General features: G+C 66.2%; 50 protein-coding genes (2 of these 50 only partly in view). 32 read left to right on the top strand and 18 right to left on the bottom strand.

What is annotated here, in order from left to right; translation table 11 throughout:
* The 3 genes from ABH900_RS03710 to ABH900_RS03700 form a co-directional block, all read right to left on the bottom strand.
* A protein-coding gene (locus ABH900_RS03710) for an EAL domain-containing response regulator (protein ID WP_429621379.1) crosses the window boundary here: on the bottom strand, positions 1-71 show its 5' end (the start). It extends 1,999 nt beyond the left edge of the window; only the first 71 of its 2,070 coding nucleotides appear in the window; its start codon is at positions 69-71; its stop codon lies beyond the left edge, outside the window.
* Between the two features lie 91 nt (positions 72-162).
* A complete protein-coding gene (locus ABH900_RS03705) occupies positions 163-1,347 on the bottom strand; it encodes an NAD(P)/FAD-dependent oxidoreductase (RefSeq protein WP_429621377.1) in 1,185 nt (394 codons plus the stop codon).
* Entirely contained in the window at positions 1,344-1,892 is a 549-nt protein-coding gene (locus tag ABH900_RS03700; protein WP_429621375.1) for a YaeQ family protein, read from the bottom strand. The genes ABH900_RS03705 and ABH900_RS03700 overlap by 4 nt, the downstream gene beginning before the upstream one ends.
* Before the next feature lie 124 nt (positions 1,893-2,016).
* On the opposite strand from ABH900_RS03700, the gene ABH900_RS03695 reads away from it, so the two are divergent.
* Entirely contained in the window at positions 2,017-2,886 is an 870-nt protein-coding gene (locus ABH900_RS03695; RefSeq protein WP_429621373.1) for a pseudouridine synthase, read from the top strand.
* A gap of 15 nt (positions 2,887-2,901) precedes the next feature.
* Here the strand turns inward: ABH900_RS03695 and ABH900_RS03690 are convergent, their stop codons facing one another.
* A complete protein-coding gene (locus ABH900_RS03690) occupies positions 2,902-3,390 on the bottom strand; it encodes a YaiI/YqxD family protein (RefSeq protein WP_429621371.1) in 489 nt (162 codons plus the stop codon).
* Between the two features lie 302 nt (positions 3,391-3,692).
* On the opposite strand from ABH900_RS03690, the gene ABH900_RS03685 reads away from it, so the two are divergent.
* From ABH900_RS03685 to ABH900_RS03670, 4 genes are all read left to right on the top strand, one after another.
* Positions 3,693-3,902: a cold-shock protein gene (locus tag ABH900_RS03685; protein WP_005416210.1), complete on the top strand. Its 210-nt coding sequence runs from the start codon at positions 3,693-3,695 to the stop codon at positions 3,900-3,902.
* Between the two features lie 199 nt (positions 3,903-4,101).
* Entirely contained in the window at positions 4,102-4,791 is a 690-nt protein-coding gene (locus ABH900_RS03680; RefSeq protein ID WP_429621369.1) for a glutathione S-transferase family protein, read from the top strand.
* 32 nt (positions 4,792-4,823) lie between these two features.
* Complete coding sequence (locus tag ABH900_RS03675; RefSeq protein ID WP_429621367.1) at positions 4,824-6,389, top strand: protein adenylyltransferase SelO; 1,566 nt, start codon at positions 4,824-4,826, stop codon at positions 6,387-6,389.
* A 604-nt stretch (positions 6,390-6,993) separates the two neighbouring features.
* Complete coding sequence (locus ABH900_RS03670; protein ID WP_429621365.1) at positions 6,994-7,530, top strand: adenine phosphoribosyltransferase; 537 nt, start codon at positions 6,994-6,996, stop codon at positions 7,528-7,530.
* A 78-nt stretch (positions 7,531-7,608) separates the two neighbouring features.
* Here the strand turns inward: ABH900_RS03670 and dbpA are convergent, their stop codons facing one another.
* Together dbpA and ABH900_RS03660 are read right to left on the bottom strand one after the other, a co-directional pair.
* Positions 7,609-8,985: an ATP-dependent RNA helicase DbpA gene (dbpA, locus tag ABH900_RS03665; RefSeq protein WP_429621364.1), complete on the bottom strand. Its 1,377-nt coding sequence runs from the start codon at positions 8,983-8,985 to the stop codon at positions 7,609-7,611.
* Positions 8,986-9,168: 183 nt separating this feature from the next.
* On the bottom strand, positions 9,169-10,248 hold the full coding sequence (locus tag ABH900_RS03660) for a YeiH family protein (protein ID WP_429621362.1): 1,080 nt from the start codon (positions 10,246-10,248) through the stop codon (positions 9,169-9,171).
* Between the two features lie 102 nt (positions 10,249-10,350).
* On the opposite strand from ABH900_RS03660, the gene ABH900_RS03655 reads away from it, so the two are divergent.
* Positions 10,351-11,226: a LysR family transcriptional regulator gene (locus ABH900_RS03655; protein ID WP_429621360.1), complete on the top strand. Its 876-nt coding sequence runs from the start codon at positions 10,351-10,353 to the stop codon at positions 11,224-11,226.
* Between the two features lie 358 nt (positions 11,227-11,584).
* On the top strand, positions 11,585-13,465 hold the full coding sequence (locus ABH900_RS03650) for an ATP-binding cassette domain-containing protein (RefSeq protein ID WP_429621358.1): 1,881 nt from the start codon (positions 11,585-11,587) through the stop codon (positions 13,463-13,465).
* Positions 13,466-13,594: 129 nt separating this feature from the next.
* Here the strand turns inward: ABH900_RS03650 and ABH900_RS03645 are convergent, their stop codons facing one another.
* Together ABH900_RS03645 and ABH900_RS03640 are read right to left on the bottom strand one after the other, a co-directional pair.
* On the bottom strand, positions 13,595-14,056 hold the full coding sequence (locus ABH900_RS03645; protein ID WP_429621356.1) for a c-type cytochrome: 462 nt from the start codon (positions 14,054-14,056) through the stop codon (positions 13,595-13,597).
* A gap of 9 nt (positions 14,057-14,065) precedes the next feature.
* Complete coding sequence (locus ABH900_RS03640) at positions 14,066-14,455, bottom strand: c-type cytochrome (RefSeq protein ID WP_429621354.1); 390 nt, start codon at positions 14,453-14,455, stop codon at positions 14,066-14,068.
* Between the two features lie 205 nt (positions 14,456-14,660).
* Between ABH900_RS03640 and ABH900_RS03635 the strand changes: the two genes are divergently transcribed.
* Genes ABH900_RS03635 through ABH900_RS03625 form a run of 3 tightly spaced genes read left to right on the top strand, consistent with a single transcriptional unit; the run spans position 14,661 to position 22,404 of the window.
* Positions 14,661-15,806, top strand: coding sequence for an efflux RND transporter periplasmic adaptor subunit (locus tag ABH900_RS03635; RefSeq protein WP_429621352.1), 1,146 nt, complete (start codon positions 14,661-14,663; stop codon positions 15,804-15,806).
* Complete coding sequence (locus ABH900_RS03630; protein ID WP_429621350.1) at positions 15,803-19,324, top strand: efflux RND transporter permease subunit; 3,522 nt, start codon at positions 15,803-15,805, stop codon at positions 19,322-19,324. Before ABH900_RS03635 ends, ABH900_RS03630 begins: the two co-directional genes overlap by 4 nt.
* Positions 19,321-22,404 (top strand): efflux RND transporter permease subunit, encoded by a 3,084-nt coding sequence (locus tag ABH900_RS03625; RefSeq protein ID WP_429621348.1) that lies wholly within the window; start codon positions 19,321-19,323, stop codon positions 22,402-22,404. The genes ABH900_RS03630 and ABH900_RS03625 overlap by 4 nt, the downstream gene beginning before the upstream one ends.
* Before the next feature lie 243 nt (positions 22,405-22,647).
* Here the strand turns inward: ABH900_RS03625 and ABH900_RS03620 are convergent, their stop codons facing one another.
* The 6 genes from ABH900_RS03620 to ykgO all read right to left on the bottom strand — a co-directional run bounded on the left by ABH900_RS03620 (position 22,648) and on the right by ykgO (position 27,145).
* Positions 22,648-23,868, bottom strand: a complete 1,221-nt coding sequence (locus ABH900_RS03620) for a TraB/GumN family protein (protein ID WP_429621346.1) — start codon at positions 23,866-23,868, stop codon at positions 22,648-22,650.
* A 4-nt stretch (positions 23,869-23,872) separates the two neighbouring features.
* Positions 23,873-24,403 carry an N-acetyltransferase family protein gene (locus ABH900_RS03615; RefSeq protein WP_429621345.1) on the bottom strand — a complete coding sequence of 177 codons (531 nt, stop codon included), beginning with the start codon at positions 24,401-24,403 and terminating at the stop codon, positions 23,873-23,875.
* 14 nt (positions 24,404-24,417) lie between these two features.
* Positions 24,418-25,305, bottom strand: a complete 888-nt coding sequence (locus tag ABH900_RS03610) for a carbon-nitrogen hydrolase (RefSeq protein ID WP_049442792.1) — start codon at positions 25,303-25,305, stop codon at positions 24,418-24,420.
* Positions 25,306-25,465: 160 nt separating this feature from the next.
* Positions 25,466-26,503, bottom strand: coding sequence for an agmatine deiminase family protein (locus tag ABH900_RS03605; protein ID WP_429621343.1), 1,038 nt, complete (start codon positions 26,501-26,503; stop codon positions 25,466-25,468).
* A 39-nt stretch (positions 26,504-26,542) separates the two neighbouring features.
* The gene (locus ABH900_RS03600; RefSeq protein WP_429621341.1) at positions 26,543-26,872 is read right to left on the bottom strand and encodes a hypothetical protein; all 330 of its coding nucleotides are present in this window, start codon (positions 26,870-26,872) and stop codon (positions 26,543-26,545) included.
* Positions 26,873-27,019: 147 nt separating this feature from the next.
* On the bottom strand, positions 27,020-27,145 hold the full coding sequence (gene ykgO, locus ABH900_RS03595; RefSeq protein WP_005409283.1) for a type B 50S ribosomal protein L36: 126 nt from the start codon (positions 27,143-27,145) through the stop codon (positions 27,020-27,022).
* A gap of 197 nt (positions 27,146-27,342) precedes the next feature.
* On the opposite strand from ykgO, the gene cmk reads away from it, so the two are divergent.
* From cmk to galU, 8 genes are all read left to right on the top strand, one after another.
* Positions 27,343-28,020 (top strand): (d)CMP kinase, encoded by a 678-nt coding sequence (cmk, locus tag ABH900_RS03590; RefSeq protein ID WP_429621338.1) that lies wholly within the window; start codon positions 27,343-27,345, stop codon positions 28,018-28,020.
* Between the two features lie 198 nt (positions 28,021-28,218).
* Entirely contained in the window at positions 28,219-29,904 is a 1,686-nt protein-coding gene (rpsA, locus tag ABH900_RS03585) for a 30S ribosomal protein S1 (protein ID WP_057498113.1), read from the top strand.
* 87 nt (positions 29,905-29,991) lie between these two features.
* A complete protein-coding gene (locus ABH900_RS03580; RefSeq protein WP_429621336.1) occupies positions 29,992-30,297 on the top strand; it encodes an integration host factor subunit beta in 306 nt (101 codons plus the stop codon).
* Positions 30,298-30,374: 77 nt separating this feature from the next.
* Positions 30,375-30,659 carry a hypothetical protein gene (locus tag ABH900_RS03575; protein ID WP_429621334.1) on the top strand — a complete coding sequence of 95 codons (285 nt, stop codon included), beginning with the start codon at positions 30,375-30,377 and terminating at the stop codon, positions 30,657-30,659.
* Positions 30,660-30,665: 6 nt separating this feature from the next.
* A complete protein-coding gene (gene lapB, locus ABH900_RS03570; RefSeq protein ID WP_429621332.1) occupies positions 30,666-31,844 on the top strand; it encodes a lipopolysaccharide assembly protein LapB in 1,179 nt (392 codons plus the stop codon).
* Between the two features lie 3 nt (positions 31,845-31,847).
* Positions 31,848-32,837: an MraY family glycosyltransferase gene (locus ABH900_RS03565; protein ID WP_429621330.1), complete on the top strand. Its 990-nt coding sequence runs from the start codon at positions 31,848-31,850 to the stop codon at positions 32,835-32,837.
* Between the two features lie 3 nt (positions 32,838-32,840).
* Positions 32,841-34,754, top strand: a complete 1,914-nt coding sequence (locus tag ABH900_RS03560; RefSeq protein ID WP_429621328.1) for a polysaccharide biosynthesis protein — start codon at positions 32,841-32,843, stop codon at positions 34,752-34,754.
* A complete protein-coding gene (gene galU / locus ABH900_RS03555; protein ID WP_429621326.1) occupies positions 34,751-35,629 on the top strand; it encodes a UTP--glucose-1-phosphate uridylyltransferase GalU in 879 nt (292 codons plus the stop codon). Before ABH900_RS03560 ends, galU begins: the two co-directional genes overlap by 4 nt.
* Positions 35,630-36,008: 379 nt before the next feature.
* Here galU and ABH900_RS03550 read toward each other — a convergent pair whose 3' ends face one another.
* The 3 genes from ABH900_RS03550 to ABH900_RS03540 form a co-directional block, all read right to left on the bottom strand.
* The gene (locus ABH900_RS03550) at positions 36,009-37,217 is read right to left on the bottom strand and encodes an acetyl-CoA C-acyltransferase (protein ID WP_429621324.1); all 1,209 of its coding nucleotides are present in this window, start codon (positions 37,215-37,217) and stop codon (positions 36,009-36,011) included.
* A gap of 111 nt (positions 37,218-37,328) precedes the next feature.
* Complete coding sequence (locus ABH900_RS03545) at positions 37,329-39,701, bottom strand: 3-hydroxyacyl-CoA dehydrogenase/enoyl-CoA hydratase family protein (RefSeq protein WP_429621322.1); 2,373 nt, start codon at positions 39,699-39,701, stop codon at positions 37,329-37,331.
* Positions 39,702-39,727: 26 nt separating this feature from the next.
* Positions 39,728-40,393 (bottom strand): TetR/AcrR family transcriptional regulator, encoded by a 666-nt coding sequence (locus ABH900_RS03540; RefSeq protein WP_429621320.1) that lies wholly within the window; start codon positions 40,391-40,393, stop codon positions 39,728-39,730.
* 318 nt (positions 40,394-40,711) lie between these two features.
* Here ABH900_RS03540 and ndk point away from each other — a divergent pair, with 318 nt between their 5' ends.
* The 7 genes from ndk (at position 40,712) to der (ending at position 47,341) form a co-directional block, all read left to right on the top strand.
* Entirely contained in the window at positions 40,712-41,137 is a 426-nt protein-coding gene (gene ndk / locus ABH900_RS03535; RefSeq protein WP_429621318.1) for a nucleoside-diphosphate kinase, read from the top strand.
* 10 nt (positions 41,138-41,147) lie between these two features.
* Positions 41,148-42,353, top strand: a complete 1,206-nt coding sequence (gene rlmN, locus ABH900_RS03530; protein WP_429621316.1) for a 23S rRNA (adenine(2503)-C(2))-methyltransferase RlmN — start codon at positions 41,148-41,150, stop codon at positions 42,351-42,353.
* Positions 42,340-43,125: a type IV pilus biogenesis/stability protein PilW gene (pilW, locus tag ABH900_RS03525; protein ID WP_429621314.1), complete on the top strand. Its 786-nt coding sequence runs from the start codon at positions 42,340-42,342 to the stop codon at positions 43,123-43,125. The genes rlmN and pilW overlap by 14 nt, the downstream gene beginning before the upstream one ends.
* A gap of 18 nt (positions 43,126-43,143) precedes the next feature.
* Positions 43,144-44,016, top strand: coding sequence for a helix-turn-helix domain-containing protein (locus ABH900_RS03520; protein ID WP_429621312.1), 873 nt, complete (start codon positions 43,144-43,146; stop codon positions 44,014-44,016).
* A 65-nt stretch (positions 44,017-44,081) separates the two neighbouring features.
* A complete protein-coding gene (locus ABH900_RS03515) occupies positions 44,082-44,720 on the top strand; it encodes a YfgM family protein (protein ID WP_429621310.1) in 639 nt (212 codons plus the stop codon).
* Complete coding sequence (gene bamB, locus ABH900_RS03510) at positions 44,720-45,928, top strand: outer membrane protein assembly factor BamB (RefSeq protein ID WP_429621308.1); 1,209 nt, start codon at positions 44,720-44,722, stop codon at positions 45,926-45,928. Before ABH900_RS03515 ends, bamB begins: the two co-directional genes overlap by 1 nt.
* A gap of 15 nt (positions 45,929-45,943) precedes the next feature.
* On the top strand, positions 45,944-47,341 hold the full coding sequence (gene der, locus ABH900_RS03505; protein ID WP_429621306.1) for a ribosome biogenesis GTPase Der: 1,398 nt from the start codon (positions 45,944-45,946) through the stop codon (positions 47,339-47,341).
* Positions 47,342-47,402: 61 nt separating this feature from the next.
* On the opposite strand, the gene ABH900_RS03500 is transcribed toward der, so the two are convergent.
* Positions 47,403-48,437, bottom strand: coding sequence for an alcohol dehydrogenase catalytic domain-containing protein (locus ABH900_RS03500; RefSeq protein WP_429621304.1), 1,035 nt, complete (start codon positions 48,435-48,437; stop codon positions 47,403-47,405).
* Between the two features lie 107 nt (positions 48,438-48,544).
* Between ABH900_RS03500 and ABH900_RS03495 the strand changes: the two genes are divergently transcribed.
* From ABH900_RS03495 to guaA, 7 genes are all read left to right on the top strand, one after another.
* Complete coding sequence (locus ABH900_RS03495; protein ID WP_429621431.1) at positions 48,545-49,468, top strand: LysR family transcriptional regulator; 924 nt, start codon at positions 48,545-48,547, stop codon at positions 49,466-49,468.
* A 60-nt stretch (positions 49,469-49,528) separates the two neighbouring features.
* Positions 49,529-50,665 (top strand): molybdopterin-synthase adenylyltransferase MoeB, encoded by a 1,137-nt coding sequence (moeB, locus tag ABH900_RS03490; RefSeq protein ID WP_429621302.1) that lies wholly within the window; start codon positions 49,529-49,531, stop codon positions 50,663-50,665.
* Positions 50,666-50,942: 277 nt separating this feature from the next.
* On the top strand, positions 50,943-52,775 hold the full coding sequence (locus tag ABH900_RS03485; RefSeq protein WP_429621300.1) for a monovalent cation:proton antiporter-2 (CPA2) family protein: 1,833 nt from the start codon (positions 50,943-50,945) through the stop codon (positions 52,773-52,775).
* A gap of 178 nt (positions 52,776-52,953) precedes the next feature.
* Positions 52,954-53,832, top strand: coding sequence for a bifunctional methylenetetrahydrofolate dehydrogenase/methenyltetrahydrofolate cyclohydrolase FolD (gene folD, locus ABH900_RS03480; protein WP_313439717.1), 879 nt, complete (start codon positions 52,954-52,956; stop codon positions 53,830-53,832).
* Positions 53,833-54,505: 673 nt separating this feature from the next.
* On the top strand, positions 54,506-55,963 hold the full coding sequence (guaB, locus tag ABH900_RS03475) for an IMP dehydrogenase (protein WP_406752810.1): 1,458 nt from the start codon (positions 54,506-54,508) through the stop codon (positions 55,961-55,963).
* 107 nt (positions 55,964-56,070) lie between these two features.
* Entirely contained in the window at positions 56,071-56,550 is a 480-nt protein-coding gene (locus ABH900_RS03470; RefSeq protein WP_429621429.1) for a hypothetical protein, read from the top strand.
* On the top strand, positions 56,547-56,983 hold the 5' end (the start) of the coding sequence (gene guaA / locus ABH900_RS03465; protein ID WP_005413109.1) for a glutamine-hydrolyzing GMP synthase. 1,129 nt of this gene lie beyond the right edge of the window; the window shows 437 of its 1,566 coding nt (coding positions 1-437); its start codon is at positions 56,547-56,549; its stop codon lies beyond the right edge, outside the window. The genes ABH900_RS03470 and guaA overlap by 4 nt, the downstream gene beginning before the upstream one ends.

The raw sequence follows: 56,983 nt of genomic DNA, 5'->3' as shown, positions 1-56,983 counted from the left end.
ATGGCTTCGGCATTCTCGCCGCTGTCATCGACGATCAGCAGGCGGATGGTGATGTCGTTCGCGTTCTGCATGCACTGTTCCCCAATCTGCAAATCTAGATACACGATGCGCGGCGAACCGTCCATGCGCGCACCCCGTGCACGCACCGAACGGCGATCTGGTTCACACCACGCCACCGGCGGCGTGGCCACTGGCCCAGGCCCACTGGAAGTTGTAGCCGCCCAGCCAGCCGGTCACGTCCAGCACCTCGCCGACGAAGTGCAGGCCAGGTACGCGCTTGGATTCCAGTGTCGAGGACGACACCTCGGCGGTGTCCACCCCACCCAGAGTGACTTCGGCCGTGCGATAGCCTTCGGTACCGCTGGCCACCAGCGGGAACGCACCCAGCAGCTGCGCGGCCTGACGCAGTACCGGCTCGTCCAGCTGGCGTACCGGCCGGTCGGGCAGCCAGTGTTCGCACAGGCGCTGGGCCAGCCGCTTGGGCAGTACCTCGCCCAGCACCGTGCGCAGTTCGGCGGCGGGACGATCGCGTTTCATCTGGCGCAGCCACTCGCCGGCATCCTGGCCGGGCAGCAGGTCCAGCTCCAGCGCATCACCAGGCTGCCAGTACGAGGAGATCTGCAGGATGGCCGGCCCACTTACGCCGCGGTGGGTCAGCAGCATGAAGTTCTGGAAACTCTTTCCATTGCAACGCGCCTCGATCGGCAGCGCGACGCCGCTGAGGTCGGCCAGCCGCTCCTGGTGCGTGCCGCTGAGGGTCAACGGCACCAGGCCGGCGCGGGTCGGCAGCACCTGGTGGCCGAATTGCCGCGCGATCTCGTAACCGAAGCCGCTCGCACCCATGCTCGGAATCGACAGGCCGCCGGTGGCCACCACCAGTGAGGCACAGTGGAACAGTCCGTGGGTGGTATGCACGCGGAAACCGTCGCTGCCGTGCTCGATGCGCTGCACGCTGCACTCGGTGCGGATCTGCACGCCAGCTGCCTGGCATTCGTCCACCAGCATCTTCACGATCTGCTTGGACGAGATGTCGCAGAACAGCTGGCCCAGCTCCTTTTCGTGGTACGCGATGCCGTGCTTGTGCACCAGCTCGATGAAGTGCCAGGGCGTGTAGCGCGCCAACGCCGACTTGCAGAAGTGCGGGTTGGCCGACAGGAAATTGGCTGGCGTGGTGCCGGTGTTGGTGAAATTGCAGCGTCCGCCGCCGGACATCAGGATCTTCTTGCCCACCTTGTTGGCATGGTCGATCACCTGCACCTGGCGGCCGCGCTGGCCGGCGGTGATGGCGGTCATCAGCCCGGCCGCACCGGCTCCGATGACCACCACATCGCACCGGATCGTGCTCATGCCTTGGCGCGCTTGCGCCAGGCCGGGATCACGTCGAACTGGTTCTGGTCGTTGAGCAGCTGCACTTCACCGTCCTGGATCAACACGCTCCAGCGCATGGCGCGCTGGATCTGCTGGCCCCAGCGCTCGACGAACCCCCCGTCCAGATCGACCACCGAGAGATTGTCGAAGCGCGCCAGGCCCTTGCCCTGCTTGCTCCACCAGATTTCCGAGGCGTTGCCACCGTAATTGACCACCTGCACCTGGCGGCTGCGGTTGCTGGCCTTGCGGATGCGTGATTCGTCAGGGTGGCCCAGGTCGATCCACTGCAGGATGTCGCCGGTGTAGTCGTGTTCCCACAGGTCCGGTTCGTCATCGGTGCTCAGGCCGCGGCCGAACTCCAGGCGGTCGCCAGCGTTCAGTGCGAAGGCGAGCAGGCGCACCATCAGGCGCTCATCGGTCTCGGACGGGTGCTGGGCCAGGGTCAGGTTGTGCGTCGCGTAATAGCCGCGATCCATATCGCTGATCTGCAGTTCGGCCTTGCGGATGGTGGCGGTAAGAGCCATGGGGGGTCCGTGGACTAAAGACGACAATGATAGAGGTTTGCTCCCGGGGTGTCCGTGGCCGGGCTGTCTGTCCGCGGTCAACGGTGGCACGCTTGCGCTTCTCTCCCCAGCCCCAGTGGACACGATGTTCCTGCCAAGCCGCCTGCAGTTGCCACCTGGCGACTGGATCACCCTGCTGGATGGCCTATGCGCGCGTTTCCCGCGCATCGACCGCGCGCAGTGGCAGGATCGTTTCGCGCGTGGGCGCGTGCAGGACGCGCGGGGCAGGGCGCTGGCGCCGGACATGCCATGGCAGGTCGGGCTGGAGGTCCAGTACTTCCGGGAGGTGGCTGACGAGCCGCTGATCCCCTTTGCCGAGCGCATCGTGCACGTGGATGACCATCTGCTGGTGGCCGACAAGCCGCATTTCCTGCCGGTGACTCCGGCTGGGGGGCATGTTCGTGAAACCCTGCTGGCGCGCCTGGTTGCCCGCACCGGCAATACCGATCTGGTGCCGTTGCATCGCCTGGACCGGCTGACCGCGGGCCTGGTGTTGTTTTCGGTGCAGCCGGCCTCGCGTGATGCCTATCAGCGCCTGTTCCGTGAGCGGCGCATCGAGAAGACCTACGAGGCGCTGGCACCGGCCCTTCCCGGTCGGTCGTTTCCGTTGCAGCGGCATAGCCGGCTGGTGCCGGGCGAGCCGTTCTTCCGGATGGAAGAGGTGGCCGGTGAGGCCAACGCGCGCAGCAGGATCGAGGTGATCGACGCCGAAGGCGCACTCTGGCGCTATCGGTTGCTGCCGGAGACCGGCCGCAAGCACCAGCTGCGCGTGCACATGGCCATGCTGGGGGCGCCGATTGTGGGTGACCCGCTCTACCCGCAGCTGCAGCAGCGGCTGGCGGGCGTGGCCGAGGCGCCCTTGCAGCTGCTGGCACAGGCACTGGCATTCGACGACCCGATGAGCGGGGAGCGCCGGGTGTTCATCAGTGGCCGCTCCCTGCGCCTGCCGGAGTAGCCAGCGCGATGGTGCTCAGCGCGCCGCGCGCCGCGCCAGCCAGCGGTCCAGCTCGGCCGCGAACAGCTGGCGGTCGCGCGGCCCCAGCGGAGGCGGTCCGCCGGTCTGCACCCCCGCGCCGCGCAGTTCTTCCATGAAATTGCGCATCGACAGCCGTTCAGCCATGTTGTTGGGCGTGTACAGCTGGCCGCGCGGGTTCAGCGCCACGGCCTTCTTCTCCAGCACAAGCGCTGCCAGCGGGATGTCCTGGGTGACCACCAGGTCGCCGGCGGCCACCCGCTCGACGATGGCGCTGTCGGCCACGTCCAGCCCCTGCGGTACCTGGATTGAGCGCAGCCAGCGCGAAGGTGGGGTGCGGATCCACTGGTTGGCGACCAGGGTCAGCTCGATTCCGACCCGCTCAGCGGCGCGGAACAGGATGTCGCGAATGACAGTGGGGCAGGCATCTGCGTCCACCCAGATGCGGGGCGAGGCGTGTTCAGCGGGGATTTCGGTTTCAGTCATTTACCCAGTGTAGGGTAGGAAAAACCTGAATGGGGACTCGGAGTTAGCCGCGAAACGCTGCCAACCCTTGTCACGCCTAGGTGCCGCTGTCTTCCCATGAACGTCGGGACTATCGCTTTTTGCAGAAAACACGCGTATCGTTCGACCCACTGTGTTTGCTAGGGTCACCGTGAATCGTGGCCTGGTGCAGTTGATCTCACGATCCACTCATCGATCCGCTTTACCAACGCCTGCAACTCAGTCTCGGCCCCGATACCCGGCGGCTGCGATTTTTTTCAACATGTGTTTCAGGAGTTAGTAAAATGTCGGAACGTCAGACTGGTACCGTCAAGTGGTTCAACGATGCCAAGGGCTTCGGCTTCATCACCCCGGAAAGCGGCCCGGACCTGTTCGTGCACTTCCGTGCCATCCAGGGCACCGGCTTCAAGACCCTGCAGGAAGGCCAGAAGGTTACCTTCATCGCCGTCCAGGGTCAGAAGGGTATGCAGGCTGACCAGGTGCAGGCGGTCTAATCCGTCTGCTACCCCTGGGTAGCCAAAACGCCGGAAGCGAAAGCTTCCGGCGTTTTTTATTGCCTGCTGTTTTTACTGCCCGCTGTCTTGGTGAGTCGAGCTTGCTCGACTGCCGTGCAGAAGCGGTCGAGCACGCTCGACTCTACAAAGGGCATGCAGCCTGCGCGGTAGGATGAACATCCCCCCGAGGATCATCCCCATGCGCATCGTCCACCACTTGGAAAACTCCCGTTCGTTGCGCGTGCTGTGGATGCTGGAGGAGCTGGGGCTGGACTACGAACTTCGTCGCTATCAGCGCGATCCGAAGACGTTGCTGGCGCCGCCGGCGCTGCGCAAGGTGCATCCGCTGGGCAAGTCGCCGGTGCTGCAGGATGGTGAACTGGTACTGGCAGAGTCGGGTGCGATCCTTGACTACCTGGCCGATCGTTACGACACCCAGCGCCAGCTGTCGCCGTCGCCGGTACCGGCCGATGGCGCCGAGCGCATCGCCTACCGCTACTGGCTGCATTATGCAGAGGGTTCGGCCATGCCGCCGCTGCTGCTGACCCTGGTGATTGGTCGTATCCGCAACGCACCGATGCCGTTCTTCGCGCGCCCGATCGCGCACAGCATCGCCGACAAGGCAGAACGCGGTTTCATCGGCCCGCAGCGACGGCTGCACCTGGACTGGATGGAGCGCCGACTGACCGAAAGCCCCTGGTTCGCGGGCGAGCGCTTCAGTGCCGCCGACATCCAGATGAGTTTCCCGATCCAGGCCGCGGCGGCGCGCGGCGGTGGCCTCGACGACATGCCAGCCCTGCGCGGATTCCTCAAGCGCATCGGTGAGCGCCCGGCTTACCAGCGTGCCGAGGCGCACGGCGGCCACCTGCAGGCGCTGAGCGGCAATTGAGCCGGGCGGCGGTCGCCCCCATCTCCACGGTCATGGACACCAACACCCCTCGTTTCGACAACCGCCTGTTGCACGCCTTGCCGGGCGATCCGGAGTCGGGCCCGCGCCGGCGCGAAGTGCGCGGGGCGGCCTGGTCACCGGTGATGCCGACGCCGGTGGCGGCGCCGACCCTGCTGGCATGGTCGCCTGAGGTTGCTGCGATGCTCGGTTTTGATGTTGCCGAAGTACACGGCGAGGGCTTTGCGCGCGTGTTCGGCGGCAATGCGCTGTATGCCGGCATGCAGCCATGGGCGGCCAACTATGGTGGCCATCAATTCGGTCACTGGGCGGGCCAGCTTGGCGATGGCCGGGCGATCTCGCTGGGCGAACTGGTCGCAGCCGATGGCCGGCACTGGGAACTGCAGCTGAAGGGGGCCGGGCCGACGCCTTACTCGCGTGGAGCCGATGGCCGCGCGGTGTTGCGTTCGTCGATCCGTGAGTTCCTGTGCAGTGAAGCCATGCACCACCTCGGCGTGCCGACCACGCGGGCGCTGTCGCTGGTCGGCACCGGTGAGGACGTAGTGCGCGACATGTTCTATGACGGTCACGCGCGTGCCGAGCCTGGCGCCATCGTGTGCCGGGTGGCGCCGTCGTTCCTGCGCTTCGGGTCGTTCGAGCTGCCTGCGTCGCGCGGCGAAACCGCGTTGCTGCAGCAACTGGTCGATGCCTGCATCGCCCGCGACTTCCCGGAACTCGAAGGGCAGGGCGAGGCTCTGTATGCCGACTGGTTCGCGCAGATCGCGGTGCGTACCGCCGAGATGATCGCGCACTGGATGCGGGTCGGCTTCGTGCACGGCGTGATGAACACCGACAACCTGTCGGTGCTTGGACTCACGCTGGATTACGGGCCCTACGGATGGGTCGAGGACTTCGATCCGGAGTGGACACCGAACACCACCGACGCGCAGGGCCGGCGCTACCGGTTTGGCACCCAGCCGCAGGTGGCGTACTGGAACCTGAGCCGGCTTGCGCAGGCGCTGTCGCCGCTGTTTGCCGACGTCGCGCCCCTGCAGGCGGGGCTGGCCGCGTACCAGTCCACCTTCGTTGCCTGCACGCGTCGCGATGCCGCCGCCAAACTCGGTCTGGCTGCCGCTGACGACGAGGATCTGCAGCTCTACCTGCGTTGGCAGCAGCTGATGCAGGACGGTGCCATGGACATGACCCTGGCCTGGCGCGCGCTGATGCGGATCGATCCTGCCACTCCCGATGCGGCAGTGCTGGAGGCGGTCTACTACGACGAGGCGCGCCGGCAGGCGGTGCAGGCGCCTCTGCAGCAGTGGTTGCAGGACTACGCGACGCGGTTGAAGGCCGATCCGCTGTCGGCCCGCGAACGCACCGCGAAGATGGCGGCGGCCAACCCGCTGTACGTGCTGCGCAACTGGCTGGCACAGGAAGCCATCGACCGCGCCGAGCAGGGCGACCTCGGTGGTGTGCAGGCACTGCAGGATGTACTGCGCGATCCGTACACCGAGCGCGCGGGACTTGAGCACTTTGCCGGCAAACGCCCGGCCTGGGCCGACAACCGTGCCGGCTGCTCGATGCTGTCCTGCAGTTCCTGAGAGTGGGGTTCGGCCGGGCGGCGCCCGGCACCTGCAGAGGCCAGATCAAATGCCAGAGCAGAAGCTCGATTCCGTGGCTTGGCGCGGCGGTGTCGGATTGCGGGGGCGCCGTAAATCCGTCCATGGAGGCTTGGCAGCCGCATCCATGCGGCTGACACCCCGCAATCCGACACCGCCCCACCTTCGACAGTTTCCGGCAGCTGTTGGTGGGTGTCGACCGTGGTCGACACGGTAGATCCACGCCATGCGTGGATGCTCTTCGTTCAATTCTCGAAATATTCGATTTCGATAGAGATTCATCCACGCATGGCATGGATCTACGACAGATCGCAGGAAACTGTCGAAGGCGGGGTGGGTCCGGTTGCGGGGGCGTGAGCGCCATGGATGGCGCGACCGAGCCTGCATGGACGTATTTACGGCGTCCCCCGCAACCGGACCCGCCCCGCCATCCCACGGAATGCCCGCTTTTGATATTGGCGTTGCCGTTGCCGTTGCCTTGGCTTGAAGCCTCTGCGGGTGCCGGGCGCCGCCCGGCGGAGACCCCCAACAGGCAGGCGGCGTCCGGAACAGGTACCCTATGCCGCCATCAGATAGCCAATTTGACATGACCGACGCCCTCGTCGCTCCGCAGTGGGCCTCCCGCCTGCGCGACATCGCCGACTTCCCCAAGCCCGGCATCCTGTTCAAGGACATCATGCCGCTGCTCGCCCACGGCGAGGACTTCCGTGGCGCGATCACCGCGATGGCCGACCGCTGGCGCGACCAGAAGCTGGACGCGGTGGTGGGTATCGAATCGCGCGGCTTCATCCTTGGGGCCGCGATGGCGCTGGAACTCGGCGTGGGCTTCGTGCCGGTGCGCAAGCCGGGCAAGCTGCCGGGCCAGGTGCTGCGCGAGGAATACACGCTGGAATACCGCAGCGACTGCATCGAAGTGCACGCCGACGCACTGCCGGCCGGTGCCCGCGTGGCGATCATCGACGATGTGCTGGCCACCGGCGGAACGCTGGGCGCCGCGCTGTCGCTGGTGCGCCGCCTGGGCGTTGACGTGGTTGGCGCTGGTGTACTGGTCGAGCTGGACGGCCTCGGTGGTCGTGCGCGCTGGGAAGCAGGTCTGCCGCTGCACACCGAACTGGTGTTCTGAGTCTGTCGCCGGGCGTGGCCCGGCGCTACACACGGCATGCAGGTAGCGCCGGGCCATGCCCGGCGACCACCTTGCCGATCACATCATCCGCACGCGGAAACGGCGGCCCTTGATCTTGCCGGCTTCCAGCTTGGCCACGGCCTTGTTGGCCTGCTCACGCGCGATGGCCACGTAGGAGCGGGTCGGGAAGATCGCAATCTTGCCGATGAACTTGCTCGACAGGCCGGCGTCGCCGGTCAGTGCACCGAGGATATCGCCCGGGCGCAGCTTGTCGGTCTTGCCGCCATCGATACGCAGGGTGCGCATCGCCGCCTGCGGCAGCTCGGCCGGGCGCGACGTCGCCAGCGGCGTCTTCTGCCAGTCCAACGGCTGCCCCATCTGTGCTTCGATCGCCTCGGCGCGGGTCTTCTCGCGGCCGGCCACCAGACTGATTGCCAGGCCACTGGCGCCCGCGCGACCGGTGCGGCCCACACGATGCTGGTAGCTCTCCACGTCGGTCGGCAGTTCGTAGTTGATCACCGCCGCCAGTTCTTCCACATCCAGGCCGCGTGCGGCGACGTCGCTGGCCACCAGCACGTTGCAGCTGCGGTTGGCCAGCAACAGCAGCACTTCCTCGCGGTCACGCTGCTCCATGTCGCCATGCAGGGCCAGCGCCGAGAAGCCGAACTGCTGCAGCGAGTTCGCAACTTCGTCCACGTCCTTGCGGGTGTTGCAGAACACCACCGCCGATTCGGGCGTGTACTTCAGCAGCAGGCCGGCCAGCGCCTTCTGCCGATGCGCCGGTTCCACCTCGCAGAACAGGTGGCGGATGGCCGGGGCCTGGTCGGCGCCTTCCACCGTCACTTCCACCGCATCACGCAGCAGGTCGCGCGCCATGGCGCGGATGCTGTCGGGGAAGGTGGCCGAGAACAGCAGGCTCTGTCGATCCTTGTGGGTGCGGCCGGCGATCTCGCGGATGGGTTCTTCAAAGCCCATGTCGAGCATGCGGTCGGCTTCGTCCAGCACCAGCGTGCGCACCGCGCCCAGGTTCAGCGCGCGCTTGCGCGCCAGTTCCTGCACGCGGCCGGGGGTGCCCACCACGACGTGCGGGTCATGGCCTTCCAGCGAGGCCAGCTGCGGACCCAGCGGCACGCCGCCCACCAGCAGCAGCACCTTCAGGTTGGGGATGCCGGTGGCCAGCTTGCGGATCTGCTTGCCGACCTGGTCGGCCAGTTCGCGGGTCGGGCACAGCACCAGCGCCTGCACGCGGATCAGGCTGGGGTCGATGGCCTGCAGCAGGCCCAGGCCGAAGGCGGCGGTCTTGCCGCTGCCGGTCGGCGCCTGTGCGATCACATCGCGGCCATCGAGGATGGCCGGCAGGCTCTGTGCCTGCACGGGGGTGAGAGTGGTGTAGCCGAGGGCATCCAGGCCGGGCTGCAGGGCCGGGCTCAGCGGCAGGGTCGAGAAGTCAGTCATGGCGCATTGTACCTGTGCCGGTGGCCGGTCCCGCTTCGGGTCCTTCATCCACGCATGGCGTGGATCTACCGGGCCTTCATCCACGCATGGCGCGGATCTACTGGACCTTCATCCACGCATGGCGTGGATCTGCCGGGGAGGTGGGCCCTGGGGTTTCAGTAGATCCACGCCATGCGTGGATGCTCAGCCCAACACCGCCAGCACACCCTGATGGATCGCCAGACCGCCGAACAGCAGCCAGACGAACAGGATCAGCGCCAGCAACAGCGGCTTCAGCCCGGCCTGGCGCAGGGCCGAGACGTGGGTGGTCAGGCCCAGCGCGGCCATCGCCATCGCCAGCAGCACGGTATCCAGCTGCACCAGCCCAGCATGCAGGCCGGCCGGCAGCAGCTGCAGCGAGTTGAGGCCGGCCACGGCGACGAAACCGAAGGCGAACCACGGCACGACGATGCGTGCCTTGCTGCCGTCGGCGCTGGCCTTGCTGCCACGAGCCAGCCACAGTGACAGGGCGATCAGGAAGGGGGCCAGCAGCATCACCCGCACCATCTTGGTGATCACCGCCGTATCAGCAGCGGGCTCGCTGATGGCACGGCCGGCGGCCACCACCTGCGCGACCTCGTGCACAGTGGCACCGGTGAACAGGCCATACTGCCGTGCATCCATGGCCAGCCAGCCGTGCGACTGCGCCAGCGCATACAGCGCGGGGTAAAGGAACATCGCCAGCGTACCGAACACCACCACCGTCGATACCGCCACGGTGACCTGCGCGGCGCGGCCACGCACCACCGGCTCGGCGGCCATGACCGCGGCGGCACCACAGATCGCACTGCCGGCGCCGATCAGCATCGCCGCTTCACGTTCCATCTTGAACACGCGCACGCCCAGCCAGCAGGCCAGGCCGAAGGTGCTGGCGACCACCAGTACGTCCATCAACACGCCGCTGACGCCGACGTGGCCGATGTCCTGGAAGGTCAGGCGCAGGCCGTACAGCACGATGCCGGCACGCAGCAGCCAGTGCTTGGAGAAGCCGACGCCGGCCGCACTGCGCGGCGCCAGGCGCGGGTAGAAGGTATTGCCGACCACGATGCCGGCCACGATGGCCACGGTCAGCGCGCTCAGGCCGTGCGCCTGCAGCCAGGGCAGCTCGGCCAGGTACAACGACGCCGCCGCCACCAGGCCGACCAGCAGCAGGCCGGGCAGGCGTGGTTGCCAGCGTTGGCGCAGGGCGGGCAGGGACCAGGGGGAGAGGGCGGGGGCGTTCATGGCAGGCGCAGGGCTGGGGCGACGGTGCAAGCGTGCGCCTGTGCAATCGACCTGTAAAACGAATTATATTGGTGAAATCTACCTATAAACAGGGTATGCAGGATGCGCCTGACACTGCGCCAGCTGCAGGTCTTTGTCGCCATCGCCGACCACGGCAGCACCACCGCCGCCGGTCAGGCCATCGCGCTTTCGCAATCGGCCAGCAGTGCCGCACTGCAGGAACTGGAGGCGCACTTCGGTACCCCGCTGTTTGACCGCATCGGTCGCCGTCTGGCCCTGAACGGGCACGGGCGCGCCTTGCTGGAGCCGGCCCGCGCCCTGCTGGTCAATGCCGCCGACCTGGAGCGGCAGCTGGCCGCGGGCGGGGATCCGGCGCAGGGTGCGCCGCTGCGGTTGGTGCTGGCGGCCAGCACCACCATCGGCAACTACCTGCTGCCGCCGCGCATCGCCGAGCTGCTGCGACAGGCGCCGCAGGCCGAGGTCGATCTACGCATCGACAACAGTGCCGGTGTGGTCGCAGCGGTCCAGCGCCTGGATGTGGACGCCGGGTTGATTGAGGGGCCCTGCCACGAACGCGGCCTGCGGGTGACCGCCTGGCAGCAGGACCCGCTGGTGGTCGTTGCTGCCGCTGATACCCCGGCGCAGTGGACGCTGGATGAACTGCGCCGCGCCCGCTGGCTGCTGCGCGAGCCTGGCTCCGGCACCCGTGAGGCCGTGGAGCAGGCGCTGCTGCCGCACCTGCGCGGTTTCGCCCAGACCCTGCAGCTGGGCAACACCGAAGCGATCAAGCAGGCCGCCATCGCTGGCCTCGGCCTGGCCTGTCTTTCGCGCCACGCGCTGGAAGAGCCGCTGGCCCTGGGCCGCCTGCGCGTGCTCGAGACTCCGCTGCCCGCCCTGCAGCGCACCCTGTGGCTGGTCCGCCACCCCGGCAAGCAATGGCTGCCGGGGTTGCAGGCGTTGTTGGGGGACGTGGGGTAATCCATCAGATTCCCAGTCGATTCAATCCATCGACAGTTCTTGTAGCGCTCATCCATGCATGGCTTGGATCTACCGTGTCGACCAAGGTCGACACCCACCAGAGCAGAATGCCGTTCCGGCAGATCGCGGAGAACTGTCGAAGGCGGGGTGGGGCCGGTTGCGGGGGCGTGAGCCGCATGGATGCGGCGACCGAGCCTACATGGACGTATTTACGGCGTCCCCCGCAACCGGCCCCACCCCGCCATCCCTCAGGAAACCAGCTTTTGACGTTGCCGTTGAGGTTGCCGGCCAGCGGCCGGCACTACCGCAGGTGCCGGGTGCAACCCGGCCGACGCCCGCAACCCGCTACAATGGTGGGATGCCTCTGATTACTCTGCAAAACGTCGACTTCAGCGTCGGCGGCCCGCTGTTGCTGGAAAAAGCCGAACTGTCGATCGAGCCGGGCGAGCGTATCGCCCTGATCGGCCGCAACGGCGCCGGCAAATCGACCCTGCTCAAGCTGCTGTCCGGCGATCACAAGCCCGATGACGGAGAAGTCCGTGTGCAGCAGGGCGTGCGCGTCACCCGCCTGGAGCAGGAAGTGCCGCACGGCGCCGCTGGCTCGGTGTTCGACGTCGTCGCCGACGGCCTGGGCGAGCTGGGTCAGTGGCTGGCCGAATTCCACCATCTCAGCCACGCCGAGGTATTCGACGGCGAAGCGCTGGGCAACGTGCAGGCCAAGATCGACGCCGCCAACGGCTGGGGTCTGGACCAGCGTGTCAGCGAAACCCTGACCAAGCTCGACCTCGACGGTGAGGCCGAGTTCGGCCGCCTGTCCGGCGGCATGAAGCGCCGCGTGCTGCTGGCCCGCGCACTGGTATCGAGCCCGGACGTGCTGCTGCTGGATGAGCCGACCAACCACCTGGACATCGAAGCCATCGACTGGCTCGAAGCCTTCCTGAAGGGCTGGAGCGGCAGCGTGGTGTTCGTCACCCATGACCGTCGTTTCCTGCGTGCACTGGCTACCCGCATCGTCGAGATCGACCGCGGCCAGGTCACCAGCTGGCCGGGCGACTGGGCCAACTACGAGCGCCGCCGCGAGGAGCGCCTCAACGCGCAGGCGCAGGAAAACGCCCGCTTCGACAAACTGCTGGCGCAGGAAGAAGTGTGGATCCGCCAGGGCATCAAGGCGCGCCGCACCCGCGATGAGGGTCGCGTACGCCGCCTGAAGGCGATGCGCAACGAGCGATCCGAGCGCCGCGACCTCAGTGGCAACGTCAAGATGGAAGCCGCGCAGGGCGTCAGCTCGGGCAAGAAAGTCATCGACATCAAGGACATTTCGTTCGCCTTCGGCGAGCGCAGCATGGTCCGCGATTTCTCCACGACGATCCTGCGTGGCGACCGCATCGGCCTGATCGGTCCCAACGGCAGTGGCAAGACCACGCTGCTGAAGCTGCTGCTGGGCGAACTGCAGCCGCAGAAGGGCGAGGTCAACGCCGGCACCAACCTGCAGATTGCCTATTTCGACCAGTATCGCGCGGTGCTGCGCGAAGACTGGAGCGCCATCGAGAACGTGGCCGAAGGCCGTGATTTCCTCGAGTTCAACGGCAAGCGCAAGCACGTGCATGCCTACCTGCAGGACTTCATGTTCACCCCGGAACGTGCGCGTGCACCGATCACCCGCCTGTCGGGTGGCGAGCGCAACCGCCTGCTGCTTGCCAAACTGTTCGCGCAGCCGTCCAACCTGCTGGTGATGGACGAACCGACCAACGACCTGGACGTGGAAACCCTGGAACTGCTGGAAGAGCTGCTGGGCGACTACACCGGTACGCTGCTGCTGGTCAGCCACGACCGTGATTTCATCGACAACGTGGTGACCTCCACGCTGGTGATGGAAGGTGATGGCGTGATCGGTGAGTACGTGGGCGGCTACAGCGACTGGCAGCGCTATGCGGCCAGCGTGGCGGCCGTGCCAGCGGTGATGGCTGCCGCCAAGCCGGCCGCTGCACCTGCAGCTGCCGCCGCGACGCCTGCCGCTCCCAAGCGCAAGCTGGCCTACAAGGACGCGCGCGAGCTGGAGCAGCTGCCGAAAACGATCGAGAAGCTGGAAGGCGACGTCGAGGGCCTCACCGCAGCGATGAACGACCCGTCGTTCTACACTCGCAGCAGCGCTGAAGTGACGGCGCACACGCAGCAGCTGGCCAAGGTGCAGGCCGAACTGGACGCCGCGTACGCGCGCTGGGAAGAGCTGGAAGGCTGAGTTCGCCGGGTTCGTGCGGACCAACGGTCCGCACCTGCCGAAGCCGATGCCTGGTAGATCCACGCCATGCGTGGATATCCGTATCGTGCGGACCACCGGTCCGCACCCACCCCAGCGGATGCGCGGCGGTTATTTGACCCCGTGAAGATCGCGCAGCTGGCTCGGCCGGCTGCCGAAATACGCGGCCAGGTCGGCGATGTCCTGATCACTCAGGTCCTTCGCCTGCGGCGTCATCAACATGTGCTGTCGGTCACCGGCACGGTAGGCCTGCAGCGCGTGTGCCAGATAGTCACCGTACTGCCCACCCAGCTTCGGGTAGGTCGGGTCGATTGGCGCATTGCCGTCAGCCCCGTGGCAATCAATGCAGCTCTGGTTGGTGGCCTTGCCCTTTACTTTGGCGCGGGCTTCACCGGCGGCCTCGCGGCCCGTCGGCAGGCCGGCCGATGACGAAGAACCGTGTTCGCCGCTGGCATGCCCCGGGTCGGCGGCGGACTTTTCGCTGTTTTCCACCTGCGACTGCGAACAGGCGGCCAGCAGCAGGGCAACGGACAGGGCGATGGCATGACGCATCGGATGCGCGGCTTTCGACATGGGCGGGCCTTACTTGACGGTGGACAGGTAAACAGAGAGATCGGCGATCTCCTGTTCGCTGAAACTCATCGACTGCGCCTGCATCGTCGGATGCCGGCGCTTGCCCTGACGGTACTCGGTCAGGGCCTGGGCCAGGTACTGCTGGGTCTGGCCGCCGATCTTCGGCACCCGGTAACTGGGGTAGGCGTTCTTGTAGCCGGTGATGCCGTGGCAGCCCTGGCACGTATAGGCCAGCACGCGGCCATTGTCGAAGTTGCCGGTGGGCGCAGCGGGCGCCGGCGCAGCGGCGGGAGCCGGTGCCGGGGCGGATGTGGCAGGTGCAGGAGCGGGCTGTGCGGCGGCCCCAAGGGGCAGGAGGACGGCCAGAGCGAGACAAGCGGCGAGCGGCTGCGGGCGCATGGTGTCTTTTCCGGGGATTCGGGTCTGGTCGTTCCGGCGTGGGGTTCGGAACGACCCGAGTATAGCCTCAGGTTTCATCTAGCTGAAATGGGGTCGGGCCGACCGGTGGCGTGAAGACACCATGACCTTTGGGATATGGTGTTGCCGTGAAGTGGTGCATTACTTTGCTACCACACCTGTCCACGCATCCTCCAGGGACCTGACGATGTCGCACCCAACCTTCCTGTCCGGCCGTCGCAGCGGAATCTGCGCTGCCGCACTGCTGATCTCCACCTCCCTGCTGTTGGGCGGTTGCGCCGCAGGGCCCAATTCCGAAGCGAAGGCCGCCGAGACCAAGGAGGAAAAGAAGGTCGACGCGGTCCCGGTCGAAGTGGCCATGGCCAGCCATCGTGCGGTCGCGGCCAGCTACACCGGCACTGCTGCGCTGGAGCCGCGCGCCGAATCGCAGGTGGTCGCCAAGACCTCCGGTGTGGCGCTGGCGGTGCTGGTCGAGGAAGGGCAACGGGTCAGCGCAGGCCAGCCGCTGGTGCGGCTGGATCCGGACCGCGCGCGCCTGGCCGTGGCGCAGAGCGAGGCGCAGATGCGCAAGCTGGAAAACAACTACCAGCGCGCACAGAAGCTGGTCGGCCAGCAGATGGTCAGTGCCGCCGATGTCGACCAGCTGCGCTATGACCTGGAAAACGTCCGCGCGCAGTACCGCCTGGCCACGCTGGAGCTGTCCTACACCACGGTGGTGGCACCGATCTCCGGCGTGATCGCCTCGCGCTCGATCAAGACCGGCAACTTCGTGCAGATCAACACGCCGATCTTCCGTATCGTCGACAACTCTCGGCTGGAAGCCACCCTCAACGTGCCCGAGCGCGAACTGGCCACGCTGCGCGCCGGCCAGCCGGTGACGCTGGCCGCCGATGCGCTGCCGGGCCAGAGCTTCACCGGCACCGTTGATCGCATCGCCCCGGTGGTGGATTCGGGCAGTGGCACGTTTCGCGTGGTCAGTGCCTTCGATGGCGCCGCGCACGCGCTGCAGCCCGGCATGTTCGGCCGCATCCGCATCGATTACGACCAGCGCGCCGATGCGCTCGTGGTGCCACGCCTGGCGCTGCTCGACGACGGTGAGCCGGCGGTGTTCCGGGTGCGCGAAGGCAAGGTCGCACGCGTTCCGGTCAAGCTGGGTTACGCCGAGGGCCCGTGGGTGGAGATCCGTGATGGCCTGGCGGCCGGTGATCAGGTGGTCACCGCCGGCAAGGTCGCCCTGCGCGACGGCACCGCGGTGCAGGTGATCGCCGATCCGAAGGCGAAGACGGTTGCAGCGGCCGCCAAGCCGGCAGACAAGGCCGGGAGCAAGCAATGACCGCCCCGGGCCACGACCACGGTGCCTCGCCAGCGAGCGATGGCGCCGCCGCCGGCATGCGTGGCGGCCTGGTGGAGTTCGCCACCCGCCGTCGCGTGACCATCGCCATGTGCACGGTCACCCTGCTGCTGTTCGGCCTGATCGCACTGGGCAACCTCAAGGTCAACCTGTTGCCTGATCTGAGCTACCCGACGCTGACCGTGCGTACCGAGTACACCGGTGCGGCGCCGACCGAAATCGAAACCCTGATCACCCAGCCGGTCGAAGAAGCGGTCGGCGTGGTCAAGAACCTGCGCAAGCTGAAGTCGGTCTCGCGCACCGGCCAGAGCGACGTGGTGCTGGAGTTCGCCTGGGGCACCAACATGGATCAGGCCAGCCTGGAGGTGCGCGACAAGATGGAAGCGCTGAACCTGCCACTGGAGGCCAAGGCCCCGGTGCTGCTGCGCTTCAATCCGTCCACCGAGCCGATCATGCGCCTGGTGCTGTCGACCAAGGCTGCCCCGGCCAACGACGCTGATGCGATCCGTGAGCTGACCGGCCTGCGCCGTTATGCCGATGAAGACCTGAAGAAGAAGCTGGAGCCGGTGACCGGCGTGGCCGCGGTCAAGGTCGGCGGTGGTCTGGAAGACGAGATCCAGGTCGACATCGACCAGCAGAAGCTGGCGCAGCTGAACCTGCCGATCGACACCGTCATCAAGCGCCTGAAGGACGAGAACATCAACATTTCCGGTGGTCGCCTGGAAGAGGGTTCGCAGCGCTTCCTGGTGCGTACCGTCAACCAGTTCGCCGACCTGGAGGAGATCCGCAACCTGCTGGTCACCACCCAGGCTGCCAACGGCAGCGCGGCCGACTCGGCGATGCAACAGATGTTCAACATCGCCGCCTCGACCGGTTCGGCGGCGGCCATCGCGGCGGCCTCGGCGGCACAGAGCGCTTCGACCGGCGGCAGTTCCAGCGTGGTCGCCAATGGCGTGCCGGTGCGCCTGAAGGACGTGGCCACAGTGCGCCAGGGCTACAAGGAGCGCGAAGCGATCATCCGCCTGGGCGGCAAGGAATCGGTCGAGCTGGCCATCTACAAGGAAGGCGATGCCAACACCGTCTCCACCGCCGAAGCGTTGCGCAAGCGCCTTGAGCAGATCAAGGGCACGTTCCCGTCCGATGTCGAGCTGACCACCATCGAGGACCAGTCGCGCTTCATCGAACATGCCATCGCCGACGTCAAGAAGGATGCGGTGATCGGTGGTCTGCTGGCGATCCTGATCATCTTCCTGTTCCTGCGCGATGGCTGGAGCACGTTCGTGATCAGCCTGTCGCTGCCGGTCTCGATCATTGCCACGTTCTTCTTCATGGGCCAGCTCGGCCTGAGCTTGAACGTGATGTCGCTGGGCGGTCTGGCATTGGCCACCGGCCTGGTGGTGGACGATTCGATCGTGGTGCTGGAGAGCATCGCCAAGGCGCGCGAACGTGGCCTGGGCATCCTGCAGGCGGCCATTGCCGGTACCCGCGAAGTAAGCATGGCGGTGGTCGCTTCGACCCTGACCACCATCGCGGTATTTCTGCCGTTGGTGTTCGTCGACGGCATTGCCGGCCAGCTGTTCCGCGACCAGGCGCTGACCGTGGCGATCGCCATCGCGATCTCGCTGCTGGTGTCGATGACCCTGATCCCGATGCTCAGCTCGCTGAAGGGACGACCGCCGCTGGCGTTCCCGGAGGAGGCGCCGAACGAAGCGTGGCAGCCGCAGAAGCGCTGGCAGAAGCCGGTCGCGCTGGGCCGCCGTGGCGCGGTCGCCAGCGTGCGTTGGAGCTTCTACGCAGTGGCATGGCTGATCGTACGGCTGTGGCGGGGCGTGGTGGCGGTGGTCGGTCCGGTGATGCGCAAGGCCAGCGACCTGGCGATGAAGCCCTATGCCGGCGCCGAGCGCGGGTACCTGCGCCTGCTGCCTGGCGCTCTGGCCCATCCAGGCAAGGTACTGGGCGTGGCGACGATCATCTTCGTGGCGACCATGGCGCTGGTGCCGATGCTCGGTGCCGACCTGATTCCGCAGCTGGCGCAGGACCGTTTCGAGATGACGGTGAAACTGCCGGCCGGTACGCCGCTGAAGCAGACCGATGCGCTGGTGCGCGAGCTGCAGCTGGCGCATGGCAAGGGGGAGGGCGTGGCCTCGCTGTACGGCGTCAGTGGCAGCGGCACCCGCCTGGATGCCAGCCCGACCGAGAGCGGCGAGAACATCGGCAAGCTGACCGTGGTGATGGAAGGCGGCGGTAACGCACGTACCGAAGCGGCGATCACCGAGCGCCTGCGCGGCACCATGAGCCGGCACCCGGGCGCACAGGTCGACTTCGCGCGACCGGCGTTGTTCAGCTTCTCCACGCCGCTGGAAATCGAACTGCGTGGTCAGGACATGGCGACCCTGGAGGTGGCCGGCCAGCGCCTGGCGGCACTGCTGCGCGGCAATGCGCACTACGCCGACGTGAAGTCGACGGTGGAAGAGGGCTTTCCGGAAATCCAGATCCGCTTCGACCAGGAGCGTGCCGGTGCGCTGGGCCTGACCACCCGCCAGATCGCCGACGTGGTGGTGAAGAAGGTGCGCGGCGACGTAGCCACCCGCTACAGCTTCCGTGACCGCAAGATCGACGTGCTGGTGCGCGCGCAGGAAGGCGACCGGGCCAGCGTGGACAGCATCCGCCGGTTGATCGTCAACCCGGGCAGTACCCGTCCGGTCACCCTGGATGCGGTGGCCCAAGTGGTGGCGACCTCCGGACCGAGCGAGATCCATCGTGCCGACCAGACGCGCGTGGCGGTGGTATCGGCCAACCTGCGCGACATCGACCTTGGCGCGGCCATGCGCGAGGTGCAGCAGATGGTGGCCGAGCAGCCGCTGGGCGCGGGCGTCGGCCTGCACATCGGTGGCCAGGGCGAAGAGCTGGCGCAGGCGGCGAAGTCGCTGATCTTCGCCTTCGGCCTGGCGATCTTCCTGGTCTACCTGGTGATGGCCTCGCAGTTCGAATCGCTGCTGCACCCGTTCGTGATCCTGTTCACCATCCCACTGGCACTGGTTGGTGCGATCCTTGCGCTGATGCTGACCGGCAAGCCCATTTCGGTGGTGGTGTTCATCGGCCTGATCCTGCTGGTCGGCCTGGTCACCAAGAACGCGATCATCCTGATCGACAAGGTCAACCAGCTGCGCGAGGCCGGCGTGGCCAAGCGGGAGGCGCTGGTGGAAGGCGCACGTTCGCGCCTGCGGCCGATCATCATGACCACCCTGTGCACGCTGTTCGGCTTCCTGCCGCTGGCGGTGGCCATGGGCGAGGGCGCCGAGGTGCGCGCGCCGATGGCGATCACCGTGATCGGTGGCCTGCTGGTGTCGACGCTGTTGACGCTGCTGGTCATTCCGGTGGTGTACGACCTGATGGACCGTCGCGGCGATGCCTATTACCGCGAGCGCGGCCGCAAGCATGCCGGTGAAGGCCTGCACGGCAGCGAGGCGGGTGCGGCGGGCGTGGAGGAACCGGCATGAGTGTTGCCGAGTTCTCCATCCGCCGCCCGGTCACCACCATCATGTGTTTCGTGTCGCTGGTGGTGATCGGCCTGATTGCCTCGTTCCGGTTGCCATTGGAGGCGCTGCCGGATATCTCCGCACCGTTCCTGTTCGTGCAGATCCCGTACACCGGTTCGACCCCGGAAGAGGTGGAACGGACCATCATCCGTCCGGTCGAGGAGTCGTTGGCGACGATGACCGGCATCAAGCGGATGCGCTCGTCGGCCACCTCGGAGGCGGCGTCGATCTTCATCGAGTTCAGCGACTGGGACCGTGACATCGCCATCGCCGCCTCGGATGCGCGCGAGCGCATCGATGCGATCCGCAGTGACCTGCCGGACGACCTGCAGCGCTACAACGTGTTCAAGTGGTCCAGCAGCGACCAGCCAGTGCTGAAAGTGCGCCTGGCCAGCACCACTGATCTGACCACGGCCTATGACATGCTCGACCGCGAGTTCAAGCGGCGCATCGAGCGGATACCGGGTGTAGCGCGGGTCGACATCACCGGCGCTCCGCCGAACGAGGTGGAGATCGCCATCGATCCGAACCGGCTCAACGCGCATGGCCTGAGCATCAACGAGCTGAGCGAGCGCCTGCGCACGCTGAACTTCTCGATTTCGGCCGGGCAGATCGATGACAACGGCCAGCGCGTGCGCGTGCAGCCGGTGGGCGAGATCACTGACCTGCAGGAAATGCGCGACCTGGTGATCAACGCCAAGGGCCTGCGCCTGGGCGACATCGCCGAGGTCCGCCTCAAGCCCGCGCGGATGAGCTACGGCCGCCGCCTGGATGGCAATCCCGCCGTCGGCCTGGACATCTTCAAGGAGCGCAGCGCCAACCTGGTCGAAGTCTCGCGTGCGGCGCTGGCCGAAGTCGAGTCGATCCGTGCCGAGGCATCGATGCGCGACGTGCAGATCAAAGTGATCGACAACCAGGGCAAGGCGGTCACGTCCTCGCTGCTGGAGCTGGCCGAGGCCGGTGGCGTCGGCCTGATCCTGTCGGTGACGGTGCTGTTCTTCTTCCTGCGCCATTGGCCGTCGACGCTGATGGTGACGCTGGCGATCCCGATCTGTTTCACCATCACCCTGGGCTTCATGTACTTCGCCGGGGTGACGCTGAACATCCTGACCATGATGGGCCTGCTGCTGGCGGTGGGCATGCTGGTCGACAATGCCGTAGTGGTGGTGGAGAGCATCTACCAGGAGCGCGAGCGTATGCCGGGGCAGCCACGGCTGGCCTCGATCATCGGCACCCGCAACGTGGCCATCGCGCTCAGTGCCGGCACCCTGTGCCACTGCATCGTGTTCGTGCCCAACCTGTTCGGCGAGACCAACAACATCAGCATCTTCATGGCGCAGATCGCCATCACCATCTCGGTCTCGCTGCTGGCCTCGTGGCTGGTGGCGGTCAGCCTGATTCCGATGCTGTCCGCGCGGATGGCCACGCCCAAGCTGGTGCACTCGCAGACCGGCCTGATCGCACGCCTGCAGCGGCGCTATGCACAGCTGCTGGACTGGTCGCTGCGCCATCGTGGCTGGAGCCTGCTCGGCATTCTGCTGGTGGTGCTGGTCAGCCTGGTGCCGATGAAGCTCACCAAGGTCGACATGTTCGGCGGCGAAGGTGGCAAGGACATCTTCATCGGCTACATGTGGAAGGGCGCTTACACCTACCGGCAGATGTCCGAGGAAGTGGCGCGGGTGGAAAACTGGGTGGACCAGAACCGCGAACGCCTGCACGTGAAACAGGTGTACTCCTGGTACAGCGAGCAGGAAGGCAGCTCGACCGTGGTCACCCTGGACGAGAAGTACGCCAAGGACATCAAGTCCCTGCAGGAGGAACTGCGCAAGGGCCTGCCGAAGTCCGCCCGCACCGACTACTTCGTTGGCAACCAGGGCGGCGATGGTGGCGGTGGCGGCGGCAACCAGGGCGTGCAGGTGCAGCTGGTGGGCGACTCCAGCAGCATGCTGCAGGAGATCGGCCAGGAAGTGGTGCCGTTGCTGGCGCAGCGCGCAGAACTGCGTGACGTGCGCATCGACAACGGCGAGAAGGGTGGCGAGCTGAAGGTGCGTGTCGATCGCGAGCGTGCTGCGGCATTCGGTTTCAATGCCGAGCAGGTGGCCAGCTTCGTCGGGCTGGCCCTGCGCGGTGCACCGATGCGCGAGTTCCGCCGCGGCGACAATGAAGTGCCGGTGTGGGTGCGCTTTGCCGGCGCCGAGCAGAGCAGCCCGGAAGACCTCGCTGGTTTCAGTGTGCGTACCGGCGATGGCCGCAGCGTGCCGCTGCTGAGCCTGGTCACCGTGGACGTCGGCTCGTCGGCCACCCAGATCGGCCGCACCAACCGCCAGACCACGTTGACCATCAAGGCCAACCTGGCCGAGAAAATCACGGCACCGGACGGGCGCAAGGCGATCGAGGCGGTGCTCAAGCCGATGAACTTCCCGGCCGGCTATGGCTTCACCTTCGACGGTGGTGATTACGGCAACGATGACGAGGCCATGCAGCAGATGGTGTTCAACCTGCTGATCGCGCTGGTGATGATCTACGTGGTGATGGCGGCGGTGTTCGAGTCGCTGCTGTTCCCGGCGGCGATCATGAGCGGCGTGCTGTTCTCCATCTTCGGCGTGTTCTGGTTGTTCTGGATCACCGGCACCTCATTCGGAATCATGTCCTTCATCGGCATCCTGGTGCTGATGGGCGTGGTGGTGAACAACGGCATCGTGATGATCGAGCACATCAACAACCTGCGGCGCAGCGGCATGGGCCGCACCCAGGCGCTGGTGGAAGGCTCACGCGAACGCCTGCGTCCGATCATGATGACGATGGGCACGGCGATCCTGGCGATGATTCCGATTTCGCTGACCGATACGCAGATGTTCGGCAATGGCCCGGAGTACTCGCCGATGGCGCGCGCGATTGCGGGCGGCCTGGCGTTCTCGACCGTGGTCAGCCTGCTGTTCCTGCCGACCATCTACGCGGTGCTCGATGACCTGCGCACCGCCGTGACGCGGCTGATCCGCCGCGCGCGCGGCCTCGAAAAGGTGGCAGCAACGGCCGCCTAGCGTCGAGCTTGCTCGACTACCGGGAACGACAACGTGTTGTGGTGTGGGGGAGGCCGGTCGTAGTGGGGCGGCCTCCCCCTTTTTTTCGCCGGGCATGGCCCGGCGCTACCCACCACCGCATCGCGGCGTCGCCCGAGCAGGGACTAAGGCATAGCCAAGCCCTGTTGATCTTCGCGACCGGAAACACCGTGCCAACCAAGGTTGGCACCTACCGGTAACGCGGGGCCATGCCCCGCGGAACCATCAACCGGCGACCTTGCCCCACACCTTGCCGGCGGTCAGCCACAGGCCGAGCATGCTGCCCAGGTTGGTCAGCATGAAGGTCAGCACCACGCGGGTAACGCGGTTGCGGTACCAGCCCTTCAGGGTCTGCGCATCGTCGCGCAGCTTGAGGAAGTCTTCGTAGGCCGGCTTGCGCAGGCGCGCTTCGACCAGTGCGGAGAACGCGCCGGTGGGGATGCTCAGGCGGAACGGCTTGAACGGGGCCACCACCATCGCGGTCAGGATGCTCAGCGGATGGCTGCCGGCCAGCAGGCAGCCAATGCCGGCCAGTCCGCCGGTGTACATCGCCCAGGTTGCCAGCAGCTCGGTGCCTACGCCCAGCCCGCCGCGGTAGAAGCCGACCGCGATGCCAGTGATCACGATGGCCAGGATGCCCAGCGTGAACCACGGGATGTTGCGCTTCTTCGGCACCGCTTCCAGCTCTGCGCGCAGCGGCGCCGGCGCCTCGGTGTCAGTTTCCAGGTAGCGCGCCAGCCCGGCCAGGTGGCCGGCACCGACCACCGCCAGCACTTCGCGCTGCTGGGAGTCGCGTGCTTCGCGCAGGCGCGTGGCCATGTAGCGGTCGCGCTCGCCGATGATGGTCTCGTACAACGCCGGGTTCTCGCTGGCGAACTCGCCGAAGCTCGATTCGAGCATGTCGCCCTGCTTGAGCTTCTCGATTTCGTTCTCGCCCACTTCCTCGGACGAGAACAGCCCGGCGCCGAGGCCGGCGACCAGCTTCAGCTTGCCGAAGAAGCCCAGCCGCTGCGACGCGCGTCGGAAGGTCAGGCCCACTTCGCGATCGATCAGATGCACGGGCAGGTCGCGCTCGCGGGCCAGGTCCACGGCGCGCTTCAGTTCGGCGCCGGGCTCGATGCCCAGCTGCTCGGCCAGGCGGCGTTGATAGGCCGACAGCGCCAGGTTGGCGGCGAACAACGCAACGCGGCCCTTGCGGATCACTTCGACCAGATCCAGCTTGGCCAGGGTGTCCGGGTCGCTCAGCGCCTGCAGGCGTTGCGGGTCCAGTTCCACTGCCACCGCATCGAAGCGGCCGCTGTCGATGGCTTTCTCCACCGCTTCGACGCTGGCGCGGGAAACGTGGGCGGTGCCCAGCAGGGTGTAGCGCACGCCGTCGCGTTCGACGACGCGCACCGGCTGGCCGGCGAACAGGTCGTCGCCGGTTTCGGGAAGGGTTTCGGTCATGGGTTCATTCATTGGAAGGTGCGGTGTCGGCGCCATCGCCGAGCGCGCGCTGCATCTGCACGGTATCCAGCCAGCGGCCATGCTTGCGGCCGAGGCCGCGGAACACGCCCACCAGCTCGAAGCCGAATCGTTCGTGCAGCTTGATCGAGGCGGAGTTGGTCGGTTCACCGATCACCGCCACCATCTGCCGGAAGCCGCGCGCCACGCAGGCATCGATCAACGCCTGCAGCAGGCCGGTACCGACGCCCTTGCCCTGGAAGCGGGCATCGACGTAGACCGAATTTTCAACGGTCCACTGGTAGGCGACGCGGGTACGGTAGGTGTTGGCATACGCATAGCCGGCCACCTGGCCGTCGATCTCGGCGACCAGGTAGGGGAAGCCACGATCGATGATGTCGCGCATGCGGCGCAGCATCTCGGCCGGGTCCGGGATGTCGTACTCGTAGGTGTTGACGAAGTCGGTCACTTCCACCGCGTAGATCGCGGTGATCGCGGCGATGTCGGCCGGGCCGACATCACGGATGAGGACGGCCATGCGTGGGCTCCGGCTCAGTCGATGTAGCGCTTGAGCAGGTCGCCGTACGCATCGATGCGGCGATCACGAAGGAACGGCCAGATCCGGCGCACATGCTCGCTGCGCTGCAGGTCGACGTCGCACAGCAACACGGTGGCGTCGGTGCCGGCTTCGGCCAGGAACTCGCCCTGCGGGCCCAGCACGTGGCTGTTGCCCCAGAACTGGATGCCCGACGCGCCCAGCGGCGAGGCTTCGTGGCCGACACGGTTGCAGCTCAGCACCGGCAGGCCGTTGGCCACGGCATGGCCGCGGTGGCTCAGCACCCAGGCGTCGCGCTGGCGGGTCTTCTCGTCCTGCACGTCATCCGGGTCCCAGCCGATCGCGGTCGGGTAGAGCAGCAGTTCGGCACCGGCCAGCGCCATCAGGCGCGCCGCTTCCGGGTACCACTGGTCCCAGCACACCAGCACGCCAAGGCGGCCCACCGAGGTGTCGATCGGCGTGAAGCCGATGTCGCCCGGGGTGAAGTAGAACTTCTCGTAGAAGCCCGGATCGTCCGGAATGTGCATCTTGCGGTACTTGCCGAGCAGGGTGCCGTCCTTCTCGAACACCACCGCGGTGTTGTGGTACAGACCAGCGGCCCGGCGCTCGAACAGCGAGCCGACCAGCACCACGCCATGCTTCTTCGCCAGCGCGCCCAGGCGTTCGGTGCTCGGGCCCGGAATCGGCTCGGCCAGGTCGAACTCGTCGACCGACTCGTGCTGACAGAAGTACGGACCGTTGTGCAGTTCCTGCAGCAGCACCAGCTTGGCACCCTGTGCCGCCGCCTCGGCCACGCGTGCTTCGATCACCGCCAGGTTGGCGGCGGCATCACCGTGGTTGCGCTCCTGGATCAGGGCGACGGTAAGGGGGCTGCGCGAGTTCATGCGGGGCGTTCCTGCGGGGGAAAACCTGCATGTTAGCGCGGATGTGGCGCGACGGCGTGTCGTGCGCTGAATGGCGCAGCGGGTAGTGCCGGCCGCTGGCCGGCAATCCCGTGGATCCATCAGGCATTGCAGGATTGCCGGCCAGCGGCCGGCACTACCGTTACGCCTTCAACAGCCCCGCCGGCAACTGCATGGTGATGCAGTGCAGGCTGCCGTTCTGCCAGATCAGCGAGCGGCAGGGCACCTGCACGATCTCGCGGCCCGGGTGGGCCTGCGCCAGCACATCGCGGGCGAGGTCATCGGCCGGATCACCGTAGGCCGGCATCAGCACCGCACCATTGACGATCAGGTAGTTGGCGTACGACGCGGCCAGGCGGCGGCCTTCGTCGATCACCGGCTGTGCCCACGGCAGCGGGAACAGCCGGTACGGCTGGCCGTCACGCGTGCGCAGAGCCGCCAGCTCGGCGCCCATCGCCTGCAGCTCGGCGTAGTGCGAATCGCTTTCGTCGTCGCAGGCCTGGTAGACGATGCTGTCGGCCGAGGCGAAGCGGGCAAGGGTATCGATGTGGGCGTCGGTGTCGTCGCCTTCCAGATAGCCATGGTCCAGCCACAGCACGCGGTCCTGCTGCAGCCAGTCGGCCAGGTCGGCACTCAGGCTGGCGCGGTCACGGTCCGGGTGGCGCTCGTGCAGGCACTTCCAGGTGGTCAGCAGGGTGCCTTCACCGTCGGTCTCGATGCCGCCGCCTTCCAGCGCGAACGGGATGCTGCGCACCGCCGCGTCGTTGAACACGCCGGCCTGGTCGAGCACGCCGACCAGCTGGTCATCGAGGGTGGCGTCGAACTTGCCGCCCCAACCGGTGAAGCGGAAATCCAGCAGCTGGAAGCTGCCATCGGCGCGGCGCAGTGTGATCGGGCCGGAGTCGCGCAGCCAGGTATCGTCGTAGGCGGCCGTGGTGAAGTGGACCTTGTCCATGTCGATGCGGTTGGAGCGCAGCCGCATTTCGGCATAGGTCTCCACGTCGTCATCGGCCACGCAGATCAGCACCGGCTGGAAGCGGGTGATGGCCGCGACCAGCGCGATGTAGGTCTCTTCCACCTGGCCCAGGCGGTCGGCCCAGTCGGTGTCGGCGGTCGGCCAGGCAATCAGGACGCCGCTCTGGGCTTCCCACTCGGCAGGAAAACGAAGGGTCTGGTTCATGGTCTCGCTACACAGGCCCGCCCACGGCGGGTAAAGGGATCAACGGATCGGCGGTTTCGGGCCGATTTCGTTCGGGTCCGCCTGGTTGGCCACCACGTTGATCACCTTCTGCTTTTCGAAGTAGACGGTGAACTGCGGGTACACCCAGCGGTTGATGGTCGGCCATTGGCGCTTCTGGCCGCCACGCGGCTGCAGCTGCTCGTTGGGCGCGCCGAACTGCGCCTGCACCTGCTGCATGCTCTGGCCGCGAACGGGCAGGGCACCGGCCGGCTTCTCGCGGGCACGGTCGACAAGCAGGGTATCGGCCAGCGCCGGCGTGGCGGCGGCCAGGGCGGCCATCACGGCCAGGACGGACAGGTAACGCTTCATCTCGATCTACTCCCCAGTGGTCAAGAAAGGCGATTACAGCAAAAACGACAGGAAAAAGCCGCATAAACAAAAAACCGCCCGAAGGCGGTTTCTTGCATCGGGTCGGCCCCGCGTAGGGCCAGCCTCAGCCGCGAGGGCTGGTGAGGCTTAGCGCTGACGCGCCTTGAAACGCGGGTTCGACTTGCAGATGACGAAGATCTTGCCACGACGACGCACGACCTTGCAGTCACGGTGACGGGCCTTCGCCGACTTCAGGGAGGACAGGACTTTCATGGCATACCTCGGCGTAAACAGTAGTTGTTCGGGTGGAGCGTGGCCGCGATATGCGAAAGACAATCGGCAGTTGACGCTCGTTCAAGCCCGCCATTCTACCGGGCTTTTCCTCGTGGTTTCAAGTGGTTGCACAAAAGATCCCGCTGGGGGCGTCTGGCAGGGGCTAGAATGGCCTCTTCACACGCTCTGGGACCCCCATGAATCCACTCGCTCCCGTCCTGACCATCGACGGCCCATCCGGGGCCGGCAAGGGTACCATCAGCCGCATCGTCGCGCGCCGGATGGGCTGGCATTACCTGGATTCGGGCGCGCTGTACCGGGCGGTGGGCGTGGCTGCCAGCTGGGCCGACATTGACACGTCCGACGCGTCGGCGCTGGTGCGCTGCACCTTCGATACCCACGTTCAGTTTGTCGAGCAGGGCGAGGCGATGCGGGTCCTGGTCAACGGCACCGATGCCACCGATGAGCTGCGCCTGGAGACCACGGGTGCGCTGGCCTCGGCCATCGCCGCCATTCCCGAGGTCCGGGCTGCCCTGAAGGAACGCCAGCGCGCATTCAGGGAGCTGCCGGGCCTGGTTGCCGACGGCCGCGACATGGGTACGGTGATCTTCGCCGACGCCCCATACAAGGTCTTCCTGACCGCCAGTGCCGAGGAGCGTGCCGAGCGCCGGCATAAGCAGTTGAAAGACAAGGGGGTTTCTGTTAGCTTTGATGACCTCCTGCGCGAGATCATGGCCCGCGACGCCCGTGATGCTCAGCGTACCGTGGCGCCCCTGAAGCCGGCAGACGATGCTGTCCTCATCGACACCACAGGCATCGGCATCGTAGATGTCGTTGCCAGAGTGATGGATCTGCTTCCGGTTCCGGCTGCCTGATCCGTTCGCGCGGGAGCACTGCCAGCAGTATCGGCGGTGGTCGCGAAAAGCAATGCTGTACCAGCTCCGTCGCGCAATGATGCGTGGCGGTTTTCCTACTACACACGACCTGCGTTTCCGGGGTCGACCAACAGGCGGGCGGTCGCCATTCCCCTGAAGGGGACGCCACCGACCCATGTGTCCAACAGAGTAAATCTAATGACCGAATCATTTGCCGAACTGTTTGAAGCCAGCCAGGCCAACCTGGCCAAGCTGAAGCCGGGCGCCATCGTCAGCGGTACCGTTGTTGAAGTCCGCGGCGACGTCGTGGTGATCAACGCTGGCCTGAAGTCCGAAGGCATCGTGCCGATCGAACAGTTCCGTAACGACGCTGGCGAAATCGACGTCGCCGAAGGCGACATCGTCAAGGTTGCCCTCGACTCGATCGAGAACGGCTTCGGCGAAACCGTCCTGTCGCGCGAGAAGGCCAAGCGCGCGATGGTGTGGGACGAGCTGGAAGAAGCGTTGGAAAAGAACGAAACCATCACCGGCCGCATCAGCGGCAAGGTCAAGGGTGGTTTCACCGTGGACATCAAGGATGTCCGCGCCTTCCTGCCGGGTTCCCTGGTCGATGTGCGCCCGGTGCGCGATCCGGCCTACCTGGAAGGCAAGGAGCTGGAATTCAAGCTCATCAAGCTGGACCGCAAGCGTAACAACGTCGTGGTCTCGCGCCGCGCTGTCGTCGAAAGCGAGCACTCGGAAGAGCGCGAGCAGCTGATGGACAAGCTGCAGGAAGGCGCGATCCTGAAGGGTGTCGTCAAGAACCTGACCGACTACGGCGCGTTCGTGGACCTGGGCGGTATCGACGGCCTGCTGCACATCACCGACATGGCATGGAAGCGCGTGCGCCATCCGTCCGAAGTCGTGAACGTCGGCGACGAGCTGGACGTGCGCGTGCTGAAGTTCGACCGCGAGCGCAACCGCGTTTCGCTGGGCCTGAAGCAGCTGGGCGAAGATCCGTGGGATAACATCGCCCGTCGTTACCCGGCCAACAGCCGCGTCTTCGGCAAGGTCTCCAACGTCACCGATTACGGCGCGTTCGTCGAGATCGAGCCGGGCGTCGAAGGCCTGGTGCACGTGTCCGAGATGGATTGGACCAACAAGAACGTCAACCCGTCCAAGGTTGTGCAGGTCGGTGACGAAGTTGAAGTCATGGTCCTGGACGTCGACGAGGAGCGTCGCCGCATCTCGCTGGGCATGAAGCAGGTTGCCGCCAATCCGTGGGAAACCTTCGCTGCCACCCACAAGAAGGGTGACAAGGTGTCGGGCCAGATCAAGTCGATCACCGACTTCGGCATCTTCATCGGCCTGGACGGCGGCATCGACGGTCTGGTGCACCTGTCCGACATCAGCTGGAACACCACCGGCGAAGACGTCGTTCGCAACTTCAAGAAGGGCGATACCCTGGACGCAGTCGTCCTGGCCGTCGACCCGGAGCGCGAGCGCATCTCCCTGGGCGTGAAGCAGCTGGAGCAGGATCCGTTCGGCCAGTACATGGCGGCCAATCCGAAGGGCTCCAAGGTTGAAGGCGTGGTGAAGGAAGTCGACGCCAAGGGCGCGATCATCGAGCTGGCTGACGGCATCGAAGGTTACGTCTCGGCCCGCGACATCGCCAACGAGCGCGTTGACGACGCCACCCAGCACCTGAAGGTCGGCGACAAGGTCGAAGCCAAGTTCGTGGGCATGGACCGCAAGGGCCGTACCCTGCAGCTGTCGATCAAGGCCAAGGACGACGCGGAAATGCGCGAAGTGCTGGAGGAATACCAGTCCTCTTCGGCTTCCAGCGGCACCACCCAGCTGGGCGCGCTGCTGCGTGCACAGCTGAACGGCAACAAGTCCGAGTAATCGGCCTTACGCTGTTCGTTGTTTCCTGGACGGCCCGGGCATTGCCCGGGCCGTTTCAGGCTGAGATGCCCCTGATGTGAGCCGGTAATGACCAAATCCGAACTGATCGAAATCCTTGCGCGCCGTCAGGCGCACCTGAAGGCCGATGATGTCGATCTGGCGGTCAAGTCGTTGCTGGAAATGATGGGCGGATCGTTGTCCGCCGGCGATCGCATCGAAATCCGTGGTTTCGGCAGCTTCTCGCTGCACTATCGTCCGCCGCGCCTGGGTCGCAACCCGAAGACCGGCGAATCGGTTGCCCTGCCGGGCAAGTATGTCCCTCATTTCAAGCCGGGCAAGGAACTGCGCGAGCGGGTCAGCAGTGTGCTGCCGCTGGACGCCGATCCGGCCTGAGCCTTCCGTCGCGCCACCGCGTGCGAATCCAGCCGCGAGTCGGATAAGCTACGGACTCCTGCCACTGGAGCTGTCGCATGAAGGTTTTTCGTCTGCTGGTCCTGCTGGCGGTGCTGATTCTTGGATTGATCATCGGTGCGGTCAACATGACCGCGATGTCGATCAACCTGTTGTTCACCCAACTGCACACCTCGGTGGGCGTGGCGCTGATCGCCGCGCTGCTGGTGGGTGTCGTGGTCGGTGCCGGCCTGGTGCTGGTGAGCGTGGTCATTCCGCTCTACGGCCAGCTGCGCCGCGCCAACAAGTCCGCTGTCGCCCCGCCGGCACCGGTTGCTTCCTCCCAATCTGTTGATGGACGTTGATCGAAGATGGAATTCGTCACCGAGTGGTTCTGGTTCTTCCTGTTCGTTCCACTGGCCGCATTGGCCGGGTGGGTGATCGGACGACGTGGCGGTCAACGCCACGGTGACAGCCAGGTCAGCCGCCTGTCGAGCACCTACTTCCGCGGCCTGAACTACCTGCTCAACGAGCAGCCGGACAAGGCCATCGAGCTGTTCCTGCACATCGCCGAGCTGGACAAGGAGACCTTCGAGACCCAGGTCGCGCTGGGCCACCTGTTCCGCCGCCGTGGCGAAGTCGACCGCGCCATCCGCCTGCACCAGGGCCTGGTCAACCGCCATGACCTGAGTGACGCACAGCGTGTGCAGGCCCTGCTGGCACTGGGCGAGGACTACATGAAGTCCGGGCTGCTGGATCGTGCCGAGACGGTGTTTACCGAGCTGGCGCAGCTGGACCAGCGCGCTCCGCAGGCGCTCAAGCACCTGATCGGCATCTACCAGGCCGAGCGTGACTGGGAAAAGGCGATCGACAACGCCACCCGTTTCGAGGACGTCACCGGCGAGCCGATGGGCAAGCTGATCGGGCAGTTCGAATGCGAACTGGCCGAGCGCTTCCGTGGTGCCGGCAAGCTGGAAGAGGCGAGGGCAGCGATCGCGCGGGCCTACCAGGCCGACGCGATGTCGGTGCGTGCCGGCATCATCGAGGGCCGCCTGGAAACCGACGCCGGCAATCCGGAGGCTGCGGTGCGGGCCTTCGAGCGCGCTGCGCGCAACGACCCCGAATACCTGCCGGAGCTGCTGCCGGCGCTGATGCAGAACTACCGCAAGGTCGGTGACCTGGCGGGCGCGCGCGCCTTCCTGTCGGAGATGACCGAGCATTACCGCGGCATCGCCCCGGTGCTGGCGCTGACCCGCCTGATGGAAGAGCAGGAAGGCGTGGCGCCGGCCCGTGCCTACCTCGGCCGCCAGCTCAAGGACCGCCCGTCGGTACGTGGCGAATCGGCGCTGATCGACCTGACCCTGGCCGACGGTGCCGACTCCACCGCCACGCTGCACGATCTCAAGCACATCACCGACCAGCTGCTGGTCCGCAACCCGGCCTATCGCTGCACCCGCTGCGGTTTCGGCGCGCGCACCCATCACTGGCAGTGCCCGAGCTGCAAGGAGTGGGGTACGGTCAAGCCGCTGCTGAATTACGCGGTGCTCTGATCCATGCCCTGGCTTGTGATGGGCGCGCTGCTCGGGCTCGCCCTGTTGAGTGCGGTGCTGACCTGGGCGGCGCGTGGCTATGCGCTGCGCCAGCAGTTGATGGACCAGCCTGGCGAGCGCCGCAGCCATAGTGTCGCGACGCCGCGCGGAGGCGGCATTGCCATCGTCATCAGCTTGCTGGTGACTGCGGGCGTAGCGATCTGGGCTTGGCCCGAGGCGACGCCGAGCCTGCTGGTGGCCAGTCTCGGCCTGGTGCTGGTGGCCGGCATCGGTTGGTGGGACGACCACAAGCCCCTGCCAGCCATGCGCCGCCTGCTGGTACATTTCATTGCTGCCGCGCTGCTGGCCGGCCTGGTCAAGGTGAACGGCGGCAGCTGGCTGCTGGCGGCGCTGGTACTGGTGTTCACTGCCTCGCTGATCAACATCTGGAACTTCATGGACGGCATCAACGGCATCGCCGCCAGCCAGGCGGTTGTGGCCATGCTGGGCCTGGCGCCCGTGCTGCCCTGGCCGTACTCGCTGGCCGCCGTGGCGCTCGGCCTGGCCTGCCTCGGCTTCCTGCCGTTCAACTTCCCCCGGGCCCGGATTTTCATGGGTGATGTCGGAAGTGGCGCGCTGGGCTATGCGGTCGCGGCAGTGCTGGCGCTCGCCAGCGTGCGTACCGACATCAACTGGATCCTGCTGCTGGTGCCGATCTCGCCGTTCCTTGTGGACGCGGGCTTCACGCTGCTGGCGCGCATCATTTCCGGACAACGCTGGATGGAACCCCATACCCAGCACGTCTACCAGCGCGCGGTGCAGGCAGGAGCCAGTCACCCCCAGGTGACAGGGATGTACTTTGCTTTGGGCCTGTTCAGTATTACAGTGTTCAATGTCTGCTCCAATTTGCAGCCGAGGTGGGAGGCTGTCGTGGCGATCGCGTGGTTCATTGCGCTGAGCGTCCTCTGGCTCCTCCTGCGCAATGGAATGCGCCACCGACAAGGGACTACCTGAATTATGGCTTCACCCTGGCGGGACAGAATCCTCGGCCTGATGCCGCGTTCGGCCATCGTCTGCCACGACCTGTTCATGGTCTGGGCATGCTGGCAGTTGCTCCATGCAGGGCGTTACTCGATCCTGCCCAACGCCCCGGCGCTGCCCCTGTGGAACGTCGACACCACGCTGGTGCTGCTGCTGCAGGGCCTGGTGTTCTGGCGCGTGGGCCTGTACCGCGGCCTGTGGCGATTTGCCAGCGTCAGCGACCTGTTGAACATCTTCAAGGCCAGCTTCATCGGCATGGTCGCCATCGTCCTGGTGCTGATGTGGAAGCGCTTCGATGGCGTGCCGATGTCGGTACTGGTGATCTATCCGTTCGCGCTGTCGGCGCTGCTGGGCGCACCGCGCCTGCTGTACCGGGCGTGGAAGGACTATCAGTCGCTGCAGTCCGATTCGAGCGCGCGCCGCGTGCTGATCCTTGGCGCTGGCCAGGCGGCCGAGACCCTGGTGCGCGACCTGCGCCGCTCCGGCAATTTCGAGCCGGTCGGCCTGCTTGACGATGCGCCCCACCTGCGCGGCGCCAAGCTGCAGGGCCTGCCGATCCTCGGCACGCTGGACGACGCGCCGACGGTGGTCCGCGAGACGGCGGCCAAGCTGCTGGTGATCGCCATTCCCTCGCTGGATGCCGCCGGCATGCAGCGCGTGGTCGCGATCTGCGAAAGCACCGGGGTGCCGTTCCGGACCGTGCCCAAGCTCAGCGACATCCTGCAGGGACAGTCGCTGCCGGGACAGCTGAAGGAAGTGGCGATCGAGGATCTTCTGGGTCGCAAGCCGATCATGCCGGACTGGAACCTGATCCGGGGCTGGCTGGGCGGGCGTACCGTGATGGTCACCGGCGCTGGCGGTTCGATCGGCTCGGAGCTGTGCCGCCAGTGCGCGCGTCACGGCGCCGGCCGCATCGTCCTGCTGGAGATCAGTGAACTGCTGCTGCTGACCATCGAGGGTGAGCTGCGCCGCAGCTTCCCGGATGTCGAGATCGAAGCGGTGCTCGGCGATTGCGGTGACCCGGCGGTGATCCGTCATGCGCTGTCGCTGCACCCCGTGGATACCGCCTTCCATGCTGCGGCCTACAAGCATGTGCCGGTGCTGGAGCGGCAGCTGCGCGAAGCGGTGCGCAACAACATCCTGGCGACCGAGAATGTGGCCCGCGCCTGCCTGGAAGCACGTGTGGAGCATTTCGTGTTCATTTCCACCGACAAGGCGGTCGACCCGGTCAACGCGCTGGGCGCGAGCAAGCGCTACGCCGAAATGATCTGCCAGAGCCTGGACCAGAAGTCCTCGCATACCCGCTTCGTGACGGTGCGCTTCGGCAATGTGCTGGCCTCGGCCGGCAGCGTGGTGCCCCTGTTCCGCGAGCAGATCCTGCGCGGTGGGCCGATCACGGTGACCGACCCGGAGGTTACCCGTTACTTCATGACGATTCCGGAGGCCTGCCAGCTGATCCTGCAGGCGGCCGCGTCGGGATCGCACGGAGCGATCTACACCCTCGACATGGGCGAGCCGGTGCCGATCCGCGTACTGGCCGAACAGATGATCCGCCTGGCCGGCAAGCAGCCGTACAAGGACATCCAGATCATCTATACCGGCCTGCGCCCGGGCGAGAAGCTGCACGAAACATTGTTCTACTCGGACGAGGATTACCGCTCGACCGCGCACCCGAAGATCCTCGAGGCCGGCGTGCGCACCTTCTCGCGCGACCTGGTGCTGGGCAATGTTCCGCGCCTGCGCGAAGCGATTGCCATCTACGACACCGCCAGCATCCAGGAAATCCTGTTTGCGACGATGCCGGAGTTCTCGCCAATCGAACAAGACGCTTACATTTCATCCGCTAAAGTCGTGCGTTTTCCGGCACGTGAGGCCAACAGGCACCAATGAGCAAGCGAATTCGCAAAGCAGTTTTCCCGGTGGCAGGGCTGGGGACGCGTTTTTTGCCAGCAACCAAGACTGTGCCGAAGGAGATGCTGCCGATCATTGATCGACCGCTGATCCAGTACGCCGTGGATGAAGCCATCGAAGCCGGCTGCGACACGCTGGTGTTCATCACCAATCGCTACAAGCATGCGGTGGCCGACTATTTCGACAAGGCCTACGAGCTGGAACAGAAGCTCGAGCGCGCCGGCAAGCAGGAACAGCTGGAGCTGATCCGCCACGTGCTGCCCGAGGGCGTGCGCGCGATCTTCGTGACCCAGGCCGAGGCCTTGGGTCTGGGCCATGCCGTACTGTGTGCCAAGGCCGTGATCGGCGACGAGCCGTTTGCGGTGCTGCTGCCCGACGACCTGATCTGGAACCGGGGTGCCGGTGCGCTCAAGCAGATGGCCGACCTCAACGAGGCCAGTGGCGCCAGCGTGATCGCGGTCGAAGACGTTCCGCATGAAAAGACGGCCAGCTACGGCATCGTCGCCACCGAGGCGTTCGACGGTCGCAAGGGCCGTATCTCGCAGATCGTGGAGAAGCCGAAGCCGGAGGACGCGCCGAGCGATCTGGCGGTGGTCGGCCGTTACGTGCTGAGCCCGAAGATCTTCGAACTGCTGGAGCAGACCGGCAGCGGCGCCGGTGGTGAGATCCAGCTGACCGATGCGATCGCCGAGCTGTTGAAGATCGAAGAGGTGGATGCCTATCGCTTCGAGGGCACCCGCTTTGACTGCGGCACGCACCTGGGGCTGGTGGAAGCAACGATCCGTTTCGCGCTGGACAACCCGAAGCTGGCCGGCCCGGCGCGGGAGAAGCTGGCGGCGATGCTGGCGGAGTAAGGTTTATCAAGCCCTCCGTGCTGCGCCTCCCTGTACACCTGGGGAGGCGGGGGCAGGAAGGGCGGAATCAAGGGCAGAAGCAAAAGCAAAAAAGGCAGCCATTGGCTGCCTTTTCTGTGGGTTGGGGTCGGATCCCTTTGCGCAGCAAAGGGCTGTGACCCCTAGGCCGAAAGCATCCACGCATGGCGTGGATCTACTGCCTTTGCTCATCCCTCCGCCGCAGGGAGGCTGGAAGGGGGCCGGGTTGGCAGGGCTGCCTGGGACCGTTGGCGCCATGGATGGCGCCATCGAGCCCCCATGGATGGGTTCACGGCGTGTCCCGGGCAGCCCTGCCAACCCAGTCCACGCCATGAAGCCCAACGAGGCAACGCTTTGAACCTTACAGCGCCTCGAAAATACCCGCTGCGCCCATGCCGGTGCCGATGCACATGGTCACCATGCCGTACTTCTGCTGGCGACGACGCAGGCCGTGCAGCAGGGTGGCGGTACGGATCGCGCCGGTCGCACCCAGCGGGTGACCCAGGGCGATCGCGCCGCCCAGCGGGTTGACCTTGCTCGGGTCCAGGCCGCAATCGCGGATCACCGCCAGCGACTGCGCAGCGAAGGCTTCGTTGAGCTCGATCCAGTCCAGCTGGTCCTGGGTCAGGCCGGCCTGCTTCAGTGCCTTCGGGATCGCCGCGATCGGGCCGATGCCCATCACTTCCGGACGCACGCCGGCCACCGAGAAGCTGACGAAACGCGCCAGCGGGGTCAGCCCGTAATCCTTGATCGCCTGCTCCGAGGCCAGCAGCACGGCACCGGCGCCGTCGCTCATCTGCGACGAGTTGCCGGCGGTGACGGTGCCGCCGAACTGGCCGTTGCGGAACACCGGGCGCAGCTTGGCCAGGCCTTCAGCGGACGAGTCCGGGCGCGGGCCTTCGTCGGTGTCGGCCACCTTGTTGCGGGTGATGATGCGCTTGCCGTCGGCCAGGTCCGGCAGGTGCGAGACGATCTCGTACGGGCTGATCTCGTCCTTGAAATCGCCGTTCTGGATCGCGGCCATGGCCTTCTGGTGCGAGGCGAGGGCGAAGGCGTCCTGGTCTTCGCGCGAGACCTTCCACTCCTCGGCGACCTTCTCGGCGGTGATGCCCATGCCGTAGGCGATGGCGACGTGATCGTTGTCGAACACACTCGGCGCCATCGCAATCTTGTTGCCCATCATCGGCACCATCGACATCGACTCGGTGCCGCCGGCCAGCATCAGGTCGGCGTTGCCCAGGCGGATCGCGTCGGCGGCCTGCGCCACGGCCTGCAGGCCCGAGGAACAGAAGCGGTTCACGGTCTGCGCGGCAATGGTATTCGGCAGGCCAGCCAACAGCACGCCGATGCGCGCCACGTTCATGCCCTGCTCGGCTTCCGGCATCGCGCAGCCGATGATCGCGTCATCGATACGGTTGACGTCCACGCCCGGGGCCTGGGCCACGACGCTGCGCAGCACGTGCGCAAGCATGTCGTCGGGGCGGGTGTTGCGGAACATGCCCTTGGGCGCCTTGCCAACCGGGGTACGGGTGGCGGCGACGATGTAGGCGTCCTGGATTTGCTTGGTCATTGCAGTGATCTCTCGAAGTTTTTTGCCGGTGTGCCCACCAAGGTGGGCACCTACCGGAGGCGGAGGAGTGCCGACCAACGGTCGGCACCCACCAGAAGCAGGGAGGGGCAATCAGTTCCGCAGCGGCTTGCCGGTCTTCAGCATGTGCGCGATGCGGGCCTGGGTCTTTTCCTGCTGGGCCAGTTCAACGAAATGCTTGCGCTCCAGGGTCAGCAGCCACTCTTCGTCCACCAGAGTGCCGCGGTCGACCTTGCCGCCGCACAGCACGGTGGCGATGCGCTCGGCGATCTCGTAGTCGTAGGGGCTGATGAAGCGGCCTTCGAGCATGTTGACCAGCATCATCTTGAACGTGGCGATGCCCACGTCACCGGCCACCTGGATACGGCGCGCCGGCAGCGGCGGACGGTAGCCCGCTTCGGCCAGTGCACGCGCTTCGGCCTTGGCGATGTACAGCGCTTCGTAGCTGTTGAACACGACCTTGTCGGTGCTGCGCAGCAGGCCCAGTTCCTGGGCGTTGACCGCCGAGTTGGACACCTTGGCCATCGCCACGGTCTCGAAGGTCTTCTTCAGTTCGGCGAACACATCACCGCCCGGGCCTGCGGCCTGCGAGGCGCGTACGGCCAGTTCCTTCAGGCCGCCACCGGCCGGCAGCAGGCCGACGCCGGCCTCGACCAGGCCAATGTAGCTTTCCAGGAAGGCCACGGTCTTGGCGCTGTGCATCTGGAACTCGCAACCGCCGCCCAGGGCCAGGCCACGAACGGCCGCCACCACCGGTACCAGCGAGTACTTGATGCGCTGGCTGGTGCGCTGGAAGTTGGCGACCATTTCTTCGAACTGGTCGACCTTGCCGGCTTGCAGCAGGCCCAGCGCGCCGGCCAGATCGGCACCGGCGGAGAAGGGTTCCTTCTGCTGCCAGATCACCAGGCCCTGGAAGTCCTTCTCGGCGCGGCTGACGCATTCCTGCAGGCCATCGAGCACCTGGTCGGACACGGTGTTCATCTTGGTCTTGAAGCTGACCACGGCGATGCCATCACCGTCATGCCACATGCGCAGGCCATCGTTCTCGAACACGGTCTCGCCCGGCGCGAACTTTTCGCCCAGCAGCGGATCCGGGAAACGCTGGCGCTGGTACACCGGCAGCGACGAGCGCGGCAGCTTGGCGTTGCGCGACGGGCTGTAGCTGCCCTCGGCGGCATGCACGCCGTCGCGGCCATCGAACACCCAATCCGGCAACGGGGCATTGCTCATGCTCTTGTCGGCGACGATGTCATCGGCGATCCACTGTGCCACCTGCTTCCAGCCGGCGGCCTGCCAGGTTTCGAACGGGCCCAGCGACCAGCCATAGCCCCAGCGGATGGCCAGGTCGACGTCGCGCGCGGTCTCGGCGATGTCGGCCAGGTGGTAGGCGCTGTAGTGGAACAGGTCGCGGAAGGTCGCCCACAGGAACTGCGCCTGCGGGTGCTGGCTCTCGCGCAGCTTGGCGAACTTCTCGGCCGGGTTTTTGATCTTCAGGATCTCGACCACTTCCGGTGCGGCGGCGCGGTCAGCCGGGCGGTAGTCCTGCTTTTCCAGGTCGAGCACCACGATGTCCTTGCCGACCTTGCGGAAGATGCCGGCGCCGGTCTTCTGGCCGAGCGCGCCCTTGGCAATCAGCGCGTCCAGCCACTTCGGCGACTTGAAGAATTCATGCCACGGGTCGTTCGGCAGGGTGTCGCCCATGGTCATGATGACGTGGGCCATGGTGTCCAGGCCGACCACGTCGGAGGTGCGGTAGGTGGCCGACTTCGGGCGGCCGACCAGCGGGCCGGTCAGGCCGTCCACTTCATCGAAGCCCAGGCCGAACTGCTGGGTGTGGTGGATGGTGGACAGGATCGAGAACACGCCGATGCGGTTGCCGATGAAATTCGGGGTGTCCTTGGCGTACACCACACCCTTGCCCAGGGTGGTGACCAGGAATTCCTCCAGGCCTTCCAGCACGGCGGCATCGGTGGTGGTGGCCGGGATCAGCTCGGCCAGGTGCATGTAGCGCGGCGGGTTGAAGAAATGCACGCCGCAGAAGCGGTGGCGCAGCTGCTCGGGCAGCACGTCGGCCAGCTTGTTGATGCCCAGGCCCGAGGTATTGGAGGCCAGCACCGCGTGGTCGGCCACGAACGGGGCGATCTTCTTGTACAGGTCCTGCTTCCAGTCCATGCGCTCGGCAATGGCCTCGATGATCAGGTCGCAGTCCTTCAGCTGCTCCAGGCTGGTCTCGTAATTGCCCGGGGTGATGGCTTCGGCCAGCGACTTGCTGGCCAGCGGCGCCGGGCTCAGCTTGCCCAGGTTGGCGATCGCCTTCAGCACGATGCCGTCGGCCGGACCTTCCTTGGCAGGCAGGTCGAACAGCACAGTGTCGACGCCGGCATTGGTGAGGTGGGCGGCGATCTGGGCACCCATGACGCCGGCACCCAGCACGGCGGCGCGGCGGACTAGCAGGGAATTGGACATGGTGTAGGGCCTTTGTTGGTCAGCAGTTACTGGGTGGAATCAATGGAAGCGGGTAGGGCGCTGGCGCGAGCGGCGGCGCGGAACCCGGCTTCGGCGAAATGGATCAGTTCGTGGGCGGCATGGGCACGATGCGCCGCTTCGGTGACACCGGCGGGACGCTTGATCAGCCCGAAGTCGGCCATGGCATAGGTGAGCGAGCCGGCAAGGAAGTCCAGGCGCCAGTACAGCTCTTCCTTGCTAAGGTCGGGTACGCACTCGCCGATGGCCTTGCCGAACGCGCGCAGTACGTGGCCGTAGTGGTCGGACAGGAACTTGCGCAGGTTGTCGTTCTTTTCGGCGTAGGCGCGGGCGATCACGCGGACGAAGGCGCCGCCGTTCTGGCGGTCCTGGGCCAGCGCCAGCGCCGGTTCGACGAAGGCGGCCAGCACCGGGCGCAGTTCGCCCGGGTGTTCGGCGCGGGCGCGCTCGAGCTGGGTCAGGCGCGCCCCGGTCATCTCGTCCATGCGGCGGCGGAACACCTCGTTGACCAGGTTTTCCTTGGAACCGAAGTGGTAGTTGACCGCAGCGATGTTGACGTCGGCCTGGCTGGTGACCTGGCGCAGCGAGGTGCCGGCGAAGCCGTGCTGGGCGAACAGCTCCTCGGCGGCACCGAGGATCCGGTCCTTGGTCGAGAAGTGGGCGGGCTTGGCCATCGGTGGGCGGACCTTAATCAAACGATTGTTTGATACTAGAACCAGACGGTAGCGTATGGCATTTTGCAGTGCAGCAAAAATGGCGGGGCAGTTACAGGGGATTCAGTAGTGCCAGCCCATGGCTGGCAGCTCACGTTCCTGAATGGGAGCCCCGGACCCGCAACGCCCAGCAGGGGGCCTGCCAGCCATGGGCTGGCACTACTGAGTGGGATCTCTTACAATCCGCGCACGTTTATCAGGCTAAGCCCGCGTTTCGACGCGGCTTTTTTTTTGTTACCCTTCGGGCCATCAGCGGCCCGATTCCATTGGAGACATCCCATGGCGCTGGAGCGCACCCTTTCGATCGTCAAGCCGGACGCCGTTGCCAAGAACGTCATCGGCGAAATCTATGCCCGCTTCGAGAAGGCCGGCCTGAAGATCGTGGCCGCCAAGTACAAGCAGCTGTCGCGCCGTGAAGCCGAAGGCTTCTACGCCGTGCACCGCGAGCGTCCGTTCTTCAACGCGCTGGTCGAGTTCATGATCTCCGGCCCGGTGATGATCCAGGCCCTGGAAGGCGAGAACGCCGTCCTGGCCCACCGCGACCTGCTGGGCGCCACCAACCCGAAGGAAGCCGCTGCGGGCACCATCCGCGCCGACTTCGCCGAATCCATCGATGCCAATGCCGCCCACGGCTCGGACTCGGTCGAGAATGCCGCGATTGAAATCGCCTACTTCTTCGCCGCCACCGAAGTCGTCTCGCGCTGAGAGTAATGCCGTGAACGAGGTCGTACAGAAAATCGCCATCCAGCCGCTGCCGAAGTCGGCACCCACGGCTGGCAAGCAGAACCTGCTCGACCTCGATCGCGCGGGCCTGGAGAAGTTTTTCGTCGAGGTTCTCGGCGAGAAGAAATTCCGCGCCCATCAGGTGATGAAGTGGATCCACCATCGCTACGTCACCGAGTTCGATGAGATGACCGACCTCGGCAAGGTCCTGCGCGCCAAGCTGCAGGAGCATGCCGAGGTCCTCGTCCCGAACATCATCTTCGACAAGCCCTCCGCCGACGGCACTCACAAGTGGCTGCTGGCGATGGGCGTGGATGGCAAGAACGCCATCGAGACCGTGTACATCCCGGACAAGACCCGCGGCACGCTGTGCGTGTCCTCGCAGGTCGGTTGCGGCCTGAACTGCACGTTCTGCTCCACCGCCACCCAGGGCTTCAACCGCAACCTGACCACCGCCGAGATCATCGGCCAGGTGTGGGTGGCCGCTCGCCACCTGGGCAACGTGCCGCACCAGATGCGCCGCCTCACCAATGTGGTGATGATGGGCATGGGCGAGCCGCTGATGAATTTCGACAACGTCGTGCGCGCCATGAGCGTGATGCGCGACGACCTGGGCTACGGCCTGGCCAACAAGCGCGTGACGCTTTCGACCTCAGGGCTGGTCCCGCAGATCGATCGACTGTCGACCGAAAGCGACGTGTCGCTGGCGGTGTCGCTGCATGCGCCGAACGATGCGCTGCGCGAGACGCTGGTGCCGCTCAACAAGAAGTACCCGATCGCCGAGCTGATGGCTTCGTGCGCACGCTACCTGCGCGCCAACAAGCGCCGCGAATCGGTGACCTTCGAATACACCCTGATGAAGGGCATCAACGACAAGCCCGAGCATGCCCGCGAGTTGGCCCGCCTGATGCGCCAGTTCGACAACGCGGTGCAGGCCAAGGACTCGGGCAAGGTCAACCTGATCCCGTTCAACCCGTTCCCGGGTACCCGCTACGAGCGTTCCGAAGAAGCGCATATCCGCGCCTTCCAGAAGATCCTGCTCGACAGCAACGTGCTGACGATGGTGCGCCGTACCCGTGGCGACGACATCGACGCCGCCTGTGGCCAGCTCAAGGGCCAGGTGATGGACCGCACCCGCCGCCAGGCCGAGTTCAACAAGACACTGCAGGCAGGGAAGGGGAGCGATGCTGCGGCCTGACCGCCTCTGGCTGGTTCTGATCGCAGGCGCGCTGGCCATCACGGTCGGCGGCTGCAAATCCCATCCCAAGGCCAAGCTCGGCCCGAGCCAGGCGCCCGTCTATTCGGTGGGTGATCCGGAAAGCGTGCGACGCGAAGTGCGTTGGCGCGATCTGCTCACGCTGGCCACGCGTGACATGCAGGTCGGCAATCTCGACGCCGCCGAGCGCAAGGTGCGCGAGGCGCTGAAACTGGCGCCCGAGGCCCCCGATGCGCTGGTGCTGCAGGCCGGCATCGATGACCGCCGTGGCCGCACCCGCGAGGCGGGCGAGAACTTCCGCAAGGCCGCCGAGCGGGCACCGCAGCGCGGCGACGTGCTCAACAACTACGGAGCCTGGCTGTGCCAGCAGGGTCAACCGGCAGAATCGCTGGCCTGGTTCGACCGGGCGCTGCAGGCGCCGGGCTATGCCACCCCGGGCGAAGCGCAGGCCAATGCCGGCAGTTGCGCGCTGGATGCCGGCCAGCTCGAACGTGCCGAACGCGACCTGCGTGCGGCCCTCGTCGCGGCCCCGGCCAACCCGGTCGCGCTGGAGTCCATGGCCCAGCTGAGCTTCCGCCAGGGCCGCTACATGGAGGCCCGGGCCTTCGCCGAACGGAGGATCGCGGCTGCACCCGCAACGCGTTCCGTGTTACAACTTGCGTCTCAAATCGAAGCGCGGCTGGGCGATCGGGCGGCATCTGATCGCTATCTGCAGCGCATTCGACAGGAATTTCCGCAGGAAGCGGGCTCCTAACTCCAGGGTTGATGCATTGTGATTGATGACCAGACTGTGAGCGCTCTCGAGACTGTGGCCGGCTGCGGCACCCGCCTGCGCCAGGCCCGTGAGGCGGCCGGACTGACCCTCGAAGAGGTCGGCTCGCGCCTGCGCATGCCGATGCAGGTGGTCAGGTCGCTGGAAGAAGAGCAGTGGCAGAAACTGGGTGCGCCGGTATTCGTGCGCGGCCAGCTGCGCAGCTATGCGCGCCTGCTGAACGTGGATGTCAGCCAGCTGCTGGAGCAGGCCCAGGTCGGTCCGGTGGTTCCGCCCACCCTGGTCAGCCATACCCATACCCCGCGTGCGCGCCGCATCGCCGAGAACCTCGGCCGGCGTGTGCTGTATGTCGGCATCACCGCGGTGCTGGCCGTGCCGGTGTGGTTCGCCACCCGTGGCCACTTCGACGGCAGCGCGACCCCGTCGCCGAGCACCGCCTCGCTGGACGTGATCCCGGCCGCCGTGCCGGTGACCCCGTCTGCAGCTGGCGTCGAGACGACCGCGCCAGCCGATGCCGCAACTGCCCCGGCCAGCAAGCCGGCGGCGACGCCGTACGTGGCCTCGCTGGCCCCGGTGCCGCGTCCGGCCCCTGCGGCGGCAGCCGTGGGTAATGCCCTTGAAATGCAGTTCAGTGGTGACAGCTGGGTCGACATCGGCGGTCCGGACGGCGGCACCGTCGAGAAGGCGCTGATCAAGTCCGGCGAGACGCGCACCTTCACGCCGGGCCAGGTCGCCCGGGTGACCTTGGGCAACGCCTCGGCGGTCCAGGTTCAGCAGAACGGCGCTATCGTCGATCTGACCCCCTACCAGCGAGCCAACGTGGCACGCTTTCAGGTATCCTCTGAAGGCTCCGTAGTCCCGGTTTCGCACTGAGGCGCGGTTTCACCACCTTCGATTAATCCCAATGGTCCCTCCCGATGGGCGGGGCGAGAGTACGCATGGCGATCGACGATCTGCTCGACGAGCACGAACAAAGTGAACGCGTCCGCAGCTGGCTGCGGAAGAATGGCGCCAGCATCCTCGGTGGCGTGGTCATCGCCATCGGTGCCATTGCCGGCTGGCAGTGGTACCAGAAGGATCAGGGGGGCAAGCTGGCCTCGGCCAATGTCGAGTACCAGAAGGCGCTCGACGGCCTGCAGAAGAACCAGCTCGACGATGCCGCCAAGGCGGTCAAGGCGCTCGAAGCCGGCCCGTCCAGCATCTACGGCGACCTCGCGGCGCTGCAGCTGGCCAAGGCCCAGGTCGACGCGGGCAAGAACGAAGAAGCGCTGGCCATCCTGCGTGGCGTGAAGGTCGAAGGCGACCTGCAGCAGGTGGTCGACCAGCGCGTGGCCCGCCTGTTGGTGGCCACCGGCAAGAGCGATGAGGCGATCAAGATGCTTGGCAACGCCACCGACAGCAGCAGCCTGGAAATCCATGGCGACGCGCTGATGGCGCAGGGCAAGCGCGATGACGCCCGTGCACAGTATGAGAAGGCGCTGAAGACGCTGGACGTGGCAGCGCCGCAGCGGCGCCTGCTGGAAACCAAGGTTATGGACGCCGGCGGCACGGTCGCCGCCCCTGCGGAGTCGGTTTGATGAGTCAGAAGGTCATGATCACCCGCGTCGCCACCGTGCTCCTGATGGGCATGGCCCTGACCGGCTGCAGCACCATGAAGGGCTGGTTCGCTGGCAAGGACGCGGCCGCGAAGAAGGCACAGGAACCGGCTGAGCTGGTCAAGTTCGAGCCGACCCTGAAGGTCAGCAAGGCCTGGTCGGTCAACCTCGGCAAGGGCGAGCGCCGCATCGGCGTGCGCCAGGGCCCGGCGGTGGCCAACGGCCACGTGTTCGCTGCGGCGATCACCGGTGGCGTGCACGCCATCGACCTGCAGACCGGCAAGAAGGTCTGGACCTGGGAGCCGAAGAAGGAAAAGAAGAAGGCCAAGCTGCGCCTGTCCGGCGGCCCGGGTGTCGGTGAGAACCTGGTGGTGATCGGCACGCTGGACGGCCAGGTCATCGCGCTGGACATCAACGACGGCAGCGAAAAGTGGCGCGCCCGGGTTCCGGGTGAAGTCATCGCCGCGCCGGCCGTTGCCCAGGGCATGGTCTACGTGCGCAGCAATGACGGCCGTGTTACCGCCTTCGACAGCGGCAACGGCACCCAGAAGTGGTTCAACCCGAGCGAACTGCCGGCGCTGACCGTGCGCGGCAATGCGCCGGTGGTGGTCGGTCCGGGCGTGCTGTTCATCGGCAAGGACGAGGGCGCGGTTGCGGCCCTGGCCCAGCAGGATGGCCGCACGCTTTGGGAACAGAACCTCGGCAACGGCGAAGGCCGCACCGAGCTGGAGCGCATGGCCGACGTCGACGGCGCCCCGGTGCTCGAAGGCAACACGCTGTTCGTGAGCAGCTTCAAGAACCAGACCATGGCCATCGAAGGCCCGACCGGTCGCCCGCTGTGGGCGCGCGACCATGGCGGTGCCGGTGGTGTGGCGGTGTCGTCCGGCAATGTGTTCGTTACCGACAACAAGGGCGGCGTGTTCGGTCTGGACAAGGCCAGCGGCGCCGCGATGTGGTCGCAGACCGCACTGGCCCGTCGTTCGCTGACCGGTCCGGCACTGCACGGCGACTACGTGGTGGTCGGTGATTACAAGGGATACCTGCATTGGCTGCAGGCTTCAGACGGCGCGCTGGCGGCGCGGGCAAAGAGCGGCGGTGATGCGCTTCTGGCCCAGCCAATCGTCGTCGATGGGGTGCTGCTGGTGCAGAACGTTGATGGCAAGCTGACCGCCTTCCGGTTGGCAAATTAAATTGGAGTAATCGCGATGCTGCCTTTGGTCGCCCTGGTTGGACGGCCGAATGTCGGCAAGTCGACTATTTTCAATGCGCTTACGCGCACCCGTGACGCGCTGGTTCATGACCAGCCCGGCGTCACCCGTGACCGCAACTACGGTGTCTGCCGTCTGGACGAGGACAATCATTTCCTCGTCGTCGACACCGGCGGTATCGCGGAAGAGGAAGAAGGCCTGGCGGGTGCTACCACGCGCCAGGCGCGCGCCGCCGCTGCCGAAGCCGATCTGATCCTGTTCGTGGTCGATGCCCGTGAGGGTACGTCGGCGATGGACGACGAGATCCTGGCGTGGCTGCGCAAGCTGTCGCGCCCGACGCTGCTGCTGATCAACAAGATCGACGGCACCGACGAGGACACCGTGCGTTCGGAGTTCGCCCGTTACGGCTTCGGCGAGATGCTGACCGTGTCGGCGGCCCACCGCCAGGGCCTGGACGACCTGCTGGAGGAAGTGGTCCAGCGCCTGCCGGAAGAAGGCAGCGGCGAAGAACTGGACAACGATCCGAACCGCATCCGCATCGCCTTCGTCGGTCGCCCGAACGTGGGCAAGTCGACCCTGGTCAACCGCATCCTCGGCGAGGAGCGCATGATCGCTTCGGACGTGCCGGGCACCACCCGCGATTCGATCGCGGTGGACCTGGAGCGTGACGGCCGCGAATACCGCCTGATCGATACGGCTGGCCTGCGTCGCCGTTCGCGCGTGGACGAGGTCGTCGAGAAGTTCTCGGTGGTCAAGACCATGCAGTCGATCGAGCAGTGCCAGGTGGCCGTGCTGATGCTGGACGCCACCGAAGGCGTGACCGACCAGGACGCCACCGTGCTCGGTGCCGTGCTCGATGCCGGCCGCGCGCTGGTGATCGCCATCAACAAGTGGGATGGCCTGACCGAGTACCAGCGCGAGCAGGCTGAAACCATGTTGTCGCTGCGGCTGGGCTTCGTGCCGTGGGCCGAGTCGGTGCGCATCTCGGCCAAGCATGGCTCGGGCCTGCGCGAGTTGTTCCGTGCCGTGCACCGCGCGCACGAATCGGCGAACAAGACCTTCACCACCAGCGAAGTGAACAAGGCGCTGGAAGTGGCGTACGAGACCAACCCGCCGCCGACCATCCGCGGCCATGTCTCCAAGCTGCGTTACGTGCATCCGGCCGGGGCAAACCCGCCGACCTTCATCGTGCACGGCACGCGCTTGAAGGAGCTGCAGGAATCGTACAAGCGCTACCTGGAGAACTTCTTCCGCAAGCGCTTCAAGCTGGTGGGTACGCCGGTGAGCTTCATCTTCCGCGAGGGCGCCAACCCGTACGAGGGCAAGAAGAACGTCCTCACCGAGCGGCAGGTCAAGGCCAAGCGGCGCTTGATGAAGCACGTCAAGGGCAAGTGATGCAGAGAAAGGCGGCCTGAGGGCCGCCTTTTTCGTTGCGGTGCATGGGCGGCCGCCTTCCTCAGGCGTGGCCCCACGGCAACAGCACGCCGCGGAACCTCATCCTTCCTGACGACAGGCGGTCATACGCCTCGGTCGCCTGCTCCAGATCAAAGGTCTCGACCATCGGCTTCACCTTGCCGGCGGCGGCAAGCTGCAGCACTTCGCTGAGGTAGTGCTGGCCACCATGGGTGGCGCCGATCACGCGCTGGCGCATCATGTGGAACGGCACGCCTTCGGATGAGATCGAGAAGGGCTGGCTGAAGTCCAGGCCGCACAGCACAACGCGCCCGTCGACACGCAGGCCGGTCATCGCTTCTTCGGCCGAGCTGAATTCATTGGTGGTCACCAGCAGCACGTCGGCGCCGCCGATGGCCTTCAACTCCTTGCCATTGGCCACGACCTTGTCGGCGCCCAGCTGCTGGGCGAGCGCATGCTTGTCTGCGGAATGGGTGATGGCGATGGTCTCGAACCCACAGGCCTTGGACAGCTGCAGGGCGACATGGCCCAGTCCACCGATACCCAGTACCGCGATCTTCTCCCGTGGCTGGGGCGCCGCATCGCGCAACCCGCTCCAGGTGGTGTAACCGGCACACATCATCGGCGCGGCGTCCACGTAGGAGAGGCCGTCAGGCAGCAGTACCGTGCCTTCGGCGGAGATGGCGATGTACTGTGCGTGTCCACCCTGCGCGGCGAAGCCAGTGGTGCGGGGTGCATCGCAGTTCATCGCGGTCTGCCCGGACAAGGGGCGGCTCTCGCGGCAGTAGGGGCACCGCCCGCACGCGGATTGGACCCATGAGGTGCCCACGCGATCACCTACCCGCCGCGTGTGCACGCCGGCGCCCACTTCCACGACCTCGCCGACCACTTCATGCCCCGGTGTCTGCGGGTAGATGTCGCCGCCATAACCCTGGGTTGCCCACACGTCCGTGTAGCACATGCCCGACGCGTGGACCTTGACCAGTACCTGGCCCGGTTCGATCACGGGCATCGGCACGTCCTGGACCTGCCACGGCGCATTCGGCCCGGTCATCACAACCGCTTTCATCGTCTTCATCGTCTTGATCCTGTCCCGGTGGGTGAGCGCCGAGGGCGTGTGCCCGCGGACAACCCGGAGCGTAGAATCGGTTGACTATCAAGACAATCGCTTCAATATTTCACGATATGGTGAGCCGTATTCAACAAATGAGCGGAGGGGATCTGACCGCCTTCACCGCGTTCCTGGCGGTGGCGGCGCATCGGAGCTTCCGCAGCGCGGCGGCAGAGCTGAACATCACGCCGTCGGCGATCAGCCATGCGATCAAGGCGCTCGAGCAGCGGCTGGGTGCGCGCCTGTTCAATCGCACCACGCGCAGCGTCTCGCTGACCGATGCCGGGGAGCGCCTGGCGGAAAGACTGCGGCCGGCCATGGCCTCGATCGAGGAGGCCCTGCAGTCCGTGGATACCGAAGCGGGCACGCCGCGTGGCACGGTCCGCATCAACGCCAGTGAAGGCGCCATACGGCTCGTGCTGAAACCGGTGCTTGCGCGGTTCCTGCGCCAGTACCCGCAGGTCCACCTGGACATTGTCAGTGACGGCCGGTTGGGCGATATCGTTTTGGAGGGTTTCGATGCGGGTATCCGCCTGACCGAAGCCGTACCCCAGGACATGGTCGCGATTGCAGTGACCACCCCCATGCGCTTCGCGGCGGTTGCCTCGCCGGCGTACCTGCAGGCGCGTGGGCGGCCACTGCGGCCGCTGGATCTGCATCAGCACGACTGCATCCGTTTCCGCTTTGAAAGTGGGGCGATCTACCGGTGGGAGTTCGAGCATCAAGGCACCACCGAGCGGGTGAACGTCTCGGGGCCGATCACGCTGACGGACCAGCCGTTGATGGTCGACGCGGCCATTGAAGGTATCGGCATCGCCTTCGTTCCCGAGCATCTGGCACTGGAGCCGTTGGCCGATGGCCGCCTACTGCGGCTGCTTGAGGACTGGTGTCCTGAATTTCCTGGCCTCTCGCTGTACTACCCGGGCCATCGGCATGTGCCGCCCGGGCTGAAAGCGCTGATCGGTCTTCTTCAGGAACAGCACGGCGGGCGCGGGTAGTCCGGGTAGCGCCGGGCATTGATCAAGGCAAGGCAGAGCGGCCTGCGTGATAATGCGGCCATGAGCATCCAAGAGCTTTCCCCCGCGCAGGCACGCGAGCGCCTGGCCCATGGCGCGGTGCTGATCGATGTGCGCGAGGCGCACGAACGGGCCGGCGGAATGGCCGAGGGCGCGCGCGGCGTGGCCAAGGGCGAGCTGCTGGCCGACCCGACCGCGCATCTGCCGCGGCACGACCAGGAAATCCTGCTGATCTGCCAGAGCGGCAAGCGCTCGGCCGACGCCGCGCAGTTCCTGCTGGAGGCCGGCTACACCCACGTCGCTTCCGTGACGGGCGGCACCGTGGCCTGGCGCGAGCAGTCGCTGCCGCTGGTGCAGCCGCTGGCCAGTGCTGCCGACCGCGACTTCTACGATCGCTATTCGCGCCACCTGCTGCTGCCACAGGTGGGCGAGGCCGGCCAGCGCCGGCTGCAGCAATCACGCGTGCTGGTGCTGGGCGCGGGTGGGCTGGGCGCGCCGGCTGGTTTCTACCTGGCCGCCGCCGGGGTAGGGCACCTGCGCTTCGCCGACCACGACCGCGTGGAGCGCAGCAACCTGCACCGGCAGATCGTGCATACCGAAGCCAGCGTCGGCCAGTTCAAGGTCGATTCCGCACGCGAGCGGCTGCTGGCGTTGAACCCGTCGATCGAGGTCGAGGCGGTGCCCGAGCGGGTCACCTCTGAAAACGTGGATGCGCTGCTGGAGGGAGTGGATGTGGTGCTGGATGGGTCGGACAACTTCCCGCTGCGCTACCTGCTCAACGACGCCTGCATCAAGCACGCCAAGCCGTTGGTGTATGCCGCCATCGAGCGCTTTGACGGCCAGGTCAGCGTGTTCGACGCCGGCCGCCAGCGTGGTGTGGCGCCGTGCTACCGCTGCCTGTTCCCGGAACCGCCGCCGCCGGAGTTCGCGCCGAACTGTTCCGAAGCGGGAGTGCTGGGGGTGCTGCCTGGGTTGGCCGGCGTGCTGCAGGCCACCGAGGTGCTGAAGCTGCTGCTGGGCATCGGCGAGCCGCTGGTGGGGCGGTTGCTGCGCTTCGATGCGCTGGGCATGCGTTTCCGCGAGACCGGTATCCGGCCCGACCCGCAGTGCCCGGTGTGCGCGCCGGGTGTGCCGTTCCCGGGGTATATCGATTACGCCGCGTTCTGCCGGGGTGGGTGAACCCGGCCGGGGAATGCATTGATGGATGCCGACCTTGGTCGGCGCTTTCGTGCCAACCAAGGTTGGCACCTACCGAAGCGGATGCAAGGTTGGCACCTACCGAAGCGGGTGCATGGTTGGCATCTACCGATGTGCATGCGTGGTTTCGGGATGATGTTGGGGGTCACTCCTGGCATCGTTCCACCTCCAAGACAATCCGACGCAACCTGCGTGCTATTGCCGTCATCGGCATTGCTCTATTGTTGAACCCGATTCTGGATCTTGGGGAAAACACCGCATGGCGGTAGAAGCAGCGACCAGCGAGCTGGTCAAGGTCGTCGCCCTGTTGGGCGCGGCGGTGGTGATGGTGCCTTTGTTCCGCCGGGCCGGTCTGGGCTCGGTACTGGGCTACTTCGCCGCTGGCCTGGCGATCGGACCGTTCGGGCTGGGCTGGTTCTCCGACCCGCAGGCGATCCTGCATACCGCTGAACTCGGCGTGGTGATGTTCCTGTTCGTGATCGGCCTGGAGATGCGGCCCTCACACCTGTGGAGCCTGCGCAAGGAAATCTTCGGGCTGGGCACGCTGCAGATCGCCACCTGTGCGCTGGTGCTGACCAGCATCGCCAAGCTCTTTGGCCTGCCGTGGCAGGTCGCCTTCATCGGCGCCACCGGCTTCGTGCTGACCTCCACGGCGGTGGTGATGCAGCTGCTGGCCGAGCGTGGTGACATCGCGTTGCCGTCGGGGCAGAAGATCGTCTCGATCCTGCTGTTCGAAGACCTGCTGATCGTACCGTTGCTGGCGCTGGTGGCTTGGATGGGTCCGACCGCTGGCAGTGTGGATGGCGAAGGCTCGCGCTGGATGTCGGTGGCGATCGGCGTGGGCGCCATTGTCGGCCTGGTGCTGGTCGGCCGCTTCCTGCTTAACCCGCTGTTCCGCGTGCTGGCCGAATCGAAGGCGCGCGAGGTGATGACCGCCGCCGCGCTGCTGGTGGTGCTGGGCGCAGCGTTGCTGATGCAGCTGTCCGGCCTGTCGATGGCGATGGGCGCGTTCCTGGCCGGCGTGCTGTTGAGCGAGTCGACCTTCCGCCACCAGATTGAAGCGGACATCGAACCGTTCCGCGGCATCCTGCTCGGCCTGTTCTTCCTCAGCGTGGGCATGGCACTGGACCTGAGCGTGGTGGCTGCGCACTGGCAGCTGATCCTCGGCCTGGTGCTGGCGTTGATGGCGGCCAAGGCGCTGTGCATCTACGTGGTCGCGCGCATCATGGGCAGCGACCACGCACAGGCGCTGGACCGTGGCGTGCTGATGGCGCAGGGCGGCGAATTCGCCTTCGTGTTGTTCTCCGCCGCCGCATCGGCCGGCGTGATCAATCTGGAGATCAATGCCAACTTCACCGCCGTGGTGGTGCTGTCGATGGCGCTCACGCCGCTGGTGGTGCTGGTCTACAAGCGCATCGCACCGAAGCCGACGGTGAACATGGACGGCGTGGACGAGGCCGACGGCCTGTCCGGCAGCGTGCTGCTGATCGGCTTCGGCCGCTTCGGTCAAGTCGCCAGCCAGTCGCTGCTGGCGCGCGACGTGGACGTGACCATCATCGACAACGATGTGGAGATGATCCAGAGCGCGGCGCGATTCGGTTTCAAGATCTATTACGGCGACGGCACCCGTCTGGACGTACTGCATGCCTCCGGCGCGGCCACCGCACGTGCAATTGCGGTGTGCGTGGACAAGGCCGAGGCGGCCGACCGCATCGTTGAACTGGTGGTGCACGAATTCCCGCAGGCCAAGTTGATGGTGCGCTCGTTCGATCGCGAACATTCGCTGCGGCTGATCCATGCCGGTGTCGATTTCCAGATCCGCGAGACGTTTGAATCGGCGGTGCTGTTCGGCCAGGCCGCGCTGGTGGAGCTGGGCGCGGATGAGGATGATGCGGTGGAGATCGCCGCCGAGATCCGTCGCCGCGATGCCGAGCGTTTCGAGCTGGAAATTGCCGGTGGCGGTCTGAATGCCGGCGCGCGGATGATCTACGGCAACAGCGCGCAGGGCGTGCCGACGCCGACCCCGTTCACTGCGCCGAAGCGCGAGAGCAAGACGCTCAATCCGCAGGATGTGCCGGAAGAGGAAGAATGAGGTTTGCGGGTCGGATCCCTTTCCAACGGAAAGGGCTCTGACCCGTTTTGCCATGTTGGGGTCAGAGCCCTTTGCCTGTGGCAAAGGGATCCGACCTCATCGGGATCCGATCCTGCGGTGGGCGAGGGCGCGTGAATCGGGGACAATAGCGTCCCCGCCGCCCCACGCCTGCCCCCCGATGACCGATTCCGCCCCCCAGCTTCCTGCCCGCATCCTCGATGGCCGCCGCATCGCCGAGGACCTGCTCGACAGCCTGAAGGTGCGCGTCGACGCCCGCGTGGCCGCCGGTGGCAGCCGTCCGGGCCTGGCCGTGGTGCTGGTCGGTGGCGACCCGGCTTCGACCGTGTACGTGCGCAACAAGCGCCGTGCCGCCGAGAAGGTCGGCATCGAAGCACATGACTACGATCTGCCGGCCGGCACCAGCGAGGCCGAGCTGCTCGACCTGATCGACCAGCTCAACGCCGATCCGAAGATCAACGGGATCCTGATCCAGCTGCCGCTGCCGGGCATCCCCGACGCGCGCCGGCTGATCCAGCGAATCGACCCGCGCAAGGACGTGGACGGCTTCCACCCGGAAAACGTCGGCCACCTGGCCCTGCGTGAGTTCGGCCTGCGCCCGTGCACCCCGCGCGGCATCACCACGCTGCTGGGCCACACCGACCAGCCGGTGCGTGGCCGCAACGCCACCATCGTGGGCGTGAGCAACCACGTCGGCCGCCCGATGGGCCTGGAGCTGCTGATTGCCGGTTGCACGGTGACCAGCTGCCATAAGTTCACCCCCAAGGACGTGCTGGAACAGGCCGTGCGCAACGCCGACATCCTGGTGGTGGCGGTGGGCCGCCCAGGGATCGTGCCGGGCGAGTGGGTGAAGCCGGGCGCGGTGGTGATCGACGTGGGCATCAACCGGTTGGATGACGGCCGGTTGGTGGGCGATGTTGGGTTTGAGGCCGCCGCCCAGCGGGCGAGCTGGATCACCCCGGTGCCGGGTGGTGTGGGCCCGATGACCGTGGCCACGCTGATGCAGAACACGCTGGAAGCAGCAGAAGCGCTGAGCTGACCTGCGGTTTGGGATATCTGCCGTTGGTGGGTGCCAACCTTGGTTGGCACACATCCGTCGGGGCCATCGGCCCATCTGGGGTGCCGGTGCCGGACAGGTCGTGCCAACCAAGGTTGGCACCTACCACGGCAATCCAAGGTGGCTTGGATGCCCCGCATGATCCGCTCCTGGTAGGTGCCAACCTTGGTTGACACACATCCATGAGGGCCATCGGCCCATCTTGGGTGCCGGTGCCGGACGGGTCGTGCCAACCAAGGTCGGCACCCACCCAAGGTAATTGCCGGGTGGTTTGGATGCCCCGCATGATCCGCTCCTGGTGGGTGCCAACCTTGGTTGGCACAGGCAGGCAGAGGCCTTGGCTCTATCTGGGGTCCAGGTGCCGGATGGATTGTGCCAGCCAAGGTTGGCACCCACCCAAAGCAATCCAGTGTGGCTTGGATGCCGAGCATTACCCGCTCTTGGTGGGTGCCAACCTTGGTTGGCACAAACAGGGAGAAGCCCTGGCCCCATCTGGGCTCCAGGTGCCGGATGGATTGTGCCAACCAAGGTTGGCACCCACCCAAGCCCGCCTGAACCAATCACCGCCCGCGCGACACTGCGTCGCATCTACCCCCTGCCGCACGGCGCGAAAACAGGGTAAAATGTCGCGCTTCCCCACATCTCGGGTATGCCGATGCTGCGCATCCAGGCTGAAGCACTCACTTACGACGACGTCTCGCTCGTCCCCGCCCATTCGACCATCCTGCCCAAGGACGTCAACCTCGAAACGCGGTTGACTCGCGACCTGAAGCTGAAGCTTCCGATCCTGTCCGCAGCCATGGATACCGTCACCGAAGCCCGCCTGGCCATCGCCATGGCCCAGCTCGGCGGCATGGGCATCATCCACAAGAATCTCAGCCTGGAACAGCAGGCCGCGGAAGTGGCCAAGGTCAAGAAGTTCGAGGCCGGTGTCATCCGCGACCCGATCACCGTCGGCCCGGAAACCACCATCCGCGACGTGCTGGCCCTGACCCAGGCGCACAACATCTCCGGCGTGCCGGTGGTGGGCAGCGACGGCCAGCTGGCCGGCATCGTGACCCACCGCGACATGCGCTTCGAGACCGAGCTGGACGATCCGGTCCGCCACATCATGACCAAGAAGGATCGCCTGATCACGGTCAAGGAAGGCGCGGCCAGCGATGAAGTGCTGCACCTGCTGCACCGCAACCGCATCGAAAAGGTGCTGGTGGTCAATGATTCGTTCGAACTGCGTGGCCTGATCACCGTCAAGGACATCCAGAAGAACACCGACTTCCCGAACGCTGCCAAGGATCTGTCGACCCGCCTGCTGGTCGGCGCTGCCGTCGGCGTGGGTGGTGATACCGATCGCCGCGTGGAAGCGCTGGTCGCCGCCGGTGTGGACGTGATCGTGGTCGATACCGCGCACGGCCATTCGCAGGGCGTGCTGGACCGCGTCAGCTGGGTCAAGAAGAACTTCCCGAACGTGCAGGTCATCGGTGGCAACATCTGCACCGGTGAAGCCGCACTGGCGCTGCTGGACAGCGGCGCGGACGCGGTCAAGGTCGGCATCGGCCCGGGCTCGATCTGCACCACCCGCGTCGTCGCCGGCGTCGGCGTGCCGCAGGTCACCGCCATTGATCTGGTGGCCGAAGCGCTGCAGGACCGCATCCCGCTGATCGCCGACGGTGGCATCCGCTACTCGGGCGACATCGGCAAGGCGCTGGCCGCCGGTGCCTCGACCATCATGGTCGGTGGCCTGCTGGCCGGCACCGAGGAATCGCCGGGCGAGACCGAGCTGTACCAGGGCCGTTCGTACAAGAGCTACCGCGGCATGGGTTCGCTGGCTGCGATGGAGAAGGGGTCGAAGGACCGCTACTTCCAGGACGCCGCCACCGCCGACAAGCTGGTGCCGGAAGGCATCGAAGGCCGCGTGCCGTACCGCGGCCCGGTGGGCGGCATCATCCACCAGCTGATGGGCGGCCTGCGCGCCACCATGGGCTACGTGGGCTGCGCCACCATCGAAGACATGCGCAGCAAGCCCAAGTTCGTGAAGATCAGCGGCGCCGGCCAGCGTGAGAGCCACGTCCACGACGTGACCATCACCAAAGAGCCGCCGAACTACCGCGCCTGATGCGCTTGCGAACTGCTCTTGCGATTACGGGCAGCCTGCTGATGGCAGGCTGTTCGTTGTCCGAACCGCCGCCGCGCTCCGGGTCTCCGGGCGCGGCGGTTTCGCAATTGCAGGACGTGCAGGCATGCCAGAACGCGTTCTCGCTGCCAAAGGGCTGGCAGATGCAGGCCGCTGGCGAGCAACGCTGGCTGCTGAAAGGCACCGGCGAGCGCCCGCTGCAGGTCACCTTGCAGTGCGTTACCACGCTGGGTGACAGGCTTGAAGATCCTGTGGTCATTGCAGAGCTGGGCCCGCTGGAGCCCAAGCGAATGAGCGTGCAGTGGGCTTTCTGGGGCAACGCCGTGGATTCCGGTTACCCGATGCATGCCATGCAACGGCGCATCGTGCCCGGCACCGAAGTGCAGGAAATCGCCGAGCTGCCGCGCGCCGACCGCGCCAACCCCAACGCATCGCACGGCCTGCTGATGCTGCGCTGGGACGAGGAAGACACCTCACATATTCAACAACGCGAGGCGTTCATCGCCACGCTGACGCAGAGCCTTGAAGCGCCGGGCGCTGCGAAAAACACCACTGGAACGGCACCATGACCAACATCCATAACGACAAGATCCTCATCCTCGATTTCGGCGCGCAGTACACGCAGCTGATCGCCCGCCGCATCCGCGAGCTGGGCGTCTACTGCGAAATCTGGGCCTGGGACCACAACCCGGCCGAGATCGCCGCGTTTGGCGCCAAGGGCATCATCCTGTCCGGTGGCCCGGAATCAACCACGCTGCCGGGCGCGCCCGCCGCGCCGCAGGAAGTGTTCGACAGCGGCCTGCCGATCTTCGGCATCTGCTACGGCATGCAGACCCTGGCCGCGCAGCTGGGCGGTGCCACCGAAGCGGCGGATCAGCGCGAATTCGGCCACGCCGAAGTGAACGTGATCAACCCGGATGCGCTGTTCAAGGGCCTGAGCGACCACGGCGGCGAGCCGAAGCTGAATGTCTGGATGAGCCACGGCGACCACGTCTCCGTTGC

Origin of the sequence: Stenotrophomonas sp. AN71, from assembly GCF_050435725.1 — a bacterium.
Lineage (GTDB): Bacteria > Pseudomonadota > Gammaproteobacteria > Xanthomonadales > Xanthomonadaceae > Stenotrophomonas.
This window is presented reverse-complemented; position numbering and strand designations above follow the sequence as displayed.

Bases quoted from the DNA above. Each gene is read 5' to 3' on its own strand.
- ABH900_RS03645 (WP_429621356.1), bottom strand. From the start codon at position 14,056: ATGTCGAAAGCCGCGCATCCGATGCGTCATGCCATCGCCCTGTCCGTT.
- ABH900_RS03695 (WP_429621373.1), top strand. From the start codon at position 2,017: ATGTTCCTGCCAAGCCGCCTGCAGTTGCCACCTGGCGACTGGATCACC.
- guaB (WP_406752810.1), top strand. From the start codon at position 54,506: ATGCTGCGCATCCAGGCTGAAGCACTCACTTACGACGACGTCTCGCTC.
- ABH900_RS03600 (WP_429621341.1), bottom strand. From the start codon at position 26,872: ATGAAGCGTTACCTGTCCGTCCTGGCCGTGATGGCCGCCCTGGCCGCC.
- ABH900_RS03685 (WP_005416210.1), top strand. From the start codon at position 3,693: ATGTCGGAACGTCAGACTGGTACCGTCAAGTGGTTCAACGATGCCAAG.
- ABH900_RS03540 (WP_429621320.1), bottom strand. From the start codon at position 40,393: ATGGCCAAGCCCGCCCACTTCTCGACCAAGGACCGGATCCTCGGTGCC.
- ABH900_RS03660 (WP_429621362.1), bottom strand. From the start codon at position 10,248: ATGAACGCCCCCGCCCTCTCCCCCTGGTCCCTGCCCGCCCTGCGCCAA.
- ABH900_RS03515 (WP_429621310.1), top strand. From the start codon at position 44,082: ATGGCGATCGACGATCTGCTCGACGAGCACGAACAAAGTGAACGCGTC.
- ABH900_RS03655 (WP_429621360.1), top strand. From the start codon at position 10,351: ATGCGCCTGACACTGCGCCAGCTGCAGGTCTTTGTCGCCATCGCCGAC.
- ABH900_RS03560 (WP_429621328.1), top strand. From the start codon at position 32,841: ATGGCTTCACCCTGGCGGGACAGAATCCTCGGCCTGATGCCGCGTTCG.
- ABH900_RS03700 (WP_429621375.1), bottom strand. From the start codon at position 1,892: ATGGCTCTTACCGCCACCATCCGCAAGGCCGAACTGCAGATCAGCGAT.
- ABH900_RS03680 (WP_429621369.1), top strand. From the start codon at position 4,102: ATGCGCATCGTCCACCACTTGGAAAACTCCCGTTCGTTGCGCGTGCTG.
- ABH900_RS03495 (WP_429621431.1), top strand. From the start codon at position 48,545: ATGGTGAGCCGTATTCAACAAATGAGCGGAGGGGATCTGACCGCCTTC.
- ABH900_RS03575 (WP_429621334.1), top strand. From the start codon at position 30,375: ATGAAGGTTTTTCGTCTGCTGGTCCTGCTGGCGGTGCTGATTCTTGGA.
- ABH900_RS03485 (WP_429621300.1), top strand. From the start codon at position 50,943: ATGGCGGTAGAAGCAGCGACCAGCGAGCTGGTCAAGGTCGTCGCCCTG.
- ABH900_RS03565 (WP_429621330.1), top strand. From the start codon at position 31,848: ATGCCCTGGCTTGTGATGGGCGCGCTGCTCGGGCTCGCCCTGTTGAGT.
- ABH900_RS03640 (WP_429621354.1), bottom strand. From the start codon at position 14,455: ATGCGCCCGCAGCCGCTCGCCGCTTGTCTCGCTCTGGCCGTCCTCCTG.
- der (WP_429621306.1), top strand. From the start codon at position 45,944: ATGCTGCCTTTGGTCGCCCTGGTTGGACGGCCGAATGTCGGCAAGTCG.
- pilW (WP_429621314.1), top strand. From the start codon at position 42,340: ATGCTGCGGCCTGACCGCCTCTGGCTGGTTCTGATCGCAGGCGCGCTG.
- cmk (WP_429621338.1), top strand. From the start codon at position 27,343: ATGAATCCACTCGCTCCCGTCCTGACCATCGACGGCCCATCCGGGGCC.
- ABH900_RS03690 (WP_429621371.1), bottom strand. From the start codon at position 3,390: ATGACTGAAACCGAAATCCCCGCTGAACACGCCTCGCCCCGCATCTGG.
- lapB (WP_429621332.1), top strand. From the start codon at position 30,666: ATGGAATTCGTCACCGAGTGGTTCTGGTTCTTCCTGTTCGTTCCACTG.
- bamB (WP_429621308.1), top strand. From the start codon at position 44,720: ATGAGTCAGAAGGTCATGATCACCCGCGTCGCCACCGTGCTCCTGATG.
- ABH900_RS03500 (WP_429621304.1), bottom strand. From the start codon at position 48,437: ATGAAGACGATGAAAGCGGTTGTGATGACCGGGCCGAATGCGCCGTGG.
- ABH900_RS03675 (WP_429621367.1), top strand. From the start codon at position 4,824: ATGGACACCAACACCCCTCGTTTCGACAACCGCCTGTTGCACGCCTTG.
- ABH900_RS03550 (WP_429621324.1), bottom strand. From the start codon at position 37,217: ATGACCAAGCAAATCCAGGACGCCTACATCGTCGCCGCCACCCGTACC.
- ykgO (WP_005409283.1), bottom strand. From the start codon at position 27,145: ATGAAAGTCCTGTCCTCCCTGAAGTCGGCGAAGGCCCGTCACCGTGAC.
- rpsA (WP_057498113.1), top strand. From the start codon at position 28,219: ATGACCGAATCATTTGCCGAACTGTTTGAAGCCAGCCAGGCCAACCTG.
- ABH900_RS03545 (WP_429621322.1), bottom strand. From the start codon at position 39,701: ATGTCCAATTCCCTGCTAGTCCGCCGCGCCGCCGTGCTGGGTGCCGGC.
- ABH900_RS03650 (WP_429621358.1), top strand. From the start codon at position 11,585: ATGCCTCTGATTACTCTGCAAAACGTCGACTTCAGCGTCGGCGGCCCG.
- ABH900_RS03625 (WP_429621348.1), top strand. From the start codon at position 19,321: ATGAGTGTTGCCGAGTTCTCCATCCGCCGCCCGGTCACCACCATCATG.
- ABH900_RS03610 (WP_049442792.1), bottom strand. From the start codon at position 25,305: ATGAACTCGCGCAGCCCCCTTACCGTCGCCCTGATCCAGGAGCGCAAC.
- ABH900_RS03630 (WP_429621350.1), top strand. From the start codon at position 15,803: ATGACCGCCCCGGGCCACGACCACGGTGCCTCGCCAGCGAGCGATGGC.
- ABH900_RS03615 (WP_429621345.1), bottom strand. From the start codon at position 24,403: ATGGCCGTCCTCATCCGTGATGTCGGCCCGGCCGACATCGCCGCGATC.
- ABH900_RS03580 (WP_429621336.1), top strand. From the start codon at position 29,992: ATGACCAAATCCGAACTGATCGAAATCCTTGCGCGCCGTCAGGCGCAC.
- ABH900_RS03620 (WP_429621346.1), bottom strand. From the start codon at position 23,868: ATGACCGAAACCCTTCCCGAAACCGGCGACGACCTGTTCGCCGGCCAG.
- galU (WP_429621326.1), top strand. From the start codon at position 34,751: ATGAGCAAGCGAATTCGCAAAGCAGTTTTCCCGGTGGCAGGGCTGGGG.
- ABH900_RS03705 (WP_429621377.1), bottom strand. From the start codon at position 1,347: ATGAGCACGATCCGGTGCGATGTGGTGGTCATCGGAGCCGGTGCGGCC.
- moeB (WP_429621302.1), top strand. From the start codon at position 49,529: ATGAGCATCCAAGAGCTTTCCCCCGCGCAGGCACGCGAGCGCCTGGCC.
- ABH900_RS03635 (WP_429621352.1), top strand. From the start codon at position 14,661: ATGTCGCACCCAACCTTCCTGTCCGGCCGTCGCAGCGGAATCTGCGCT.
- ABH900_RS03605 (WP_429621343.1), bottom strand. From the start codon at position 26,503: ATGAACCAGACCCTTCGTTTTCCTGCCGAGTGGGAAGCCCAGAGCGGC.
- dbpA (WP_429621364.1), bottom strand. From the start codon at position 8,985: ATGACTGACTTCTCGACCCTGCCGCTGAGCCCGGCCCTGCAGCCCGGC.
- ndk (WP_429621318.1), top strand. From the start codon at position 40,712: ATGGCGCTGGAGCGCACCCTTTCGATCGTCAAGCCGGACGCCGTTGCC.
- folD (WP_313439717.1), top strand. From the start codon at position 52,954: ATGACCGATTCCGCCCCCCAGCTTCCTGCCCGCATCCTCGATGGCCGC.
- ABH900_RS03670 (WP_429621365.1), top strand. From the start codon at position 6,994: ATGACCGACGCCCTCGTCGCTCCGCAGTGGGCCTCCCGCCTGCGCGAC.